Source organism: Pedobacter sp. GW822-FHT03F06 (assembly GCF_058801365.1).
In genome coordinates, this window is record NZ_JBXANE010000001.1 from 424,651 (window position 1) to 482,321 (window position 57,671).

Genomic DNA, 57,671 nt, shown 5'->3' on the forward strand with positions numbered 1-57,671 from the left:
ATCAGCAATAAAAAGGATATTGGTGCTTATGCAGGATTTAAACTACAAAAAGGAGAACAGTTAGTGATTTATTCTGGCACCTCTTTTACAAGTATCGCAGCTGCCAAGGCCAACCTGGAAAGTGAAATTAAAAATAATGACTTCGATACTGTTTTAGCACGCACCAATCAGGCTTGGGAAAAATCCCTATCGCAGGTCTATATTTCAGACACAAATGAAAAAGGGAAAAAAATCTTTTACACAGCCCTCTATCATGCCATGCAGCATCCCAGGCTATATAATGATGTAGATGGGAAATACCCACAGTTTGATGGAAAATATCAGAACCAAACAATAAATAAGGCCAATTATTACGATGATTTTTCGATGTGGGATATTTACCGTGCCCAATTACCTTTAATTGAGCTATTGAATCCCAACTTAGCCAATAGCCTTGTTAATTCGATGATATTAAAAGGTCAGCAGGGTGGTTGGATGCCTATTTTCCCTTGCTGGAACAGTTATACTGCCGCCATGATCGGCGATCATGCTACTGCTTTCATCGCTTCCGCCTATAATAAAGGGATCCGCAATTATGATATTAATGAAGCTTACCGATTGATGAGGCAAAATGCCTTTCAAATGCCCGATTCTGTCGATTACCTGAATGGAAAAGGCCGACGTGGCATTAACAGTTATTTAAAGTATGGCTATATCCCGTTAGAAGACAGTGTTCCAAACGCCTTTCATAAAAAAGAACAGGTAAGTAGAACTTTAGAGTATGCATACGATGATTATGCACTCGCAAGTATCGCGAAAGATTTGGGCAAAGAAACCGATTACCGGGAGCTATCAAAACGATCGCTTAATTACCAGCATGTTTTTGATCCCAATGTTGGAATGGTTAGAGGACGTTTTGCCAACGGCAACTGGTACAAGCCTTTTTATCCTGATCACCGAGAACCTTATATTACAGAAGGAACCCCACGACAATATACTTTTTATGTTCCGCATGATATGCCCGGACTGATCAAGTTAATGGGTGGGCGTAAAAATCTCGAAAACGAACTGGATTCACTCTTTATCAAAAAGGAATATTGGCATGGGAATGAACCTGGTCATCAAATTCCATTTTTATACAACTACACCGCTTCTCCATGGAAAACCCAGATGCAAGTATCACGTATCTTGGCAGAAGAGTACGGGGAAGGCGCTGGTGGTTTAAGTGGCAATGACGATGCTGGACAAATGTCGGCATGGTATGTATTTGCAGCACTTGGCTTTTATCCGGTAGATCCTGTTTCAGGAAACTATCAACTCACCAGCCCTTTGTTTAAACAGGCTATAATATCTTTTAAAAATGGCAAAAAATTAGCCATAACAGCCATTAAGAAGAATAAAAATTCTATTTATATCTCAAAAATCAGTTTAAATGGAAAGCCTTTTACCAAAAACCAAATTAAACACCAACTGCTGGTTCGGGGCGGAAAATTAATTTTCTATCTGCAAGATCAACCGGCCATACTTTAAATCCTGAAAAACCAATCTACGCATAAATAAAACTTTAATTAATAACTGTACCTCTATTAAAGTTATTTTGTAATCATTATGACAGTTTATGACGATTTTGTATTTCCTTCCAACTAGGCCATAGCACCGTATCCCCGTTCTACTTAAATCCGGCCTAACAAATTTTTCGGGCTGCAATGCCCAAGCCAACCTACTAACTTCGAAAGAAAAATTTTCAGCCGGTGTTTTTTGTTTCTTTTTGACATCAAAAAGAAAGATGCCAGTCCGGCTAGGACTAATAAAAATACTCGGCCTGCGGACACCTCTCTGAAAGAACGGATTCAATCCGAGTTAATCTTTAAACAAAATCAAGATCATGAGTATTGCACTTAACGTAAGGATAAAAAGTATCATGCTTTTGGGAAAGACACTTTCATGCACCTCATTCACGGTTTTATCTGATTTTTTTAAAGTTTTCTTTTCAACCTTCATGCTTAGATTAGTATAGGTAGAATAGATTTGACTGTTTTTGAGCCAAAAAGATTAAGCGCAAAAAAAATATCTTCATTCATTAACTATATCATTCAAAACATCAATATTAAAGCACCTGCTTACCATCGTTCCCCTGCTCTGCGTTTAAAAGCTCAGCCGCAGCTTTTTCCTAAAAAAATAATTGTGGGCAAATGGCGAACGCCTAATCTTAGCATACAAGGTGTTTTTCACCAAAACAATAGTTCCATCAAACACTTAACAAACAGACAATAGCCCGCTAACTTTAAGGAAACATTGATTGACTAATTTACAAATGCATTGGCTTACCCTAAGCAGAAAATAGGTAAATAAAAATTTTCAATAAATAGCAAGCTATGAAACAACAGGTTAGAACGATCCCAGGAAAACTCATAGATTTTAATTATTACAGATATAGGCTACCAGCGTTTGTAATGCAGTTTAAACCCTCCGTTTATCAAGACGGTGATTGCTATTACGCTGTATTGTCTTTTGAAGAGGAGCATGATGTTTCAGGTCTTGGAACCTCTCCTGAAGATGCACTGATAGACTGGAATGATAAAGTCTGTGAAATGCTTGCCCTATCGGGCCCTTTACGCACATCGCTAAGTACCAAAAACAAATAATTTGCTACAAAAACAGGCCAATTAACCTTCTAAATAATTCTGCTGAACCAGGATATAACTTATCGGCCCGGTATCTGGTCCAGGAAATTATGATCAGCTGAATGCTTCTAATAACGGTTACTTGAGATCAAAAGATGATCCAATTAATCCAGAACAAGGAAACTTTGAAAAGTTTGGTCTTTTAATTACTTTTATCTTATCTGAAAAGCTAAACTAAAGAATCATGGCCGGTGCGCAGGAAAACAGCAAGTGGGACTCCTATAACGGTGCTTCTCCACTTATTGCTCTATACAATAGCTTTCACCCCCTAACTGTTGAAATGGAGGCACTTATCGATAGGCTCACCTTTCCGGTGAGTTTCCGCAAGAACAGATATATTATTTCTCCGATAGACCGTAATAGATATCTTTACCTGATTTTAAAAGGGGTAGTAAGGGGATTCTACAAGGATTCGGGAACGGAGATCACTTCCTGGATCTGTCAGGAAAATGAAATTGTAGGGACCATCCGCAATCTATGGACTGCAGAAGAATCAGACGAATACCTCCAGGCAATAGAGGATGTAGAGCTGATTGCCATACCTCATGAGCTCACAACTATGCTTTATAAAAATTTTGCAGAAGCAAACATTATTGGTAGAAAGATTATGGAGCTTCATTATAGAGGAGCGAATGATAGGGGCTTTATCTGCCAGATTCCCTCTGCTACGGGCCGCTACAAGCACCTGCTCCAGGCCTTCCCCTGGATGATTAACCGTGTGCCGCTCCGATATGTTGCTTCGTTCCTTGGACTACGACTGGAAACGCTGAGCAGGATCCGATCAGTAAAAAACAAAAGAATATAAAACCATAGTCTGCGTTATTTTTAATTTTATTGTTTAAATCTTGCTAAAGGTATGAAAACATTAAAGGCTGCTGATGCATTTAACAAATCAGCAAAAATATACCAGGAAAAATTTATGGATGTCAGTTTATATGCTGAACCGTTTAAGTTTTTTTTCGATCATGTAAAGGCGAATGATGCCCGTGTTTTGGATATTGCCTGTGGCCCGGGAAACATTACGAAATACTTATTGGATAAGAGACCTGATTACAAAATTTTGGGAATCGATCTGTCGTCAGAAATGCTCAGCCTTGCCAGGGCCAACAACCCCAAGGCTCAATTTCAACTTATGGACTGCCGTGAGCTTAACATTATCAAAGAGAAATTTAACGGGATTACCTGCGGCTTTTGTCTACCCTATCTAACACAGAAAGAAGTTGTTAAACTAATTTCAAATGTTTCAAAATTATTAAAACCAAATGGTGTTTTTTATTTGAGCACTATGGAGGAGGACGAGAATAATAAATCGAGGTATCAAATATCCAGTACAGGCGATCAGGTGTACGTAAATTACCATAAAGAAGATGATTTGATTGCGGCCCTGGAGGATAACAACTTTGAAACCCTCATTCTAAAACGCTATAGTTCTCCTGATAAGGACGGTTTAATCATTACGGATCTGGTATTGGTCTGTAAAATTAAATAGTCCGATTAGGGCACACCAAAAAACACCGCCATTGTCGATTCGCGCTATTTCCTTTGGATAATCTTAAAACCGCTAAACGAGGCATCACCAGAGGCATCACCATAAGTAGCATGATAAACACCAACCTGTAAGCCGCTACTCCCCAAATCATCTCTTTTTACCGGACTGCCGGGAAGATCTACCCAAGCCTTTCCATCACTGCTACCACGCATAAAAAATGTATTTCCTGCCCGCTGTATCTGCAGGTGCCTGTAAAAAGCCCATCCAGAGAGGTTGTTTGTCTGCCTTCTGCCACCATTTCCAAGGTCGGTAACAATATTTCCAACACCCCAGCCCGGCATAATGCCGTTTTGTAAAAGCATTCTTCCATTTGTTGAAGCTTTAACCATTATACCTGCCTCATTTGCACCATAGGCTTTCTTCTCCTTAAGCCCCAGCATATCCGAAAGCATTACCTCGGCGATAAAATCACCCTCCACATTGTTGTAGGCAAAAGGCCCCATAGCCTCCGATCCATCCCAAAATGTGTTGTGCGAAACCATCTTTAGAATACCAGATTGTTGTGTAACGGTATCTGCATTTCCCAATAAACCGTCCCAGGAAGTTCCCGACAGACCATCTTTTGTTGCCGGAACTGACCGGGCTGCTCCACGCTGTTTTATGAACACAAATTGTGAAGAATCTGTTCTAACAGCAAAGGGAAGAGAAGTTTGGGTAACATTTCCAAAATTATCCCTGATTTTCACGGTATAATTATAACTGCTTTGCGGAAGGACCGAAAAATCCATATAAGCTGATGACCGCAACCATTTTGCATCCCCTTTATCTTTATCATTTTTAAAAAGATATTCAAGATCACTGCCTGGCAGTTCAGGTTTATCTGCAACCATATAAACCATATTTGGCGTAACTGCTGATGGTTTTGAAATAAATGTCGCTTTTAAGTTGCCTATGCCCAAGGTTTGTTGCCAAAAATTAAATTCTTTTAAGCAAGCACTATGATCAAGACCATAACTGTATATTGAAATTGATGATATTGCTGTTGTTGCACCTGGTACTCCGCCAGAAGATTCTATCAAAATACGCTGGTCTCTTTGATTATTACGGACCAGCGCATAACTGGCCGGTTTACCATTGATAAATACCTGCAACTTGCCCTTATAAAAAGAACAGATTAACTGTTGCCATTTTCCGTTACCCACTATCCTTACGGCTTTATTTCCTTTACCAAAAAACAGATCTGTTTTTGAACCAACAGCAGGCAAAAGAGAAAAAACAGCACTAAATGGTTTTGAAAAATCGACCTCTTTTGCAATTCTATCTCCCATGATAACTTTACTACCATTTGCCAATACAGCAGCTATTTTCCCATTAACATCGGCAACTTCCACATTCCCTTTACAAGCTAGTTCTCCCAAAGCTGCCCCATTGTTGGCCCAGTTTGCTAAATTTCCATATTCAAGATTTTTCGCATCTACATATACCGCTGTACCATTGTCTAAGCCTTTTGCATAAGCTTTGTTAATCTCTGTATCGGTTAATGGAACATCATAAATTTTTAGGGAGGCCAGCGCACCAGAAAATCCTGAAGTTCCATCGTCATTGCCGCCAACAAGAAACCTGGTAAGATTATTCACGAAAAGCATTCTTCTTTCTGCCCTATCTAATTTCCCATCAACATATATACGTTCCATTGTTCCATCAAAAACCATGGTAATCATATGCCACTCATTTGCTTTGGGTAAATTCCTGTATCCTAAATCTGCCCAGCCCAGATGCCTGGCAGCGCCCAAACCTTTACTATTCCCGTAGCCTAACGCAGCATTACTTAAATCAACACCACCCCTTCCTGTCCACAAAACGATTGTTTCTTCTTTACCGATCTCTGGGTTCAGCACCCACATACTCACGCTATAACTGCTATTCCCCAGCATAGATGAAGGTGCACGAAAGGATGATAATAGGCGCTCGGTACCAGAGAAAACCAAAGCTTTCTTTCCTCCTATCATTGAAGTAACCGGCTTATTTGTTCCGTTAGCAGAAAACACACCGGCCAATTTTCCATTATTTTGAACATCAGCTGCTATTGATCCTACGCGAAGGTTATCAAAGTTTAAATCCACCAACAGTCCCTTCGGTTCAAAACGTTGCAAAGATTCCCATTTTTTGGTACTGGTATTCATCACCGGATTATATTCGGCATTGTCGAAAACCTTAATATTCCATATCGCCTTATTTAAGCCCGGATATTCTGTCCGTAAAATTGTTGTACGCAGATATCTGGCCTTAACATTCCCAAAATCAATCATCGGACTTCCATGTTGAGTGTTTTTACTTTTATCGGCATACAATTTCCATGTTTTGCCATCAAGCGAATATTCGATTTTGTATTGATAGTACCAGGTAGCATATTCAAATTGAGTGTGCACACTTTTGACATCATAAGCCCTACCTAAATCTACCTGGAGCCATGAGGGGCCGATATTGTTTTTGGCTTTCCATAAAGTTCCGTTATTATCATCGAATGCAAATTCTGGTTTAAAATCTTGATCATAAGCTGAAGAGGCTACAGCAGTTTTACCCAGCGCCAAATTTGGATGCGGGTTCTCATTTTTTGCCAAATAGCCGATTCCGGAATGTGTTGGTACCAGCTTCAGTATGTTTCCTTTCTCATCGAAGATCATTTTATCTGCCGCCACCTGCCTGTGATAGCCACCGTCATTGTGTGGGTTATTATGCCGGTGATAAACCAGGTAAAAATCGTCTCCCTGCTGCAGAACAGACTGATGCCCTGGCCCATGCACTGTTCCATCGCCATTTGTGGCGAGGATAGGATTATCCTGCGCATATTTAAACGGTCCCATCGGATTACTTGCAGTGGCATACTGTACCCTGTAAGTTCCGTCTTCGCAATAGCCGGATGAATAGGTAAGATAGTAGATTCCCTTTCGTTTAAATACAAATGGCGCTTCGAAAAAGTCTTTTGCATCGGTATTCGGGATCTGCGCAAGTTTTGAAAACGACTTCATATCGTTATTCAATAAGCCAACACCGCAACCATGGCCCGGATAAATGCCCCAAGTGCCCCAGTACATATAATACTTACCATCATCATCTTTAAAAGTCTGCCCATCAAGTGTAATCACCTTGGGTACCATAAAATTTGAAACTATTGGTTTTCCGGGTGCTAAAAGCGATGTCCATGGACCAACCGGCGTTGTAGAAGATGCACCGAATATTTCAACGGGCTGACAGTAGTATAGATAATACTTTCCATCGGGGCCCAGTGTTGCGTCAGGTGCCCAGTAATGATGGGTTGTTGGCCAGTTCATATCCTGCAAGGCCCAGTTCACAAAATCTTTTGATGTCCATACCTGCGATGGTCCGAACCCACCCCCATTGCCATCGGTTGTTGCATAAATATAATAAGTATCTCCAAATTTTTTCACAGTTGGATCTGCAAAATAACCTGGTAAAACAGGATTGCCCTGCCCCTTGGTCAAATGCTGAGATTGTGCCTTTGCAGGTTGAAAAGAGCAGCCTAGGAGAAAAAGAATGAAGAGGTTTAGATAAATGTTTTTCATAATTAATGTTGATATCCCGGCTAATAAAACCAGAGTTGATGCATCAGGATGTAAATATAACCGAAACGTAACCTCGATTGCCGTTATATATTGATGCATAACATTCGTATTTTAACCAAGCACCATAAATAAACACTTCTGATGTAGCAGATTGGAAAAATAGAACCTGATTTCGATTATCAAATCTCATTTTGTGACGTTTTAATCAAGTTTTCCGTTAAGGTGGCCGTCACCCTGAATTTATTTTACTGCGTAGCTTTCCGCTTCGCTACAGGTCAGGGGCTTTCACGCTAAAAAGATGCTAATCACGATGATTCGGGAATTATGACAACGAACTTAAAAACAGACTCATCATGTTGTTATTTAAAATTCAGTAAATTGAGGTTAAAATCAATCCCAATCAGGGCAATACTTAATTTATTTTGTTATACGTGCAGGGTACTTGTTAAAATCTAGTAGCTATCAGATAAAAAAGAAGCATAAAAACACAGGGCTTCTTCATAGTTTTATCGATGAATTTTAAGGGCTATTTTATTCCATATTCTTTAAATTCATTTACACTTAGTGAAAGAACTGGGTACAAAGTATCTTGATACAAACAGATCTAAGAAGTGCTTATTGATAAAAACGATTTAAACATGAAAATATACAACGTATTCTTGCGTACCATCCTATTCCTTGCCCTTTTAGCCATTGGTATTAGTACTGCCAATGCACAAAGCGGAGATCAGATATTAGACGGAATCGGTGAAACGGGAATGAGTGCGCGTTATATCTTTAATGGTGATGCCAAAGACTGGTCCCGAAATAATTTTCATGCCAAATTTCAGGGCGACGGGGTCAAATTCGTCGATGACAGCCGGTTTGGAAAAGTTTTATCGCTCTCTGGAGATAACAATTCGTTTGTTACCATTCCGGGAGAAGCATTAACGGATATAGAATCGCTCAGCATATCAGGATGGATATACCTCCGTTCGAAGCAGCCCGGCCAGCTTTTTTTTGATTTCGGGAAGGACGTAACCAAACATTTTTTTGCGGCCCCTGTTGGAACAAAAGCTCAGGAAGGTTTCCAGACATTAATCACGGCAAAGGAAAACAATAAAAACGGAGCAGTTTCTACTGCTTTAGAACTGAATAAATGGGTCTACATCACCATTGTGATAGATATTCCATCAAAATCTATGGTGACTTATGTAAATAGTAAGCCAGTGGCCGAAGTTAAGAACATCCCACTAGAGTTAACAACGGTATTCGATCAGCAATCAGTGGCAAAAAACCTGTTGTATATCGGAAAATCGATGGTACCGGGAGATCCCTATCTGAATGCCATGATACATGATTTCCGTATTTATCGGGTTCCGTTAAGTGCGGGGCAGATTGCCGGAATCTATCGCAATGCCAAGGGAGGTACTCAGGAAAGCGTGGTAAATGTAGGTAAGCGTGAAGATGATCTTCCAAAGTTTTCTTCAGCCACCCCACAGCTTTACAATGCTTACTTAGCTCATGTATCCGATATTCAGGTGGAAACAGAAGTAGGGAATTTACCGCGATTACCCAGTTATGTAGCAGGCACCTACCGGAATAAGATGAAAGGTCCAAAAGTACGTGTGCTGTGGCCTGCTCCAACTGATAATAGCACGGTTTTGAAACCTGGAAGTTACACCGTTACCGGGCGTGTTGCTGGAACGTCTTTTCAACCTAAGGCATTTGTAACCGTAAAAGCGCTTAAAAAATCAGCTGCGCCAACATTAAAGCTAGCACCATTTGCTTTAAACAGGGTCTCCCTGCAGACAGATGCTCATGGCCATGCAACCAAATTTATCGAAAACCGCGATAAATTTATTAAAACATTAGCTAAAACCGATCCAAACTCCTTCCTCTACATGTTCCGACAAGCTTTTGGCCAGAAACAGCCTGAAGGAGCAAAACCTTTGGGCGTATGGGACAGTGAAGATACTAAATTAAGGGGGCATGCCACGGGCCACTATCTTTCGGCAATTGCCCAGGCTTATGCAGGCACCGGATATGATAAAGCACTTCAGGCCAATTTTTCAAAAAAAATGGAGTATATGATCAATACGCTCTATGAACTATCACAATTATCGGGGAAACCTAAAAATTCAGATTCCGCTGTATCTGATCCGACTGCTGTGCCGCATGGCCCCGGCAAATCAGATTATGATTCTGATCTTAGTGCATCGGGTATCCGCACCGATTATTGGAACTGGGGAAAAGGATTCATCAGTGCCTACCCTCCCGATCAGTTTATCATGTTAGAAAAAGGAGCGAAATATGGAGGACAGAAGAACCAGGTTTGGGCGCCATATTATACATTGCATAAAATTTTGGCTGGCTTAATAGATGTATATGAAGTAAGTGGCAATAAAAAATCGCTTAAAATAGCTACTGATATGAGTGACTGGGTATATACCCGCTTAAGCCAGCTGCCCCAGGAAACGCTTATTAAGATGTGGAATACTTATATTGCCGGCGAATACGGCGGCATGAATGATGTAATGGCCCGTTTATACCAGATTACAAATGATCCGAAATACCTGAAAACGGCACAATTGTTTGATAATATAAAAGTTTTCTTTGGTGATACAACACATTCGCATGGACTAGCCAAAAACGTAGATATTTTTCGTGGACTGCATGCCAACCAGCACATACCCCAAATTGTAGGGAGTATCGAAATGTACCAGGTATCTAATAAGCCCGAATATTACAGTATAGCGGATAACTTCTGGCATAAAATGGTAGATGATTATATGTACAGTATCGGAGGTGTTGCAGGTGCCCGTAACCCTGCCAATGCGGAGTGTTTTATTGCCCAACCAGCTACCTTGTACGAAAACGGTTTCTCTGAAGGAGGGCAGAATGAAACCTGTGCCACCTACAACATGCTAAAACTTACCGGAGACCTGTTTCTATTTGATCAGCGGGGAGAGTTGATGGATTATTATGAACGCGGATTGTACAATCATATCCTGGCATCTGTTGCCCAGAACAGTCCTGCCAATACCTATCATGTGCCACTCAGACCAGGGTCTGTTAAACAATTTGGCAATGCAGATATGACAGGTTTTACGTGCTGTAACGGCACTGCAATTGAAAGCAGCACCAAACTGCAAAATTCAATCTACTTCAAAAGTAAAGATAACCAGGCGCTTTATGTGAACCTGTACATTCCCTCAACACTAAAATGGACGGAACGCCAGATAACAGTAGAACAAACAACAAACTTCCCGAAAGAAGACCACACCCGCCTTACAATTAAGGGCAGCGGAAAATTTGACCTCAATGTGCGTGTACCGGGTTGGGCTACCAAAGGATTTTTTGTAAAGATCAACGGAAAAGAACAAAAGTTTCAAGCCGAGCCAGGTAGTTACCTAAAGATAAGCCGTAGCTGGAAAAATGGCGACATTGTAGATTTAAAGATGCCATTCCAATTCCACCTGGATCCGGTTATGGATCAGCAGAATATAGCGAGTCTGTTTTACGGACCAATATTGCTGGCAGCGCAGGAACCAGAAGCCAGAAAAGAATGGCGTAAGGTAACCTTTGATGCCAAAGATATTGGCAAATCAATCAAGGGTGATCCACAATCTTTACAGTTCACCATTGATGATGTGGTTTTCAAACCATTTTACGAAACATACGGGCGTCATTCTGTTTACCTGGATGTCACATTAAAATAACGTAATGTTGTACTAATAACTAACGAATGGCTCACGGGTGGGGATTACCCCACTACCATACCCCATTATGCCGGGAAACCGCTAACAGATCCGATCTGCTATGAAATAGTGATAGCTCCCTTAGGCGACATGGAAAGTGGACGAAGAAACAAACTGGATAATTACCTTAATCCAGTAAATGCCCTGTGCCCGGTCCATGATTAAAAAGCATCTAATGTGCAGGCAATAAAAGCTTTATAAAACCAAAAGAGTAATAAGTAGAGAGGCACTTTATCCTCACCATAGCACCTTGCTTCGGCAAATCAATATAATTAGCTGATTAGCAATTAAATAATAGCTAATAACTAAGTGTGCGCTGAATTGCTTCCGGAGATGAGCGGACAACAACCACAGCCGCCGTTAAACCGGGAGCACTTGCCTTCAACTTTATCGTTCCAGTGCTTTTGGTACTTTTGATCACCACCAACGCCCGCCCTTTCCATGCCCTGCGTGAGTTGGAAATATAGGGATCTACATCTTTCAGGTTCGCATTGTCTAGTCCAATAATCTTCCCTGGCCCCTCAATGTCAAAACGTATCCGGTTTTCAGAATTTGGCTGCAACACTCCGTTTTTATCGGTCAGTTCAACAGTTACAAATACCAGGTCTTGTCCATTTGCGATTATTTCACTACGATCTGCGGTCAGCTTTACCCTGGCCGTATTTGCCGAGGTTTTGAGTATTACTTTTTCTACTTCTTTACTATCCTGAACGCCAACAGCAAGCAATTCTCCGGCAGCGTAGGGAACGGTAAAAACTGCCTTAAACTCTTGGGCTATGCTGGTTTCCTTCTCTCCTATCAGTTTTTTATTAAGGTATAAACGAACCATAGGATATTTGGAATAAACCTCAACCTGAAGCTGTTTACCCTCATATCCCGGCCAGGTCCAGCTTTCCCATGTAGGCCATACCGACCACAGTGTTTCTTTGATTTCTAAAGGTTTAGGGTCTGGTTCACGGACGGCCATATAGAGTTTTTCGTTATCGTTATACAGCATGCTCCGGTAGTGGGAAATGGGTTTCCGCCATCCGGTCAGGTCAATATCTCCGCAGTAAGCACCATGCCATGGAAAAAAACTATTCTCCCAATGCTCACCAGGTAATTCATCCGAATAATAATAACGGCCTATGCCCGATTCGCCAAGGTAATCGAGTGCAGTCCAAACAAAGTCTCCGATGATATAGCTATTGTTATTTACAAGTTTCCAATTGGCAAAAGCATCTCTGGGATAGGATTCTGTTTGAACAATGACCCTGGAAGGTACCCTTTCATGATCTGCAGTAGCCCTATGCAACTGGTAATTATAGCCAGCAACATCATGCTGCAGCATTAATGGATCGAATATTTCCCAATCCTTATCCCAGGTAGTCATTGCTGAGGTTACAGGACGGGTAGAATCAATTTCATGAACAGCGTTTACCAACATTTTTGCCGTATGTACCGCCTGTTGCTCCTTCCGTTCTATGATTTCATTTCCTATGCTCCACATGATTACCGAGGGATGATTCCTGTCCCTTAGTACCATTGCATTTATGTCTTTTTTCCACCAATCGTCAAAATACATGGCATAATCATATTTATTCTTGGCGGTTTTCCAACCATCGAATGCTTCATCGATAACGAGCATCCCTAAGCGGTCGCATGCGTTTAAAAAGGCTTCGGAAGGGACATTATGGGCAGTTCTTATGGCATTAAACCCTGCTTTTTTCAGCAGTTCAACCCGTCGTTGCTCGGCTCGGTCAAAGGCAGCGGCGCCTAAACAGCCGTTATCATGGTGTACACAGCCGCCATTGAGTTTTAGTGTCTGTCCATTTAGCTGAAAACCATTCTCTGTTGTAAATCTTAGTGAACGGATCCCAAAATCTGTCTGGTTGCCGTCGATCACTTTTTTATCGGCGATAATACTAATTTGGGCCAGGTATAGGTTAGGTTTTTTTGGCGACCATAAAAGTGGTTTTTCTACTTGTATATCCTGTATTACCTCCTTTTCACTATGTGCGTCTAACCTGATCTGGGTTTGCATTGCACCAGACTTTTTCAGCTCTGGGTTAAGGAGATTGGTCTGAACCATAACCATCTTGGGCAATGCAGTTTCGTTCTTAACCCTTGTTTTAACCTGTACCGTGGCTTTTTTTTCGCTAACTTCTGGCGTAGAGATCCCTACCCCCCAATTGGGAATGTACACTTGCCCCGTTAACACCAGCCACACATGACGGTAGATACCGGAGCCGCTATACCAACGGCTGTTTTTCTGTTTTGAATTATCTACCCTAACCGCAATTACATTTTGTTTCCCAAAATTAAGGTATGGACTAAGATCATAAGTAAATGGCGAATACCCATAAGGATAGGTGCCCAGTGATTTTCCATTGATAAAAACTTCCGAATTCATGTAAACGCCCTCAAAGTTTATGGAAATAAGCTTTCCCTTCCAATCAGACGGCACCACAAATTTCTTTCTATACCAACCTGTTCCCGATGGAAAAAAACCGCCGTCCCCACCAGTTGGATTTTTCGGACTAATCTTCCCTTCAATGCTCCAATCGTGTGGAAGATCGAGGATTCTCCAATTCTGATCATCAAATTCAAAACTGCTTCCTCCCTTAACATCTCCCAGGTTAAATTTCCAATCCTGATCAAAGAGCTGTTTACGCTGTACTGCCCGTTGTGCAACTAAAGCCAAAGGCCCAACTGCTATGAATAATATTAAAAGGATCAAAGATTTGAAAAAAGACATGGCCTATATACTTGGTGTTATCAAATATAAAAAAACAAACGTTAAAATAACGATTATTATTCGGCCACAGTTGGACTGTAGAAAAGAAAAATGCGCTCTTTTCGATCTAATTCATCGCTAGAACATCTTTTCCTTTGCAATATGGAAGGTTACTTACCATAAACAGATTTGGTGTGTCTTATTGTTTTTTGGCGAGTTGATTCTGAACTTCCTTCAGCACGGCGCCATCATAATATCCCGACCATTTGGATACAATTTTTCCTTTGGGATCAATAAGTACAAATGTTGGATAGCCGGTAATGCCATACTTGATGGTCGTTTCCCCATAAAATCCTTTCCCATCCCAAAGACTTAACCATTGCGGCTGGTCTCTATTTACACCCTTTAACCAGGTTTCTTTACCGGCGTCGCCTGAAAATGAAACTATGGCCAGCTCCTGACGGTATGCCTGTGAGGTTTTCTTTAATTCGGGAATTGATTCTATACAAGGGCCGCAGTATGTGGATGAAAAATCAAGCAATACATATTTGCCTTTTATTTCCGATAAAGTATGGCGCTTTCCGTCCCTATCAAAACCATTGAAATCAGCATAAATATCCCCTACTTCAAGAACATCGCCCACGGTCAAAAAAGTTTTGATGCGCTTTGCATAAGAGGTGTTTTTGAACGTTGAATTCAGTGCGTTATAAAATTTACTGATGGTGTCTTTTGGAAAATCTCTTTTAAGGTAGAACAGGGCATCGAGTGCTTCATAACTATTCAGATTCTGTTTCACAAAATTCATTCTAGTGAGCATATCCAAACTATCAAGCCTGGCAATAACCTTCCATATTGCCTTACCTTTTGATTTCGCGCTATCACCTGTTAAGGCCTGGTATTCTTCTACCAATTTGCTGCGTTTCTTATAACCTTCTTTAGTCAGGGCGATCATTTTGTTGTGCATGTCCTGAGTTTTTGAACCCGTTATTTTCAGATCAAAAGGAAAATCCTTAATATCCCCTTTCACATCGATCCTTTCATTTCCCATCAACAATGTGAAATAATAAAACTTTTGCCCGGCATTTGTGGTAACCCATAAAGATTGTGGTTCTGCCCTGAATTTTCCTTTAAAACTTAAAAAATTGTTCTCGATTACTGCGCTATCAATATTAGTATCAAGGATAACATCGTTTAAATAAAATTTTGTACCATCCTCAAAACCAGTAATTTGAGCACTGATCAAATATTGTTGCGCATGAGATTTAGTATTAATAAATATCCCGAGAAGCAAGAGCAGACAAGCGTTTTTCATATATCTCCAAAGTAAGGTTTTTCCTGTCAAAATACAATTTGTAAACCGATAAATTTCTTCAACAGCATGTCTCCTATATAGCTAAGATTACCCGATACCTTTAAGCTATTTGCATTTTTTGATTTGTTCAATGCCTATGGGCCACCTGAACGATTAATTTTAAAAATGGATTGCTGTTTATACCGATATGTTTAAATCCATGTTCCAAACCTAGCGGCTTTGCGGCATTGACACCTCATTTTGAGCTAAAGTGAGCTAAATTGGACCAATTAACACGAATAATGAGCTAAAATGGACCGCTAGGGTTGGCCTCCGCTACCACAGCCGGGCCACTTGTGGCAGCCTGCTTAAGGGCAGCCTGACCATAAGCAGTGTGCCGGTTCGGCCAAAACAGTCGTTGGCTTTACCTTTTAGGTAACCAAAAGGTAAAGCCGGGGTAAGCCTGGGGTAACCCTGGGGTTAACTTGGTAGCAAGAAAGGGTAAACAACAGGTAAACAAGGGGTAATCGGATATGGCCTTTTCGATGGCCTTTCCAGCTAGGCAGCCAGTAAATTTTTCAGGTAAAACGATCGTCACCAGGTAGTTTACGGGCTTTAATGTACCGTCTTTTACCCTCCTGTTGGCGGCGTATTACGGTCACCAAAGAGATCGATAAAAGTAAAGGTTAGTTGTTCGTCAGTTTGAAAAGGGAACGAAGTGGCCATTTTCCCTGAAATATCCAATCTTACCGTTAAATTATCCATACAGCGATTGAAATCAAGGAGAGCCTAAAATGAATTTAAACAACCAGAAACAGATGCTTGCTATTTTTTTCGGAATAGTTTCGGGTATTCGGTTACCAAGCCATAGGAATCAGTTTTTAGCTCGGCCTTGAATGTCGATTTTTCGTTTTCGTACAGGTATACAGAATCTGATATTTTGGTATAATACTGTCTTACAGGCATTATAACATCAGCAATAATATCTATGTATATCACCTCGATCCTATTGCTCAATTGCCCATTAAAAACCAACCTTCTTATCGGCAATGTATTGGTAAAAGGTGTTAATGAAATGTCAATATCCACACAACCATCAAATCGATGATCAACCGTATTGTTGACCTGCCAATAAACACCTTTCTTCTCTAGAAGCAGTGTTTTTTCATTTCTGCCCGATATAACATTTATTTCTGCGAAATAGGTTGCCCACAACTTATCACTGAGAATTTTATACAAGATTTTAATCACCTGCTTGTTAACTTGGCATGTAATAATCGATGTGATTGCGACACCATTATCTGTTTCCGTTAACGTACAGTTTTCCAGAGACTTGTATTCCAAGCCTTCCCATCTTATTTTTCTTTCCATTATAATTTGAAATTAAACAACCTTAATGCCGGCTTGGTTTTAAGCAGCCTAAATTTACCTGTTCAATAAGGCGAAAACAAGAAAACTATATTTATTTCGAGGGAGTAAGCTTATACAAAAAGCAGTTCCAATATAAACGAACTCTGGAGCCTCCTGGCCTATCGCTGCCTAAAGAAAAACCTCCAACAACACAACCACAACCGCTGCTGTCAATGTATTCAAAAAATTGACCGCATCATTCCCGATCATCCCTTTCCGCTCCAGCACAGCCCCAAGTATGGAATCAGCAAGGTTACCCAGCGTACCTGCAAGAACAATAAAGAAAAAACTGATGTTCCATCCCCATCCAATCGCATAAATGCCAGCAATAATACAGCTACCCGCTATACCGATCAGCGTCCCTTCGAGGCTGATCGCCCCATCCATTCCGCAGCGGTCGGGCTTAAAGGAAATAACATTAAAGAACCGTTTTCCATACACCATTCCCAGCTCAGAAGACAGGGTATCCGCTGTAGCCGAGGCAAAGGCTGCCGCCATTGCCGGAAGCATCAAATAAGTCAGCTGGGGATAAAATAGCGTTACTACACCTGCAATGGCCGCGGCCCCGGCATTGGCCAGCACCTGCATGGCATTACGGCCTTTTTTTTCTTCCTCCCTGGAAGCAAAAGCCTGTTTTTTGTGCCGGTACAAGGAGGTGGCAGCAGAACCGAGGATAAAAAACGTGGTCATCATTGCTAGCCCTGGATAACCCGCAGCAATAAAAATAAGGTATGCCAATATCCCGCCCGTAAAAGCGGCCAAAACCGTCAGTTTTTTTGCCAAGATGCTGTAAACTATGCCGGAAATAATGATGATAGGCAAAAAGATACCACTATTGAACATATCACAAATATATTTGAAATATATTTACAAAAAAGCATATGGAAATATTTGTGCCGTAAACAAGCTACCCAAAACGTCAAAAAATTTATCGTGGCCCCAGGTCTTGGGTCGCCAAAGCGACCGATAAAAGTAAGGCAAGTTGTTCGTCAGTTTGAAAAGGGAACGAACTTCCATTTTACCTGAAATAGATATACCAAATCTTATATTTTGATATAATATTGTCTTACAGGCAGTAATACAACTTGCTTATTGAACATGCGCTTCCAATACTGGAAAAAGCTCGTTAATGCCTACTTTTAGCTCTTCTACCAAATCCAGGACAGCAGAAAATTCATAAATTGAAATAGCCTGAAGTCTTCCGCTTATATCGGCCAGGTTTTCAAGTCCCGCAGAAGTCGACATCCCATAAAGTTTATGTGCTAGGGAAATGAGCATATCATAATCTTCTGGTTGGATGTCTTTATCCAGCTGGCCTGCCGCGGCATGAAGTTGTCCGATGGTTATGCCAATGATCTTTGCGAGTTTTACACGATCGCCGTTAAAGTAACGGTTCAGCTTAGCAATATTAAAATGTTTTTTTTTTGCACCGCCATCCTCTAATTTGCTGTTAAGCGAATTTACTGGCCGCACTAGCCACTTATTGAGTACGGCCGCTATATGTTCTTCTAAAACCGGTTTAGTAATAAAATCATCCATTCCTGCAGCAATACTTTTTTCACGCTCACCCTTCACGTTTGCAGCTGTAAGGGCAATAATAGGAATCCTGGTATGCTCTTCCAATGATCTTATTTTCCTGGCAGATTCATATCCGTTCATTTCAGGCATCTGAATATCCATGAAAATAAGATCAAAAGTTTCGTGCTGAAAAAGGCTAATGCCCAATAAGCCATTTTCCGCCTCCGTTACAACACTTTTCGGGTACAGTTTTTCCAGCAGCGATCGGGTCAAAAATCTGTTAACCTCATTATCCTCAACGATTAAAAACCGGTACTCATGACTTTCTATTGAGTCTATGATTGTAGTATCCTGCCTGTTTTGATAAGATGCTTCCCGTGTCCTTATTCTTGTCAGGGCAAGATAAAGATCATTCATTTTAATCGGCTTAAGTAACCTGTTATCAATATGAAGATCGTTACAGGCTTTGATTATCTTTCCATCATCAGACGAGCTGTGTAAAAGGATTAACGGGATCTCGCCTCCATCTGCGGAAGGGAAATTTTCCCTGATTTTGGCAGCAGTTTCAAGGCCATCCATATACTGCATATGATAATCCAGTAAAATGGCATCATATGTTTGCCCTGCAGCCAGTAATTGCAGTGCCTCAAAACCATTTTTTGCCTGGTCAGAGACAATATTTTTCAGCACAAGCATATCAGACAATATCTGCCTGTTATTATTGTTATCATCTACAATGAGTACCCTGCTGATACTTTCCATTTCCATCCATTCAATCAGGTCGCCTTGTTCATACCGCAGGTTTACATCGAAATAGAAGGTACTTCCTAAGCCTGGTTCGCTCTCTAACTGAAGCTGGCTATCCATCATGTTCAGCAGTTTATTGGAAATGGTGAGCCCCAGTCCTGTTCCGCCATATTTTTTTGTTGTTGAGGAATCTTCTTGCGAGAATGCCTCAAAAATCTTCACTTGTTTGCTTTTGGCAATTCCGATACCGGTATCTCTGACAGAGAACCTCAACAAATGATTATCGCCCACGCTTTGCAGTGATTCAATTTTAAGCTCTATTTCACCTTCTGTTGTAAATTTTGCCGCATTGCCCAGCAAATTAATTAATACCTGTTTCAACCGCAGCGCATCAGCCCATATAAACCTGGGCAGATCCGGCTGAAGATTCAGCAGCATCTCCAGGTTTTTGGTATGGATCTGATAGTTGGTGATATCGCTGGCCTGCCAGGCAAGTTCGTACAAATCGCACCGATCTATATCAAGTTCAAACTTGCCGGACTCGATTTTGGAGAAATCAAGGATATCGTTAATGATTCCCAATAAGGAATTGGCCGACTGGTGTACTATTTTAAGATACTGCTCCTGCGTACTGTTCAGCTGGGTTTTCAAGACCAGATCGGTAAAGCCGATTACACCGTTGAGTGGCGTTCTGATCTCATGGCTCATATTGGCCAGGAATTCGGATTTTGCAAAGTTGGCAATGTCGGCCCGCAACCGTGCCGTGGTCAGTTCCTGCCGATGCTGCACTGCTGCTGAAATGTCGTGCGTAAAGATCATCATTCCACCGATAGTTTTATTGGCTTTGTACCAAGGGGTCATCTCCCAAGCAATATGCTTTAAGCCTTTAGTTATCGGATTTACATAAATATCTTCATCTTTTCTGATTGTTCTGCCCCTTAGAACTTCCTGATGCACATCTTTACGTTCCTGAGAAAGCTCGGGAAATACCTCATAATAGGAATAACCTTTTATATCGCCTTCAATCTGCGTATAAGCTTTTATCCATGTGCGGCTCGCCATTAAAAACTGCATGTTATTATCAACCATGGCCACCGATGCAGGTGCATTCTCGATAAAAGCAATCAACAATGCTTTTTCCTGGGCAAGTTCCTGCTGGATCGCTTCTTTCTGGGTAATATCGATTGATATCCCTAAATATCCAATCGTATTGCCATTACTGCTTTTGATTGAGGTAATAGATAATGATACCCTCATCCTTTTAGCATCCTTCGTAATAAAAGTAAAAATTCTTTCCCTTTCCGGGCTATCTGCACACTGTGCATAAAAACCGAATCCAGTTACTTCATCTTTTGTAGCAGCGCTGAAATCAGCACAAATCTCCGAAACTTCCCGCTCGTCATGAAACATGATGGGCGTTTGTTTTCCGACCATTTCTTCGGCTGTATATCCCAGCATGCGTTCAGAGCCTTCATTAAATACGGTAATTGTTCCATCAAGGTCTGTGGCAATAATACTGACCCCGGTAGCTGCCGAAAGTACCTCATCAAGCAGTTTTTTAGATTCGGCAACCGCAAGCTGAGCACGTTTCTGCTCATCTATATCCTGCATAGTACCATATATCCTTACCGGAACTCCATTTGCAAATTCTGCTTTACCAATAGCCCTCACCCAGATATTACGGCCATTAAAATCGACGATCTGAAGTTCCTCATCCCATTCCTTCCCGCTGTTCAGGCATTCATCAATAGCTTGCAAGATCCGGTTTCTATTTGGGCCTGGCTCGTAAAAAGCAACGGCATTATCTACCGTCGGGATAAATCCATCGGGTACGCCATGGATTTCGCGCGTTATTTTTGACCAGTGTAACTGCTGATCTTTGAGATTCAGCTCCCAACCCCCAATTCTTGCCAAACCGCTGGTTTCTTCTAGCAGATCCTTTATATGTATAAGATCGGCCTCCAGTTTTTTCTGGTCTGTAATATCTACCGCATTCCCAACTACATAAGGTTCGCCCTGAAGGTCTTTTTGCAGCGTATTTGAATACAACCATAAGCGCTCTTCGCCCGATTTACGCTTAATGATCATATAACCCGTCGAGTGCCCCTTTTCAACTACATCGACCAGATACTGGCGCAGATTAGTATGCCTTTCTGCAGGAATGATATCAAAAAGACTTTTTTTAATCAATTCTGACCTTCTGTAACCGAGCGACCTGGCCCCGGAAGGATTCAGCGAAATCAGGTTTCCATGAATATCATGCGTACACATCAGGCCCTGAGAGCTTTCAAAAAATGCCTTTAATTTTTGTTCACTAACTTTTAAGGCATGGTTTTTTTCCATTTCGACGGTTACATCCCTACCAATTGCGAATACATCACCATCTCTTTCCTCAACTGTAGCTGTCCATTCAATCATCCTGAATCCCCCATCCTTAATGGCCACCTGATGGGTAGGATCCACTTCCTGCTTACGGCTTATCAGATTTTTCCAGATTTTGCCGGCTTGTTCGAGTTCAGCTGCCGGAACAATATCGAGCAGTGTTTTATGCCTGAGCTCCTGTTCTATCCATCCCATTTTGATATCGAAACTGGCATTCATCCGCTTAAATTTCAAATCCTTATCCAGGATACAGATAAGATCGTCGGAATGTTCGAAAAGCAGGCCTATATTCTTGTCTTCAGTCTTTTTTACACGTTCGTGAATGAGTGCACTGATTTCTTCTTCCAGCAGCGAAAGCAATTTTTGCTGGTTTGTTGTGATTTTTTTTGGCATCATATCCATCACCGTTAAGGATCCCAGCACAATGCCATTATTATCCCTTATCGGGTATGCTGCATAAAACCTTATTTTTTCTCCATTAATTATCTCCAGATGCCCATTAAAACGCTCATCATCGAGCACGTCTGCAATGATCAGTGCTTGGGTTAAAGCCAAAGGATAGTTGCACAAGGGCAAAACAGTCTTAACCGCCTTGGCATTGAGGCCCTTAACGGCTTTACACCACAGTTTGTTGCCATCTGAAAAGGAAATTAAGGAAATCTTGCTTTCACAGATTAAGGCGGCCATCTCGGTAATTCTGTCAAAATCACTTTCCCGGCCCTTCCCTATTACTTCATAACTGTAGGATTTCCTTAAACGTGCGGTTAGATTTTTTTGCATTCCAATATTTTATTTGTTTCAACGGCCACAGATTAGCTCAGCTAATCAATCTTTTTCTCTCAGCGGGTAACCCGTACCAATGCCTCTGTGGAGCTAGTGCCCACAGGGTTTATTAATGGGGTTAGTCCTTAAATATCAGAAAAAAATAGCAGGTATAGCACATCTGGTTTTCTTTTATGCGTTTATTTTATTTACGACCGGGCAAATTAGCCCATTGCCTATTCCCATCAGGCAGTTGTTTGCCGCTATACGTTTTCTTTCTGGAAAAGTGCTGGTATAGTTTTTAAAATAAGCCTGATATCGTTCCAGAAACTCTGCTTCAATGCGTAAGTGTTATCGAGTATTAGCCGCTCTTCTTCGCTCATTTCACCCCTTCCGCGTTTTTCTACCTGCCATAAACCTGTTATCCCAGCAGGTGCGGCAAACCTTAGCACATATTTATCTGTAGTTAGTTTTTCGGCTTCATAAATGGGCAATGGCCTGTTGCCAACAATACTCATATCGCCCTTTATTACATTCCAAAGTTGCGGCAATTCATCTATGCTGGTATTCCGGATAAAATTACCAACACGGGTTACCCTCGGATCGTTGGCGATTTTAAAAAACGCTGATCCGCTTTTTTGCGTACTCAAATACACATCGTCCTTTTCACACCACTGGGCTCCGTCAGCATAAACAGGATACTGGCATTTCCCCTGTAACATGCAGGAACTACAGAGTGTAAAATCTGTTTTGCGGGTTTCTTTTTTTTCCTGATCAACGTCGTATTGGTTCAAATGTTTAAGGTCTTTAATCTTTTGATCTGCATTCACGTACATTGACCTGAATTTATAAAAACGAAAAACTTTGAAGCCCGTGCCGCTCCTTAACGAATAGTAAAATACCGGACCTTTGGATTCTACCCATATCGATATTGCGACCACTAATAATAAGGGAAACAGCAAGATCAGGGCTAATCCTGCAAAAAACACATCAAATAAGCGCTTGGCAAAACCGATATGATATACCGGTCTGCTGGTTATTTTCACCTCACGGTTGAGTGCATCCCAGTTATTAACGAGGAATACAAGCCGTTTTTCGAGGCGTTCTTTTTCTACAGGCAGCCTAAAAACATCAGAAACGCCAGCCGTTAAGGCCAATATCCTTAAGTTCGAATTAAAATACCTTACAACCAGAAAAAAGGGAACTGAAGGCATCTGCCTTTTTTTTAGTGTTTCGAGCAGGGAAAGCCCACCGTTCGACAGGATTTCGCTATTAGAAATAACAGCTGTAACATTTAACTGTTGCTCTATCCATTCCTGTATAAGCCTTAATCCATTTTCAAAACGAACGATTTGCATATCGTCAAAATAGCACGCGTCAAAATCAATATGCTGAAAATCCCTTTCAAAACCTACAAGGGCAATTACCGGGTTATTCATTTGGTCGGGCTTCACCGCATGCTCCATTACGAAAGTTTTTTACCTGCTCGCCTTAGTACCATTTTAATCCTTGCCTCGAGTTCTGCTGGGTTAAAAGGTTTAATCACAAAGTCATCTGCCCCTGCATCCATGCATTTAATCCGTTTATCCGAACTCTCCTCGCCTGATAAGATCATAATCGGCAAGGAATGGAAAAAGTCGCTCATTTTTAACTGTTCAATTAATTCGAGGCCGTTCATGTTCGGCGTATTCAAATCAGAAATAATAAGGTCAGGAATGTTGCCACTTTGCAGGAAAGTTAATGCACTTAGGCCGTCAGGCCGTATATCAATCTGGTAGTTCGCTGTGAGGATCTCTTCGAGTATTGCTTGCATAAACTCATCATCCTCAACCAAGAGTAAACGAGTTTTGGGGTTGTTGGTTTGGGTCATGATAGGGACTAATTGCAACGCATTGATTTTTTATAAAACCGGTTTAGAAAAGATAATAGTTTAAACAATTCTAGAAGAAAACGGTTTTCTCTACTATCACTATTGTCAGTTTTACAATCAAAAATTGAACCGAAATTTAAATAACAGTATTCTGAATTTGATTATCTTAATGTCGTTGTACAATTATAAAAAAAAATCAGATTAATCCCTATTATTTTCCTAAACGCTGAAAGAATAAATAAAATACTGTAAACGAGCCATATGTTATAAAAAAGGCGACAAATCTACTGTATAAGAAAGCAGTTAATACCTGTCCGTATAGCCCTACTGCCCCGTAACCGCCGGGTCGACAACAACAATCGGACTTTTGGATACTAAATTCGTTCAGGTTCTGTATTAGCGGATTATTTTTTTATAAATTTAGCGTGTTATTAAATCTTTCCTGATGAACAGCTTTTCCTTATCCCTTGATCCCGCACAATTGAACAGGCTTTTCCCTTATTTTATCCTGCTGGATAGCAATATGAAGATACTGCATATTGGCGATAAACTGAAAAATATTTATGCCGATTGTCAGAACGGAAACTTGTTTGATTATTTTGAACTTCATGAATTAAACGGTAAAGGGCAATTTCCGTTGGGCGAACCGCTTCTCATCAGCCCGAGGCGTACAGGTGGAAAAATAAAAGGGCGCTGGGAAAGATCTGCCGAACAGGAACTGTTATTTTTTGCCGGGGCAGACTATATCGAACAAAATGGGCCTGGTGAGATAAATGGAAAAAACAGCGCTACTGCAGATACACTTCCTTTGCCCAACACCCACCATTTCGACAGAATCCTCGGAAATATGGGCTTTGGCTTTATAGAGATGGATACTGCAGGCAGAATACAGTATGCCAATAAACGTTTCTGTGCCATGTCCGGCTATGCTCTGGATAATATGTACCAGCAAATGCCTGATGTGCTTTTTGGCAACGATTTTTTCGCAGCAGATTATAAAGATGAGGATTCGGGAGAAACAGATGCAGCATTGCATGAGATTGTATTTACTGATGCCCAAGGCAATCAAAGACTATGGTTGGCCGGCCGTGCGGTAAACTACAATGAAAGAAACGAAAATACAGGCTGGACAAGCATCTGTTTTGATGTAAGCGATCATAAAAGATTTGAACAGGAACTGATTACGGCCAGAAAAGATGCTGAACAGGCTGCCACCATCAAAGCGATGTTTTTGGCCAATATGAGCCATGAAATCAGAACCCCTATGAATGCCATTATCAGCATGACCAACCAGCTTTCCAAAACCACGCTTACCGAAGAACAGGATTACTATATTCAAACTGCGCAAACGGCTTCAAAAAGTCTCCTAGTCATTATTGATGACATTTTAGACCTCTCTAAAATTGATGCAGGAAAGCTCAATCTGGAACAAATTGGCTTTAGCTTACCAATGGTATTTAGTGAGGTAATGCAGGTGGTTACGCACAAGGCCATAAAACGCGGACTGGAGATCAGTTACCTTCCGCCAGCGGATATCGAAATATCGTCGGTACTGATTGGCGACCCTTACCGGATAACCCAGGTTGTACTTAATTTATTGACCAATGCCATTAAATTTACCGAAAAAGGTTCAGTGCTGTTAACAGCTATTGTAAGAGCGGACAGCGAGACTTACCAGGAAATTGAAGTTTTGGTGAAAGATACCGGTATTGGAATGGATCCTGAATTTTTAAGCCGCCTGTTCGATAATTTTAGCCAGGAATATGAATCTGTAACACGCAAATATGGTGGCACAGGTTTAGGCATGAGTATTTCACAAAAACTGGTCGCGCAAATGGGCGGTTATTTTAATGTAAAAAGCGAGAAAGGCCGGGGTTCAGAAATTTCCTTTGTTATTAAACTCGAAAAAGGAAAAACAGCCGATGTACCTGCCGAAACAAAGATTACCCACAACGAAGATTTATTTGCAGGACGCAAAATCCTGATTGTGGACGACAACGAAATGAACAGACTGGTGGCCAGTACGATTTTACTGGGCTATGGCCCGCAGATAATGATTGCCGAAAATGGCGAAATAGCCCTAGAAATGTTGAAAGAAGAGGCTTATGATATCATTCTGATGGATATACAGATGCCTGTTCTTAACGGCTATGATACCACCAAAGCCCTTAGGTCAGGTGGATATACGGGCGTAATCATTGCACTCACTGCCTCGGCCATTGAAGGTGAAAGAGAGAAATGTTTGGCCGCCGGAATGGACGACTACATTACCAAGCCAATAAACGAAGAGCTGTTGATTGGTGTGATTGATAACTGGATTCAAAAAACGGCAAGTCCGGTTATTGCTCCTGATATTGATTTACCATTGTATAACCTTGACGGGCTACGTGTTATCAGCAAGGGACGCGAAGATTTTGTAACCAAAATGATCGAAATGTTTTGCGGACAAATACCCGACGCTTTAAAACAACTCAATCAGGCTAGCGCCGATGGCGACCTTGAACAGTTATCTAAACTGGCCCACAAACTCAAATCCACTATTGATCATCTGGCCATTTTACCGCTTCAGCGTATCATAAGAGAAATTGAAGCAGTGGATGAGGGAATTATCCCTGCTCCTAAACTAACAGAAATGATTGCAGAGGTAAACGAGGTGCTTAACCGGGTAATGGCCGAACTCAGGGAAGAAATTGTGATCAGAAATAGTCAGTAAACCAATTCTGACAAGAACAGGTAGGCAATTCAAACAATCCTCCGTGGGGATTTCAGCGCCCCAGGAGCTTTCTATATATCCTAGACAAAGAATCGGATACGCTTTTCCCTAACAGCTGGTTGGATAGTTTCCCCATAAGGCTATAATCAGCATCTGAAATCCACGAAGCTGCGAAATGATGAATGCAATAGGTATTCGCTGTAATTTTTAGCTTCAGCGTTTTCCAGCTTTTCGGGCTAAAAAACTCACTGGGATAAATCGTGCAATAGCCATCAAGCTGCTGAAAGGAATTATTTAACTGCAGTCCTTTTTCTGCTTTCATAAACGCGGTGATGCTTTCGGTATTCGGCATAGTATCTGGCTTTCCGTTTGCCAGGTAAAAACTCCTGTTGTCGTAATAAGTTAGTAAGTCATTTATCCAGCTGCCATCCCTCATGCTTCCCATAATTGCTGATGAAAGCAAAAGATTATCTTCAAAACCTGTAAAAGCTAAATTGCCAAGCATTGCCTCATCCAGTGGTTTTAAAAGCTCCACATCTGTGTCGAAATAAATGCCTCCCATATTTTTCAAAGCATATAAGCGGCAAACATCAGAAACAAAAGCAAATTTACGCTCGCGGTAAGCCTCTGCACTATATTGGTAACTGTTTACATCAAAATTCTCCTCGTTCCATTCTACAATGCGATAATCGGGAAGGTATTTTTCCCAGGAAGCCAGGCAGTTGAGTACCAGCTCAGGTTTTTCTCCTTTACCAAACCAGCAATAGTGGATTATTTTAGGTATCATAGCTTCACTTTATTTAAGACCTTCCTATAACCTTCAGCAAGCGTAACCCGATCAAACTGCATAAATAACGTAATCACAAGCAAAATCAGCCCAATTAGCATGCAATTCAGGATAAAGGTAAACCAGGATGTAACTGTAATCAACCCCATGCTTCTCCAGCCATAAGTTACCGCAATCAGCAAAGTAAAACCGGCTAATCCCCTCACAATCTTAAAAAAGAAATAGCTCCTTTTCTCTTTCAGGCAATGTGCCGCGTAAATAGGTGTGAAAGTAAGGTGGCTAAATACGCCGCTTATTGCTGCCGCAAACGGGATGGCATATATCCCCAGGTTGCTGTACAGGCAAAGTAATATCACCAGTACAAAATTCAGTACGGCTATAAAAATGCCCCAGATAGAGGCAATCCTCAGTTTATTGGTGATGATAAAAACATGATGCACCGTTTCTACTGTGCCATGAACGATGAAAGGCAATAAGGTTATCACCGAAAGCAGGTGGAGTGCGCTGGAATCCTGGGTTGGCAGCCATAGCCTGAAAAAATCGCCACCATAAACAAAAAATACAGCCAGGGGCAACAGTACAACTATAAAAATAGCCTTAAACGACAAGTTAAGGGTACTTTTAAGTTTCCCCATATCTTCCTGGGCATAGGCTTTTAGCATTTCGGGTAGAAATATGGGTACCACAATTCCCAGCAGGATGTAAATTGCATTGGGTATGAACTTGGTTAATGAAAGAAAACCCATGCCCGAGGCACCAAAAAAGTGGTTTGCAATTAATAAATCCAGTTGGGTATTGATTACATTCGATAGGGCAATGATAGAATTCCACATGCCAAAGCCCGCAATCAGCGAAAGCGCACTCCAGGAAAAAAGCGACCTGTCAATCACCACTTCAGGGAGGAGTCTTTTGGTAAGCCTGTAATTTGCAAAACATATGTAAATTGCTGTTAATACCGTTACCAGCCCCAGAAAATAAATTTTAGGCTTAAAAAGATAAAACAGGAATGCCACGGCGCAAAGTTTCACCACATTGGATATAATATTGATATAAGCGAGCTTATCGAATCTGTTGACGGCAAATGCTGCGACCGAAAAAACCGCTGAAGAAACATTGATCACCAGACTGAAGAAAATGAATACAAACAGTAACCGTACATCATCAAAAAGGCCCGGCGGAATATCGAGTATATTATTAATGAACAGACAGAATAACGCACTCAATACAATGAAACCAAGCGATATTAGCATATTGCCAAACAAGATGGAGTTGAAATAAACATTCACTTCTTTGACGTCTTTTTTTTCGAGGCTGATGGTGATATACCGGCTCGACATGGAGTTTAGTGCAGTTGTAATAATCCCTGCATACATCACAAAGTTATTGGAAAGGGGGAAGAAACCATAAGCCTCTTTACCCAGGTGCGTCACAATATAAGGGGTAAGAAAGAAAGAAATCCCTACACCAGAAAGTGCACTAAAAAAGTTGGAAACCAGGTTAACAACAAAACGTCTTCTATCCATATCAATAGCTGCCCTAAAGTAATGGTTTTATTTGAATATCATCGGTGCCCGAATACATTATCATAAAATTTTAGCTATTTTGGTCAAACGAAAAGACATAACTAAAAAAGATTGGAGCCACTTGTATCAATTGTTACCCCATGCTATAATTCAGCTGCTTTTATAACAGAAACCCTTAATGCTGTACTTGCCCAGCACTATACAAACTGGGAACTGATTGTTGTAGATGACCACTCCACCGATAATACCTGCCAGATCGTTGAAGCCTTTGCCAGCCGGCACAATGGTATCCGGCTGATAGCGCTAAAGGAGAATGGAGGCGTATCGAATGCCCGAAATATCGGTTTGGCAGAAGCGAAAGGCAAATACATCGCGTTTCTGGATAGTGATGATATCTGGCTTAAAGATAAGCTTAGCCGACAGGTAAATTACATGGAAAAAGAACTCCTACCTCTTACATTCTGTGCCTATAAGCGCATTAATGAACAAGGGAAAGTAATTTCAGGTCAGGTTCCGGTCCCACATACCGTGGATTATAATGCGCTCCTTGCCCATAACGTGGTTATATTTTCGACTTCTATGATGTTAAAAAGTGCCATTGGCGACTTAAAGTTTAGCCGGGCAGGTCATGAAGACTGGATCTTTTTACTTAAACTGCTCAAACAGTGCGGCCAGGGTTATGGCATTAACCAGCCTCTCGCCTATTATCGGGTAAGACAAAATTCAGTTTCGTCGAACAAACTCAAAGCAATTGCTTATACCTGGAAAATATTCAGGGAAAGCGAGGGCATAGGTTTTCTCAGATCGGCAATTTTACTTGGGAGATATGCTGTTTCTGCCAGCCTTAAAAGATTAAGATGAGCCTTTAGCGGGTAATACCATCCCCAGGTTTTTGCTATGTTTTGTGTGTGTAAAGTTCCACCAAAGTCCGTTGAGCACCTGTTTAGCCAAATCCCGCCTTCCCCGGGCTAGATAACTCAATACCGCTTTTGGACAGGCGACAAAACAAAAATACAGTGAGAACAGCAAAGTAGTAATCCAGCCCGTATTTTTCCGGATAAAAAGCATCCTGTTTCTGGTCATAAAATATACCTTGAGCGGACTTTCCTTTCCCACACTAACAGATTCCTTATGGTAAACATGGGTTTTTCCGGTAAACCAGATTTCTTTGCCAATCCGTTTGAATTTTTCACACCAGTCGAGTTCTTCATAATAGAGAAAATAATTTTCATCCATTAGTCCGGCATTCAACAGATCCTGCCTGCGGCACATCACTGCCGCCCCATGACAGAACGCAGTGCTATAGCTCTGACTGAACTGCCCATGGTTACGTTCAAACTGGCCAATATAGGCATTTCTGCCCGTGACATAATTTAAGGGCGTAAAACCAGCATACTGAACCAAATCCTGCTGGTCGAAATAAAGCAATAAGGGCGATAGCAGTCCTATTTTCTGATTAGCATCAAGTTCGGTGTGCATGGTTTCCAGACAACCAGCCGGTATTTCGGTATCGTTGTTCAGTAGTAGAATGTAATCGCCTTTGGCCTGCCTGATTCCCAGATTGTTTCCACCTGCAAAACCAAGATTTTCTACCGAACGGATATAGTGGATATTACCAAAGTAAGGTAAAAATAGATGCGCCTGGTCTTGAGCTGCGCCATTATCTACCAGTATAACTTCAACATCTGCTGCATGGTACGACCTGCTGATAGATTCCAGCAAGGCTATAGTTACGGCCATTTGATGGAAATTAACGGTGATAATTGAGGTCAATGGCATATCCAACTTAAGTATTTTCAATTTTAATGAACAATATTAGGGATTCGATCTTAATACATCTGCAGCTGCTACCAAACCACCTTCTACAGCATTTATGGCTTTATAAATATCCCTGGTATTGGCCTCCCAGGTATGCATGCCGGCAAAGTTAATCCGCTCGCGCGCCAGTGCCGGGTTATCTTCAGCAAGTGCTTTTTCAGCCAACTGGAGGTATTCTTCCTTCGTCGATGCCAGGTAAACATGATCAGCAAAGATATCCATCGCTTCGGTTCTGGTAGCCAGTGTAGGTTTCCCCATGGCCAGATACTCATCAATTTTACGGGGATAATTACCGATGGTTAGCGGATTGATCACCTGGGGATTGAGGCAAACATCGAAACCCTTAATGTATGCAGCCAGCATTTCTGGCTTTTTTGGGCCCAGAAAAAACACATTGCTTAGCTTATGGAGCTCGCTTCTACTAAAATCTTCATCCTGTGGCCCTACAAGTACCACACTCCAGTCTGGCCTTTCTTTTGCCAGATAGAGCAGGATCTTTTCGTCGAGCCTCATCGACAACAATGCTCCAACATAGCCCAAAACCGGCTTTTTGATAGTGGAAAGATCGGAGGGGATTTCGAGAGCCTCACCGTTACTGAAAAGCGCTAAATCACAGCCCTGCCCAACGTAAAAGGAATTCGGATTATATTTTCTGCAATAGCCTGCCAGATAAACCGAATTGGCTACGCAAAGGTCACTTTTTGCAATCAGCTCGGGCTCCATATAAGTACCATGCCGCATCCAGTACGGCGTAGCTACAACATTATCTCTCGAGTAATAAACACTTAAAGCAGGTTTTAAAAGCTCTTTTAGGTGAAAGCTCCGAAAAATATCGTTATCGTTAAACAGGATGAAATTTTTAAGGCCAAGCTGAGCAACCGCATCGCGGATCGATCCGGCGAACCGGGCATTGTTGATTTTATTTAACCACCTGAACAGAGCTTTGAATCTGATCCAGTTTACAGATTCTATGATAACCTGTGGATTATACACCCAAAGGTTTGCTGATACTTCTGTCAAAGCTTCTTCTTTACCAGCAATAACGCGCAATCTTTTTTTTACGCCTTCTGTATCGCGCTGCAATACACTCGTTTTTCGATCTAATGGTGCATTAACATACAATACGCGGTTGTTTTTACTAAACTCCAGCGCCAAATCCTTACAATTGCTACCAATGGGAATATCCCAGGGCTGTTGCCCCACAATGATAATGTCCCTGTTATTTAAAATAGCCATTGGATTATGTTTTTTGTTTTGGTGTTTTTGTTCCTTTAATAAACCCAAAGATGCCGGCAATTGTACCGGTAATGATCAATATTAATATCGGCATAGCTTAAGTTTTATTTTCTCGTGTATTTGTATTTTGATGAGGCGTTGCTAAGTTGGACTTTTTAAGCTTACCAATGCTAAACAGCGCGATAACCATTCCAATCATTGCCCTTGGTATTTGCCAGATGGCAAGATACAGCCTTTTATCCCTGTAAAAACGTCCCGGCACCGAAATCAGCAAGGTTAGGCAAATACTCATGAATAAAGTTAGCCATAATCCTTTTCCCGGCCCCAAAGCGTTAAAAAAAGATTGAAGGGCCATGATAAACAATAATCCCAGCAATAATATGCGCGGCATTAACATCGTTTGCACCGTTTTGTTAAAAAATTCTACATTGCCTTTAAACAGCTCCTTGATGCCCAACATGGTATATGTTCGCAAAAACTCAATCTGGGAGGCAATCCACCGGGTTCTTTGGGTGGTAAACACCCTGGCGCTGCTCACTTTCTCGTCGTAAACGAAGATATTGTTCAAATAGGTAACCTTTATCCTGTTGCCGGCAATAAGGAAATCCATTTTTTTATCTTCGCCAACGGTATCACCTACATTCATTAATAGCGAGTGAAAATAGCTGTAATCGAAGGCCATTCCTGAGCCGATAAGCGCAGGTGAAAGCCCAAGTACTGCCTGCCCCTTGCGGTATATTTGATTGTTCACCTCTTCGTTGCAGGCATCCAGAAAAGCAAAACTGGTATCCAGGTTTTTCGCTGTACGGTGCAACTGAATAACCTTATGCCCCTGCTGAAATGAACTATTAATCGCCTCCAGGCAATGTGGGCCCATTAAATTGTCAACATCAAGCACTAGAGCAATATCAAAGCCGCGATTTTTAAGCTTTTCAATTGCATATAAAAGGGCTTTACCTTTAGTGCTTTTCTCAAAAACCACTTCAATTACCTCCGCTCCCATTACTTTGAGCTGATCAATTGTATCAGGCATTAATCCATCGGCAATTACAACAGTTTCGAACTCCCCTTTATAATCGTGTACAAGTGCAGCACGTACACTTTCGACTATCACCTCATCTGCATGATAGGTAGGAAACAGCACTGCTATTTTTTTATAGCTGGTAGCATATTTTTGTACACCCCTCAAAGGGAAAAGCCCGGCAAGTGCAAAAATTATCAGGTACAGGCAATTAAATGACAGGTAAACAGCCAAAACCCACAATAGCAAGTGTATAATTTTATATATCAGTTCCATCCGATTTTAGTCGCATTTGCTGTTCATCAAGCTCTGGTGCAATGAAGATGAAAGACCAGGACATAAACATAATTACAGATGAAGGCATCCCGTTCATTACCTCGTTGCCATAGCTGCAGATAAAACAGGCCACGGTACCAGCGGTAAGGGCAATCATTTTTACCCTTAGCCTCGGATCGCGGATTTTCCAGGCAATCCCGCCACACTTGCCGATAATATAACTGGTAAGGGCAAACCAGATAACCAATCCCACTATACCGTACATTACCCACACTTTCACCCAATAACTATCGGGTGGTATACTGGCTATGGGCTTACCGGCATTGTAGGTGGTACCATTCATCCCGCTCATGCCAAGACCTGCGCCAAAGGGTAAATCTTCGAGCAGGATTTTTAATTTATGCTGGTTATCCAGCCTGACGGCCAATGAAGCATCCTTCGGATTAAGTGCGCTCCTTAAACGGTTAACCTGGAAAATATGATCGCCAATAGTAGTATACTTTAACACGCCAAAGCCTGCCGCACAACATGCCACGCCTAAAATTAACACCTTGAAATTCCTGCTTAAAAAAAGGGCAGAAAATAGTCCGGCCGCCAATGCGAACAAAGCACCCCTGGTACCCGATATAGCCATACCATATAGAAAAACCAGTGCAAAAAGCGCAAAAGTTATTTTTTTCGCAAAACTGAAGGGCCCTGCAGCAAGCGTTAGGGCAATAACGGCCATAATTGCCTGCGAGGCGCCGAACTGACCCGCATCCGAATACATGGAAAATACCCTGAGCTTTCCATTAATAATATGCGTACCTGCATTGCCTGCATTTAACCACAGTTGCTCTCCTTCCGATACGCCCAGATAAAGCTGTTTCATACCATATAGCGTAGCAACAAGAGAAAACAGCAACACCATTATAATAAACCGGTTCAGATCGGCCTTCTTGTTAAACAACAAAAATACAAATGGTGCAACCAGCAACCAGCTAAGGGCCGCAAATCTAAGCTCATTAAACCAGCCGGTAAAACTGGCTCCGGATGGGTTTAGAAGCTGTAAAAAGCTGATAACAAACCACACCAATGAAAACAAAACATGCTCATTTTTCAGCCGGTCCCAATCGAATCTTTTTACATGAACCAGTATACTTGCCCAGGTGAGGATCAACACCCCGTCGAGGGCAAGACCAACCGGAATATTCAGAAAATATTTCACCAAAAAGCCCAGGATAAAACAGTAGCCCAGATATACCCAAACACCCGTGCGGGGATCGCGGAAAAGGCTGACCATAAAAATGCCCAGCGCTGCAATAGCCAATACAGCCAATGGCACTAAAATCCCAAATGAATAGGTAGAGGCTGCCACCAGAACTGAAAGACACAGGGAGACCATAAAAAATATGATCTTTTTTTTATGGTCAACAATATATGCGTTTAAATTTTTGAGCATAGGGACTACCTATTTTTGTTTTATTCCGGTAATTACCCATCCAGCAAATTTTTCATCCTCATTTAACGCGGCAAGTGTCGCTTTCTCTTTATCATGCAAGTTTGATCCGGCTACAAATACTGCTGCGTATAGTTCTATAAATGACATCCATTCGCGGTTCACTCCACCATTACTCAGAGGATCAAGCACTACAATGGTTAAATCGAAGCGGTCCCTGATCGAACTGAAAATTCCAGAAAGCACTTCCCGGTCTCTTATTTCAAGTAACGATTTACCGTCGAGATCATTTTTTATAAACGAAAAAGGTTTGCTTTCAATAACATTTGCTCCCTGCAATACTCCCGTTATTGATTGATCTACAGACACTTTAAACCGCTGTAGCGCTGGTACCAGCTCCTGATTCCCAATCAACAATACGTTTTTATTCATTTGCACAAAGGCATACGTTAAATTTAACATTGTAAATGCCTGGGCCGGGGTTGAGCCAAAGCCTGTAATGCCCAATACTTTTTGGTTACCGCTAAAAAGCTTACTATCGAGCTCAAAACGCAGGGCCCTCAACTGATTCTTAAAAGCCACATGTTCAGTTTCGGGATGTTGCTCTCCCCATATTTTAGCCATACTATCGTTATCGGGCCTGATATAAGCTAGCTCGCCAATAACCTTTGTATTTAAAGCCGACTTTAGCTCTGCACCATTATTAACCGAACGATCTAAAACAGATATTAAAAACAGCGTGCAAAAACAGATTGCGATACAGGCAATAGCGCTCATGGCCAGGTATATCAGTTTTTTTGATGATTCAGGGAGTGTTGGTATCCCCTCTTGTATCAATTGCAGGCGTAAGCCGATATTCTTATCCAGGCTCGTTTGGTTATAACGCGCCAGTATTTCCAGATATTCCTTTGTTGCTACATCGGCTTTTTGTTCATAATTTTGCACACCCGCATCAAAAGGGACCATACCCGTAAATTTTGCATTAAGCTTGGCCAGTTCCCTATCGATATCGTTTATGCCCGCTGTCGCTCTTTCAATCTCCACCCCCAGAGAAATACGACGCTGAACAAGGCTTTGTTTGGCAATAAGCGGATCGCTTACATACTGGTCATTCGACTGGACTAATTTTGAACTGAGCAAGAGTTGTAATGAATCTACCGTTTTTTTATCTGCCTGTTTATATCCATTACGCAAATAGTGATCTTCTGCTGCCAGGATTTTATTTTTTATACTGATAATGGCTCGGTTATCCTCCATCACTTCAGCGCCCAGGTACTTATCGATGGTTCGGCTCGCCAATTTTTCATTAACGCTTTTTAATGCAGCTTGCGCGGCCTGTTTATCAATCAGGGCCTGGTTTTTCTTAATCTCATTATCCGTAATCTGCTGATAAACGATCTGAGATTGTTTATCCAGGTTTAGCACGCCGTTACGGATCTTGTAGTCTTTCAGCTGCCTTATCCTATCGTTCATAACAGCCTCTTTTTTCTTCAGCAAAGAATCCAGCACAACAATAGCTGTATTTTTATTCCCGATTTGCTCCAGGCTGTAATTATTGATAAAATCTTTAGAGAGGGTATTTACAACAAAAACCGAAAGCAGGGTATTGTTGGAGGTAAAAGCTACTGAGATAAAATCGCTGTTCTGTTCGTGGTTTATATCCAGTTTTTTATTGAGGCTCTTCTCATCATAACCCATCGAAGTTACAATCTGATAAAGCTTAATGTTCCCATTATCGAGGGGTGTGAGTACCTGCCGCTTGTTCAGGCGGTCTTCATAAATGGCAATAGCCTCCTGTCTTTGCGCACCGGTTAATGTCTTAATTTCTTCGCTCCATGGCTTGAATGAACCTTTTTCATCCTTCAGGTCGTGCAATATTAATCTATAAGAAAGCAGGCTGATATTTTTGGGCATCCTCATGATGTCCATGATTGTAGAAAACTGCTGGTTAAGTTTTATAATGATATCAGGCCCTGTATAGCTGGCATTATCAGGCGCCAGCTGCCTCGATGGATCAAGCAGACCTGTTGAGAGTTTGGCTTCGGATTTATAGTCTTTTGGCAGATTTCTCAGAAAGAAAAAACCTGCAATCATTGTAAAAATAAAAATCAAGATGATAATCCACCTGTATCTGTTAACTGTTTCTAAGGATTTCTTTATGTTCATTCTGTCTTATTTCACATTTTCCAAAACTTCGCCAATCAATGCTTCAAGGGATTCTTTCGCTTTTAAGAGATTTAGCTCTGCAAGCAATCTTTCGGAATTAGCGTATGAGGTTAAGGTTTTGGCTTTGGTGTAATCGTCCAAAGTTGATTCACCTTTCTCAAATTTGTACCGAAGACCATCGCTCGCCGCTTTGTTGTCTATATAGGTCTGCGCCTTAACCCTTAAATCGGCAGCCTCACGAAGATATTCAAAATATGTTTTTTTAACTTCGGATTTCAGCAAGATATCATACTCCTGGGCCTGATAGAACTTCTCATTATGTTCCTCTTTGGCCTGGCGCACCAGGGCTGGTGTACGGAATAAAATCCCCAAATTAAAATAGATCCCGAACTGTATTCCGTTCAGCGTATAGGGATTTGTTGTATTATACCTGGCAGCGTTGTTTGGGCTATAATTATAAGATGCGGTAAAGGCATCCAGATAGGTTGCCTTTGCAACGCCAATTTTTGCCTTTGCGCTGAGTTCGCTGGCTTTATACATTTTGCGCTTTGGGTAATTTTTCAGGGCAAGATCAACATACTTTTCCAGCAGTTGGTAGTTAATATCTCCAATAAAACTCTCCTGAGCGTGAGCGACATTTAAAAAAGCGAGAAGAAAAATAAAAATTAGGGCAATCCGAGTCATTTAGTAAGGCATTAAAAGCTCCCTGTTAAAGGGAAGTATTTCTTTGGATACACATCAAATCTAATTAAATAGAATCTTCTTTTCGTAAAAACAGATATCTTTTTTTAAACTACATGCTGTTATTCTATTTTCCACGATATAAAAGCTATCCGGATAATTCATAAGTTGGATTGAGTGCTTCGCTTAAATTGACAAACTGAACAGCCGGCTAGCAAAGTTAAATCTTATCTAACAGGCAGACAATGAGTTACGAAAAAAATAAAAAAAGGACAAAATGAAACGAATTCACTTTGTCCTTTTAAGTCGGGATGGCAGGATTCGAACCTACGACCTCCTGCTCCCAAAGCAGGCGCGATACCGGGCTACGCTACATCCCGAACTTGGTATCGATCTTTTAATCCTGTTTTAAAAGTGGATCAACTTTTTGTCGGGATGGCAGGATTCGAACCTACGACCTCCTGCTCCCAAAGCAGGCGCGATACCGGGCTACGCTACATCCCGAACTTGGTATCTTCTTTTTTTATTTCCCTTTTTCGAAGGGATTGCAAAGAAACGGTTTTAAATTGATAATTCCATTTTTATTTGCAAATTTTTTATTCTTTGCGGAGAGGGCGGGATTCGAACCCGCGGTACCGTTACCAGTACGACAGTTTAGCAAACTGTTCCTTTCGGCCACTCAGGCACCTCTCCTTTTATCCTCTATTTTCTGCCCTACCGGCGTTGTTTTGAGGTCTGCAAATATAGTAAAACAAGTTATCCAACAAAAAAAAATTACAAAATTTGTTGATAATCTATACGCACATGATAGATGCTCATAAGCATCGTCTTGAATATCAATTTGATAGTCTCAATATCTTTTAATGTTAAATCGCAGTCATCTAATTGATTTTGTTCCAATTTGTAGTTAATTATCCGCTCAACGATGTCATTTATGTTCTGCGCATCGGGATTTTTCAGACTTCTTGAAGCCGCTTCGACAGAATCGGCGAGCATTAATACACCAGTTTCTTTGCTAAAAGGTATTGGTCCGGGGTAGCGGAAAATGTTTTCGTCGACAAATTTTTCAGGTGTATTTTTCAAAAAAGACTGATAAAAATAATCAACCCGGGTATTTCCATGGTGTGTTCTGATAAAATCAATAATCGCTTCAGGGATCTGGTTCTTCCTTAAAATCTCAATTCCTTTATGCACATGCTGAATAATAATCTGCGCACTTTGTTCATATGGCAGTTTATCGTGCGGACTAACAGCGGTATTCTGGTTCTCGATAAAATATTGCGGATTATCTACCTTACCAATGTCGTGATATAAAGCACCTGCCCTTACCAGCACCGAATTGCCCCCTATTTTAAATATCGCGGCCTCTGCAAGGTTTGCCACCTGTAAAGAGTGCTGAAACGTTCCAGGCGCTTTAAAGGCAAGCTCCCTTAACAATTTATTATTGGTATTGGTGAGCTCAATTAAGGCTACATCTGAGGTAATACCAAAAATACGTTCGAACAGATAAATTAAAGGGTAAGCTAAAAGAGACAAGAGTACACTAAAAACGAAAGGAATAAAATTCATCCATTCTATTTCGCGGAAAGATCCTTCACGAAGCAGGGCAATACCTATAAAAGAAACCAAATAAGCCAAAAGAATAAATAAAGCCGAAACCAGGAATCTTTCGCGCTTAACAAAGTTTTTTATACTAAATATGGCAACCATGCCCGCAGTAACCTGATAAAACACAAATTCGAAACTATTGGCCACAAAAAAACCAGCAATTAAAATGACCAGCATATGGAGGTAAAGTGCCAAACGGGTATCAAACAGGATCCTAATAATAATGGGCACTACACAGAACGGAATGTAGTACAAACTGGGGATTTCCATTTTAATGGCCCAGGTTAATGCCAGTAACATCCCCGTGGTAACGATCAGGATTAAGGAAAGCTGACGGTTATCGGCAAAAATATCCTTCCGGAAAAGAAAAAGGAACGACATTAGAATGGCAAGTATAAAGCCAACCAATATTACCTGCCCCAAATAAACCAATGCCCTGCTCCCTATTGTTTTGCTTTGTGCATCGTAAGTTGCTTTATAAGATTCTAGTTTCTGATAAATTTCTTCATCAATAACATCATTCTTCGCCACAATAAGCTCTCCCTTTTGTACCATCCCCTTGGTAGTAGAGATATTGTTAACCGTATTATCCTGTATGGTTTGGGTTAGCCGCTCATCAAATACAATGTTCGGGGTAATATGATCAATAGCAAGGTTTGCAACCAGATCGCCCATTACCTGATTGGGGGCTTTAAAATTAGCTTTAAAAAACTTCAGGGCCGATTCTGCGGTAAAAACATCCTGTGTATTCTTTTCCTGGGCTACATTGTTTTCAAGTAAAGAAAAATCATAGTTCTTCCCTCCAGCCTGATGTTTCACATTTAAACCAATAATCCCTTTTTCGTAAATATTTTGCAGCAATTTATACGAAGCACTTTTATATACGTCCTTATCTTTTTCGTTAAGTTGCTTAGATTTCCATTTCACATCAAATTCGTTGGCAAACTCTTCCAAAGCATTTGCCGTAATGCCCCTATCGAATTGGTAAACAGGTAAAATATCTTTTAGTGCATTCTTTTTATCGGCACTAACCTGCGGGTTGGTTTTTAAAATGGCAAAACTGAAAGGCGAAATCAGGTCCTTGTTTTTCCATACTGCATTTTTTTCAAACTCATATCTAAACCGGGGCTGTTTGGGCAGGAATAACGTAATAATGAAAACGGTAAATATCATCATCACATATTTTAGGTTTGATGAATACTTCCGGTAAAGGATCTTGTGGGAATTTCTCTTGATTTTGGCCAAAACGATGTAATTATTGTATTGTCAAAAATAGCATTTTTATCTAATATACATTTTACAGGTTTTGTTTGCAATTACCAGATTTTATATTTTACTTTATGATATCAAATTAATATCAATTATGTATCAAGAAAAAATTATTAATCCGCCATCGGGCTACCTAACATTCGCACTATGCATTGCATTGCTGGGCGCTTCTATCTTCTGTTTTGTTTCAGAAATTTTTCTCTGGGGAGGGATTTTACTGGCAATAGATATATTTTTAATATTCCCGGGCTTTTTAATCATCAACCCTAATCAATCAATGGTACTCACCCTTTTCGGAAAATATATCGGAACAGTAAAAGCCGATGGATTTTTCTGGGTAAATCCCCTAACCGCTAAAAGACGTTTATCGTTAAAAGCAAACAATTTAAACGGACAGCAGTTAAAGGTTAACGACAAACTGGGCAACCCGATCGAAATTGCTGCTGTAGTGGTTTGGAAAGTAAACGAAACAGCAAAAGCAGTGTTTTCTGTTGAAAATTACATGCAATACGTAAACATACAAAGTGAAGCCGCTGTAAGGCATTTGGCTAACATTTTCCCTTATGACCATGCAGAAGGCGAAGAAACCAGCATTACTTTAAAAGATGGTGCCGATAAAGTAAGTGAACTTTTAGAAAACGAACTGAACGAACGTTTATCACGCGCGGGCATTGAAGTTTTAGAAGCCCGAATTTCGCATTTGGCTTATGCACCAGAAATTGCCAGTGCCATGTTACAGCGTCAACAGGCTACTGCAGTTATTGCAGCCCGCAAATTAATAGTAGAAGGTGCTGTAGGCATGGTAGAAATGGCATTAGAGAAATTATCGCAAAAAGGAATTGTTGAGCTGGATGAAGAACGCAAAGCCGCTATGGTAAGCAATTTACTGGTTGTGCTTTGTGGCGACCGCCATGTACAGCCTGTGGTAAACACCGGAACCTTATATAATTAGGTACAATGGAATTTGAGGAAAAACAAAGCTTAAAACTTTGGTGGCTTTATATTTTATTGGCTATTGATGCCGTTATGGTGCTAAGCATTGTACTTTTTGATAAAGGAGGAATGAGCTTTGAGACTTTAAAAGCCAATTATTTTGCTCCATTTTGGGCAGTACTTCTTCCTTTTGCGATCATCTATCTGCTTCAAAAAAATAAAATGACTTTGCAGATCGGCACTGAAGGCATTTCTTACAAGTATTTTCCATTTCAAACCAAGCTGAAGCTATTGAGTTGGGGCAATATGGAGAAAGTTTATATCAACAAGTACAATGCTTTAGGAGATTATGGCGGATTTGGCGTTCGCAGCAGGCTTTGGTTTAAATTTAATGACAAGGCCTATATCTTAAACGATAAAGATAAAGGTTTACAGATTGAATTTAAAAATGGCAAAAAGCTTCTGTTCAGCTCAAATAAGATAGAAGAACTGCAAATGTTCCTTATTAATTTAAAAACGAGGTATAATATACAAGCAATACAATAAGAATGGCGGAGAAAGATAAAAAAGCTTTTGTATTAAGAATTAGTCCTGCTTTATTAAAAGAAGTAGAAACCTGGGCTGCCGATGAGTTTAGAAGTACGAACGGGCAGATCGAGTTTTTACTTACACAGGCTATAAAATCGAGAAAAAAGGGAAAAGCGAAAGAGGAGTAGGAACGGGATTTCTGAACTTTCAAAGCCCAGCGCATAGCCAACTGCAAATTGTGAATTGCAAACTGAAATAATATGGGCGTTACCCAAGCTGCGCAAGGGTCGGGCTGGGGGCTGCGCTTTGCTCCGGTACCGATAGAATCGGTACTGAACCCTTACAATCCCTAACGCAAAACCCACCGAAGTAATCAATAAACAAAATTTCCTGCACCTAACAACCAGCCCCAAGCACTACTAGCCTAGACAATTTAAACCTGATGGCAGCGACAGCCCCGAAGTATGAGGGCTACAGCGAACAGCAGGACTGAACTCCCCGAAGTATCACTGCAGCACCTTTCCAAAAATCTATTAAAAACTTATTATTTTCAAATAGGCTAAAATCATTTTCTATACGTTATTTTTAAACCTCGCAGGTTTTGGAAACCTGCGAGGTTTAACTAACTTAGCGGCCTAACCAAAAAATTCATAAAATTTAGTTTACATGAAAGAAGTTGTAATTGTATCAGCTGTGCGAACGCCTATTGGCAGTTTTGGAGGCTCATTAGCTCAATTTTCTGCTACTCAACTTGGTGGCATTGCCATTAAGGCTGCTATTGAAAAAGCTGGTTTAAAACCAGAACAGATCCAGGAAGTATATATGGGCAATGTTTTATCGGCAAACCTGGGGCAAGCACCGGCTACGCAAGCCGCAAAATTTGCCGGTTTACCAGATTTACCTGCCACTACAATAAATAAAGTATGTGCCTCGGGCACAAAAGCAATTATGCTTGCTGCACAAAGCATTGCAAATGGCGATAATGAAATTATTGTAGCCGGTGGCATGGAAAGCATGAGCAATGTTCCCTATTACCTCGATAAGGCAAGAAACGGTTACCGCTTAGGCCATGGACAAATTACAGATGGCTTGGTAAAAGACGGGCTATGGGATGTTTATAACGACTATCATATGGGGTCTGCCGCCGAGCTTTGCGCTACAGCATGTAACATCAGCCGCGAAGCGCAGGATGATTTTGCAATAGAATCGTACAAAAGAGCACAGGCAGCACAAACTTCGGGCAAATTTGCCGGCGAAATTGTAGCTGTAGAAGTGAAAGACCGTAAGGGCGAAATTACCTTGGTTGATACCGATGATGAACCAACGGCAGTTAAATTTGATAAAATACCTTCATTAAAACCTGTTTTCAAAAAAGATGGAACCGTAACTGCAGCAAATGCATCTACCTTAAATGATGGCGCAGCAGCATTGGTTTTAATGAGTACCGATAAGGCAAAAGAACTGGGTTTAACACCTTTGGCCAAAATATTAGGTTATGCTGATGTGCAACAGGCACCGGAATGGTTTACCACTGCACCTTCAAAAGCAATTCCACTGGCCTTACATAAGGCCAATATCGACATTAAGCATGTTGATTTTTTCGAAATTAACGAAGCTTTTTCTGTCGTTTCCATTGCGAATAACCAACTTTTAGAACTAAACACCGACCGGGTTAACGTTAATGGTGGTGCCGTTTCATTAGGTCACCCCCTTGGTGCATCGGGCGCAAGGATTGTAGTTACCCTACTCTCCGTATTGGCACAAAACGACGGAAAAATCGGTGTTGCGGGAATCTGTAACGGAGGTGGTGGCGCAAGTGCCCTTGTTATCGAGAAATTATAATTTTTGGTTTTGAAGGATCTTTGTGCATTTAATTATATGAAACTTATCAGATTTTATATCCTTTTAATCTTTGGAACGCTAAGCTTTAGCCTAAAAGCGCAACAGGCGCCAAACCAATTAAATGTTTTTCAGGATACACTGATAAAAATATCAGCGAGGGTTATTGCTGCTCAAAGCGATGCACAAAAATTAGAAATAAACGGAAATTTTGTAAAAACTTTGGTAGAGGCTTTAAAAGCCCCCAACTCTTTTTCTTATCCATTCGATTCGCTTAAAAATGTATCGGTAATTAAATCATCCGATCAGGCTTTTAGGATTTTAAGTTGGTATGTACTACTCGAAAATGGCACATACCGCTATTATGGCGCCATCCAAATGAATACCAAAAGTGGTCCATTGAAACTTTATCCCTTAATCGATCAGACCGAAAATTTAGCCGACCCTAATAGCATTACCAATAATCAGAAGTGGTTTGGAGCCAGGTATTATGAAATTGTTCCGGTAACCAGTGGAAACCGCCTGCCCTATTATGTACTTTTAGGCTGGAAAGGCAATACACCATTTACCACAAAAAAGGTAATCGACATCCTTTCTTTCGATAAAGATAACCTCGCTTTTGGTGCTCCCGTTTTCGATGGAAAAGAGCTGAAAGGCAAAAACAGGATGATATTCGAGTATGCCAAATCGAATGCCATGACTTTAAAAACCGATCTGAAAGCTGGAATGATTGTTTTCGACCACCTTGCCTCATTTGATCCTGAAATAAAAGACAAATTTGAATATTACGGATCAGATGGCACTTTTGATGGCTTTAAAATCATTGGCCGAAGACTAAAACTGCAAGAAGATATTACGCTTAATAACGATCCAAATTCGAGCGACGAGCTCTATGCCGACCCCAAGAAAAATGTGAAACCCATCAGAAAGTTTTAAATCCTAACAAATCATTTACCTAACACATCATTTAAAAATTTGTGAGTTTGGCATTCGCTGACTATATTGCGCCCTGCTTAACTGGCTTAAACAACACACAAATTCTGAATTCATAAACTAAAACCAACAAATGTTTTATGCAAACATCTAATGAAACCATTAGTATTGACCATAGCAAGGAACTAGATCTCCACTTAGACAGTAACAATGTATCCAAAGAAAAATTATTTAGCCACCCGGTAGGCCTCTTTGTGCTATTTTTCACAGAAATGTGGGAAAGATTTAGTTACTATGGAATGAGATCATTACTTGTTTTATTCTTAGTAAGCGAAATAGGTAAAGGCGGTTGGCAATGGACAAGACCAGAGGCTTTACAACTCTATGCCTGGTACACAGGTTTAGTATATTTAACGCCAATAATTGGCGGTTTAATTGCAGATCGATTGACCGGATATAGAAAGGCCGTTATTATAGGCGCTTTAATTATGACCATTGGCCATATATCAATGGCCTTAGAAGGAGCAAATACCAATTTCTTCTATCTGGGCTTATTTTTATTAATTACTGGAAACGGACTATTTAAACCAAATATTTCTTCTATCGTAGGAAAACTTTATCCATCTACAAGTGATAAAAAAGATGCTGCCTACACTATCTTTTACATGGGCATTAACTCTGGTGCCTTTTTAGGTATGTTAATGTGCGGTTATATCGGCGAAAAAGTGGGCTGGCATTGGGGTTTTGGATTAGCGGGGGTATTTATGTTTTTTGGAATGCTTCAGTTTTACTTCGGGCAAAAAATCTTTGGTGTTTTAGGTGCTGCTGTAAATAAAACAGAAAAAGTAATTGATCCAACTGATGAAGTTTTACCAAAAAAAGTAAGCAACCAACGTTTAGCTGTAGTGGCTGTATTTTCAATATTCACCATTTTCTTTTGGATGGTATTTGAGCAGGCAGGTGGCTCAATGACTATTTTTGCTAAAGATTATACACTTAGAAATTTAACAGGAAATGCCAGTACAATTTTTAAATGGGTTGATGCAATACTTACTATTTTCCCACTCATTGCGGTAACCGTTGTTTTATTAAGCCTGGCGGCAAAAATCGCAAAAAAATATCCTGCTACAATAATTTTCACTGCAATAAGCTTCATTATTATCTGGGGATTAGCCATTTGGAAGGTAGAAAAAGAATTTACTGCTTTAAATACAGAAGTCCCCGCTTCATGGTTTGGGATTCTAAATTCATTCTTTATTGTTTCCCTTGCACCGTTTGTGTCTAAAATATGGGAAACTAAATTTAACCCAAGTGGCCCCGTAAAATTTGGACTGGGGTTAATTTTTGTAGGTATAGGTTTTGCAGGATTGGCTTATGGAGGTATGGATATTGCAAAAGGTGCTACATCTGCACAGGTAAGTATGTTTTGGTTAATTTTCGCTTACTTCTTCCATACCGTTGGCGAATTATGTGTTTCACCTGTTGGATTATCTTACGTTAGTAAATTAGCTCCTGCCAAAGTGGTCGGTTTAATGTTCGGTGTATGGTTTACCTGTACAGCGATTGGTAACTGGTTAGCAGGTACTACCGGTGGTCTAATTGACAAAATAAGTTCAGAATACTCCATTTCGATTTTCTTCTTAATATTTACCATTATTCCTATTGTTGCAGGCTTAATTATGTTTGCTATAAGTCCGATTTTGCGTAAATGGATGCACGGCGTTCACTAATCAAAAAAATACTTTTAACAAGAAGCCCGATCTCCATCGGGCTTTTAATTTTTAAACCTATTTAATGGAAAAAACAGTTTCAATAGAAGATATTCAAAATTTTGAGGGAAAATACCCGAAACAGCTCTGGCATTTATCGTTGGTAGAAATGTGGGAGCGTTTCTGTTTTTACGGAATGCGCGGGGTATTGGCTTTCTTTATGGTTGAGCAACTGGGTTTAAGCGACCAAAAATCGAACTTACAGTATGGTGCTATACAAGCCTTTGTTTATGCCTTTACTTTTATAGGTGGCATTTTTGCCGATAAGATTTTAGGCTTCAGAAAATCTCTTTTTTGGGGCGGATCATTGATGATTATCGGGAATTTAATCCTAGCCTTCTCTCCTCATGATCTGTTTTATGTTGGAATTACCCTATCCATTATTGGAACAGGTTTCTTCAAGCCCAATGTTTCATCAATGGTTGGCGAATTATACCACGAGAAAGACAACCGCAGAGATGCGGGCTATGGGCTTTTTTACGCCGGTATTAATGTTGGTGGATTATTGGGTGGTGCCATGTGTATTTATCTCGGCAAATATTATAACTGGCATTTATGTTTCTTGTCTGCTGCACTGGTAATGATGTTCGGTTTGGGCACATTTATTTTCACAAAAAAACACTTAGGTCCGATCGGGAATTCGCCTTTACTGCATCTTAAAAAATCAAAACAGCAGCTATGGGAAATAGCCGTTTACGCAGGGTCGATACTTTGTATTCCACTGATTTATATCATGGTAAAAAACACGGCCTTTACCGATTATTTCATGTACACCATAGGCATTATTGCCCTGGTTTATTTCCTGTACGAAACGTTTAAAATAAAAGATAAAAAAGCACAATATAAACTACTTGCTGCTTTCGTTTTTATCTTCTGTTATTTCATTTTCATGGCCATATCTGAGCAGAGCGGTGGTTCGCTATCATTATTTGCGAAGGACAATCTTGATCATAAAATCCTCTTTTTCAATATCGATCCGAATGTAGTAAACAATAGCGTTAACTCGTTCTTTGTTATTGTTTTTAGTCCGATTGTTGGCATTTTGTGGTTAGGCTTATACAAACGCAAAATTGAACCGAATACTGTGGTAAAATTCGGAATCGGCTTCCTTTTACTGGCTTTGAGTTTTTATGTTTTTTACGCCACCAGGTTCTTCGCCAATGCGCAGGGCATTAGCTCGTTAAATGTATTTACGTTAGCCTATTTATTATTAACCCTTGGCGAACTTTGTTTGGGCCCGATAGGTATGTCGATCATTACTAAACTTTCGCCAAAGAAAATGTTTGGGATGATGATGGGGCTTTGGTTTTTATCAAGTGCTTTCGGGCAGTTGGCTGCCGGAAAATTAGGTGCAGAAATGTCGAGCATTGATAATGCGTCGTTGCCAACTAAATTAATGGCCTACACCGAAGGTTATAAAGCATTGGCATTATATTCTTTAATTGCGGGTTTGGCGCTGATTATTTTCTCACAACTGGTTAAAAAGTTAATGCAGGAAGTAAGGTAAGCGTTAAATAAAAAGATATCATCGTAAGTATTGTCCAAGGACAATCATTTACCAGGGTCTTCGACTACACTACCATTAACAGCTTCCAGTAGAGCGGTCGTCATTGCGAGAAGGAACGACGAAGCAATCTTTCCTACTAGCCATCCTTGCTAGAAAGATTGCTTCGTCGGCTGAAAAAGCCTTCTCGCAATGACGATACTTTGAGGCGATTTATCTCCATTAATATTTCCTGTCATTTATATTAATTTTTATAAAATAAATTACTCCTCAGACTGATATTGAAGAAGAAATGGGCATATTCAATAAGATTTGAAAATGAAAGGATAGTAGTTCTTGGGGCCTGCCGTCCCGCTCTTTGTTCCAAGTCCTCGCCCTCATGCTTCGGGCCTGCGGGCTTTACACGCCGATCGGGTTTAGGAACAATGGTTTTTGTACCTTGAAAGTTATCTGCGCTTATCTGCGAAATCAGCGGGAAATATTGGGGTAAAGTCTTCGACTACGCTCAGACTGACCATGCTTTAAAATAATAAAAACCTATTAATAAAATAAATTCAGGAAGACGAATCGTGGGTTATTAATGAAAATTCATAAAGGTTTCACATTAAATATTTACTTTCGCAGTTTAAAAGCAATTGTATCGTTTAAATATAAATACTAGAAGCTTACATTATAAAAACCACAACAAACGTGTCAGATAGTTTAGTCATCATTCCCACCTACAACGAGAAGGAAAATATCGAAAAGATCATTAGAAAGGTTTTTTCTTTAACACAGCCTTTTCATGTTTTAATTATTGATGATGGTTCGCCTGATGGAACTGCTGAAATTGTAAAATCGTTACAAGACGAATACGAAGGACACTTATTTATTGAGGAGCGTGCTGGTAAACAAGGATTGGGTACAGCATACATCTATGGCTTTAATTGGGCACTACAACATGATTATGCTTACATTTTTGAAATGGATGCCGATTTCTCGCACAACCCCGATGATCTATCCCGCTTACGCGAAGCCTGTGTAAATGGTGCTGATGTAGCCATTGGCTCCAGGTATGTTAAAGGTGTAAATGTAGTAAACTGGCCAATGGGCAGGGTTTTAATGTCGTATTTTGCTTCAATGTATGTGCGTATGATTACCCGGATCAATATTCAGGATGCTACTGCCGGCTTTAAATGTTACCGCAAAATTGTGTTGGAAACCATTCCACTAAATAAAATTAAGTTTGTTGGCTACGCGTTTCAGATCGAAATGAAATTCACCGCCATTAAATTTGGCTTTAAAGTGGTCGAAGTTCCAATCATCTTTACCGACCGTACCGAAGGAACATCAAAAATGAGCACCCGTATCTTTAGGGAGGCTTTTTTAGGTGTAATCCAGATGAAGATTTGGAGTTGGTTTAGGAGTTATAGTCGGAAGTCCGAAGTCGGAAGTCCGAAGTCGGGAGTCTAGAGTCTTTAGTCCATTGTTATAGTTTGATCCTATATATTTCTGATTAACAAATCTTATCAGCTTATAGACCGGGCTATTTTGTATTAACCAATCTCCCCGACTCATGACTGAGGACTGAAGACTACAGACTTAAGCCTTACCTTGCGATTCCCTGATCATTGCGCCAAAATCCTGTCCCTTATCCATCGCTTTAACAGTCATAACGATTCTTTTGATACGTGTAGGTTCGGTTTTAGCCTGATTGATCCAGTTGATGTAATAGTTTTGGTGCGATTTAGGCTGTTTTAAAAAATTTCGGATTAAATGTTCTTCTTCTGATAAGCAGATTTCGAGGTCTTCGGGCATTTCGATTTTAAAATCTTTATCTTCTTCTAAATAGAGTTCGACACCTGCTCCGGCTTCTTTTCTTATTTTTTTGCGGACCTCGCCTTTTAAAGCAATAATAAAATCGCCCTCTCCCATTGGGATGGTTGCCATTCCATTAATTTCCAGCTGATCTATCTTTCCTTTTACCCTGAAACTCTTTTTACAATCGGGCTTAATTTCATTAGCCAAAGCTGCCGGAATAAACACATAACTCCAGCCGGTTTTTTCGCCCATGGTTTCGAAACGCTCTATTTCTGCTTTAAAGTGGATCATGGCTTAAATATAAAAATTATGTTTTAAACAAGTAAACGATTAAATCGTTAGGCTACTGATGCACTCGTTTGAAACGAGCGTAAACTATAATCGAGCGTCATTCCCGCGCAGGCGGGAACCGCGCAGTGCTCAGCGAAGTTAATCTCAATGCAATAAACTTTAGATTCCCAATCAATTGAGTATGACGATCTCATCAAAGAAAACATTAATCGGCTCATATCAATAAGCTACCTTCTATTGAGACAATGAAAGTTGTCCTTGTTTGGGCGGATTTCCCAAAAAATAAAATTCGTAAATGACCTCATACTGTCCTACCTCATCATTGAATTTACGAATGGCAATCTTTTCACATAAAAAATTCAAGCTGACTTCTTCGAATAGATCCTGAGCCATTTCAATATCTTCGGGATGTAGTTTCCTCCCAATAGAGATATGAGCAGCGGATCCATTCATTACTTTCTTATACCTCAAGCCTTGTCTAAATCTTTTAAAAAGATCATTCAAGTAAGGTTTAGCGTTCTTGTCAGGCAAAACAACAACTGCCCCGTTTTTTCCCGAAGCAATCAACTGATCAAACCTCACAAAATTTGGTTTTTCAGCATAACAAAAGTCTTTAACATAAGATATGTAAAAATCAAATTCAAGCTTATTTGCTTCAAAAATAGCAATCGTAACATGTGCTTCTGAATCTCTACTGTTATACCAGCCAACTTTAGACCAGAGTATATCTTTTAAAACTTTAACATCATTAATAACTTCTTTTTGCGGATAAACAACTATTGAATACCTGTCTTTTTTAAATTTTAAATCCATATCAATTTATTTTAATCAATTGCCACCGGATTCATCTGGATATCCAATTTGGCAAACTTTAAAACCTCGATGCTCTGAAAGCCGAAATCTTCTACCACTTTACCTAAAATAAGGTAACAGCCTTTTCCTTTAAAAGGATACATCGGTGTACTATTGGGAAAATGGGTCGTATCAAAAAAATCGCCGTTGGCATCTAAAAAAGTACCGAACCACATTTTGGTATTTTTAATGGTGTGCACCGTTTTTTCGCAAACATAGTTCCCTACCATCCTTACCGTTTCACCTAAATGTTTGTGCAGATCTACCGCCATAACATCGCCACGATAAGGTGTTTTCAGAAAATCGAACATTTTATAATTGAGCGGATAACCCAATAACTCCAATTCTGTGTAAGCATTTTCGAGTTCCGAATCGGCCAATACGGGGAGCTGATAGGTTTTGTAACTCAGCTTAAAAAGCTCGGCATGATTCACTTTCTTCTGTTTAAACCCAAGGTAGTTGTGCACATCCCAAAGCAGCGTTTTCCGATCTTTTCCGGTAAAGCGCAAGGCGCCCAAACGGATTAAAATAATAGCTTGTTCTAATGAGATGCAGGTCCGCGTTACAAAATCTTCGAGATCGATATACAAACCATTTGCAGCACGCTCCTGTGGAATAATTTTGATGATTTTTTCTTCTAAACCCTGAACGGCAATGAAGCCCAGATAAGCATCTTTACCTTTTATATTCACCACATCATCACTATGGTTAACACATGGTAAATGCACCCTTGCTCCTGTTTTTTGCAATTCGTGCACATAAACCCAGCGACTGTAAAAACCACCATAATTATTCAGTACCGCTACCATAAATTCCATGGGGTAATATGTCTTCAAAAATAAACTCTGGTAACTTTCTACCGCAAAAGATGCTGAATGCGCTTTCGAAAAACTGTAACCTGCAAAAGATGAAATCTGTCGCCAAACTTCGGTAATGAGTTCTTCTGAATGCCCTTCTTTTCTGGCTGAAACAAAAAACTTATTCACCAGTTCATCAAAAGCCAGTTTAGACCGGTATTTACCACTCATCGCTTTGCGCAGGATATCAGCATCGGCAAGATCAAGACCTGCAAAATAATGACATACTTTGATCACATCTTCCTGATAAACCATTACCCCATAGGTTTCGCTAAGCCGCTCTTTCATCACTTCGCAGAGGTATACTACTTTATCGGGCGCATGGTAACGCTCGATATAGGATTTCATCATACCCGAGCTGGCCACGCCCGGACGGATAATGGAACTGGCTGCCACCAGGGTAAGGTAATTATCGCACTTCAGTTTTTTGAGCAGTTGCCGCATGGCTGGCGATTCGATATAGAAACACCCGATGGGCTGCCCTTCTTTAAGGATACCGTTTAATTTCTGGTCTTCTTTAAAAGTTTTAAAATCATGAATGTCGATATCCTTTCCCTTATTTTTTTTAATGAGCTGCACGGCTTCGCGGATATGACCGATACCCCGCTGACTTAAAATATCAAATTTCTCATAACCGATGGCTTCGGCTTCGTACATATCCCATTGCACAGTCGGAAAACCTTTTGGTGGCATATCCAATGCGGTATAATACGTAATAGGCTCTTCAGAGATTAAAATCCCTCCGGCATGGATAGAACGCTGGTTGGGCATACTTTTCATATAGGCATGCACAGCCAATAATTTCTGGTAAGTTGTATTTTCCAAATTTTCGCGTTCTTTGGTGGGATCGGTAAAACTATCTATTTCGCCTTTAGGTAAACCCAGTACCTTACCGATCTCCCTGATAATTGCACGGTCTTTAAAAGTGCTCATCGTACCTAAAAAAGCAACATGCCATTTGGGATAGCGTTCAAAGATATAACGTTGTATCACCTCCCTTTCATCCCAGGAGAAATCGATGTCAAAATCTGGTGGACTTGTCCGTTTTTCATGCAGGAAGCGTTCGAAATAAAGATCAAGATCAATTGGATCTACATCGGTAATGCGCAAACAATAAGCTACAATGCTGTTGGCACCCGAGCCACGGCCAACGTGGTAAAAACCGCATGTGTTCATAGCGTATCTTACAATATCGAAGGTGATGAGAAAATAGGCGCAGAAGTTTTTAAGTTCGATGATCCGGAGTTCTTTCTCTAAACGCTCAATGGCTTCTGTATTATTTTTGCCATAACGGTATTTAAGTCCTTCTTCGGCCAACTCTCGAAGCATTTTTTTATCCCCTTCGAAATCTCCAGTAAAAAAAAACTTGTTTTTAGAAGCAGGTGTAGGGCCATTCTCAAAATAAACACTTAAATCGCAGCTGTTTATCAGCTTCTGGGTGTTCTGAACAATAAATGGGTATTGTTCAAATTGTTGGGTTAGTTCTACTTCTGGAATCAGGAACTCATCCGGATCACATTTTTGGTCATCCTTCACTTTACTTAAAAGCGTATTGAGCTCGATCGCCCTAAAATATTCGTGCAGGCGGTAGGTGATCTTATCGCTGACGGTAACCGGGTGCCACACCACCAATTTTTCTCGCTGTTTTAAAAGTGGGTGTTTGTACAACAGATTGAGCTGTTTGGCCCGGATACCTACAAATTCATTTGCTTTTAGTGCTGGGTTAAAAGATTTTTGAAAAGGATAAATGATGTAAACATTCTCCATTTCGGGTGGAATATTGGGTAACGGAATATGGTTGATGTTGTGGTGACTTAAAAATTCATTCAGCTCACGCATACCCTCTCTATTCTTCGCAATGCCCACATACAACAACCTGTTATCGATCCGGAATTCGATACCCGCTACCGGTTTAATCTGATACGGAATATTGCCTTTGTGTATTTCATCGGCTTCTTTGGCAATGCCCTGCTTGTAACACTCGCGAATAAACTCTACCGCCCCAGTTGAGTTATTGATATCAGTAAGTACCATTTGATGGATACCCAAACGCCGGGCAGTAGCAATTAACTGGTCGATGCGCTGCGTACCATACTTTAGGCTATAAGAAGAATGCACATTTAAAAACATCGCTAATCATAAGATTTAGTACCTATTGTTCCTTTTTCACTCATAAAACTTCTTATTTTCGATCGTTTACTTACTTCCTGCTGTTCTTCCTCCGTTTGGTTTTCGATCAATATTTTCTTTTTACGCGGATTGTACTTGATTATTTTCCCCGTTTCATCGCGGGGTGGCTGGGTAACAATACAGGCTTTTACCACTGCTTCGGCACCATAGTGGTTACGTACCTTATCCATAGCCTGGTAAAGACTATACTCTTCTTCGGCAATATTATATAAACCAATCTGTTCGTAACCGCTCACCAGATGCGAAAGTTTTACGCCTACCAACCGCAGCAACATCCGTTTGGCATATACTTTTTCGAACAGGCTATGTGCCTTGCTGATTAAAAAAGAATCGAGCGAGGTATACGGAATACGTTCTTGCTGGGTAACCGTTTCGAAATTAGTATAACGCACGGTTACGGTAATACAGGCAGTTAATTTTTTCTGGTTACGCAGCTGAAAAGTTAAACCGGTAACCATTCCGGTTATAATGGCCTTTAGTTTAGCCATATCCATGGTATCGCTTTCGAAGGTAGCCTGTGTACCGATTGATTTCCTTTCGCGGTAAGGTATAACTGGCGAGAGATCGATCCCGTTTGCTTTTTGCCATAAACTTAAACCATGTTGACCCAAAATTTTAAAAATGAGCTGTTGTGGGATCTGGGTAAGCGTAAGGATTTCGCGAACACCCATTTCACTTAACTTTTTATAAGTAGCATGGCCGATACCCGGAATTTTGTGGATAGCCAAAGGATCGAGAAAGGGCCGCAATTCAGGGAATGTAACCTGCCGTTCGCCATCAGGCTTAGATTCATTGGTGGCTATTTTGGCTACGGTTTTATTGATCGACAGACCAAAGGAGATCGGCAAGCCCATTTCTTTGATAATGTTTTGCCTAAGCTCCGACGCGAATTTCATGCAACCAAAAAAGCGGTCCATACCCGTCATATCGATATAGTGCTCGTCAATACTGGCCTTTTCAAAAAGAGGAACTTTATCGGCAATAATTTCGGTAATCTCGTGCGAGGCTTTGGAATATTCTTCCATATCACCTTTTAAAAATATAGCCTGAGGGCACAGCAATTTTGCCGTCCTGCCGGGCATTGCAGCATGTATGCCGTACTGGCGTGCTTCGTAACTACAAGAGGCTACCACCCCCCTATCGCCGCCGCCACCGATAATTACGGGTTTACCCGATAACCTGGGATTTTTTCTGATTTCTACCGACACAAAAAATGCATCCTGATCCATATGAATAATCTGCCTTTCTTTATCCATTCTCGTATTATAAGGATGATTGAGATCAAAAATACTAATATTTTTAGTTTTAAAGAAAATTAAAATCGATTAATTTTAAACAAAATACTAACAATTTTAGCTTTAATATACAGATTGATTATAGGAACTTCCGCGGCATGGGTGACGGAGTGCAGGAATTGGGAGATTGATAATCGGTGAGGACACCAACCATTGCGTGCGCCGTCATATAAGTTATTGAAGAAAATATAGTTAATAGGATCTTTATATTTTATATGGTAAAGTATGTAGTCGGTACCCACCCGGCTGTGGAAACGTTTTGTTTGTTTTGAGACATGCTACGCTTTGTCATCCTGAGCGTAGTCGAAGGATTTGCCACCGAAACACGGATTAGACTCCCAATTGGATTGTTCCATAAGAACTTGCTTGGCAGGGATGACACAGAATTGGAAGATTAATGCTTAGTGAAGACACCAGCCATAGGCGAGTTTCGTCATTTTTAAAAAGTGAAAACAATTAATTTAGCTATTCATTAATTGCACAAAAATATATTATTTAGTATCAATATTTTTACAATAAACACAAAATACATCATAATTAATTATACCTGTAAACATCAATTTGATATTAATTAAACAGGCTTTATCAACGGCTATAGTCCAGGTATATTGATTCAAATCAACTACAACTTAAAGCCATATCAGGTTGATGTTATGCACTGCAATATCAAAAAGAACTTTATACGAACTGTTCATTTTAAAAATCAGAAATTTTTTCACATAGAATTTCTGCACGAGCTGAAAAGAATTAATAAAACTTTGCATGTTTTAAAGTGTTTAGCTAGTAATCAACATTTATACTATGAAAACTAAAGACAATAAAAACGCAGTAGAAAAAGAGCGTAAAAATGAAGGAAGCTCAAAGGAAAAGGCCTCCTTTGATCAAAACGGAAAGGGTTCTTCAGATAAATTTGGTCAGGCTGGTTCCACACCTAACGAATCAGGAGAGAGTGGGCCTGGTACTGTAGATAAAAACAAAAAGATTTAGAAAAGATAAAAAGAGTAAAATACTCTTTTTATCTTTCGTAGATACTCATCTTTTCAGCAAGTTCTATAATGCTTTTTATTTTCAGCTTTTGAAAAAGTCTCAACTTATAAGTACTTACTGTACCCATCTGAAGATTTAGCTGATTAGAAATTTCTAATACCCCAATACCTTTTGTTAGTAATTCTGCTACTTCTAATTCTCTACCCGAAAGTTTGGTAAAAGGATTATCGGCATCATTACCTAATATGCTGTTAAACATGTTTTCCTTAACATTTCTGCTCGAATAGCGACTGCCTGCCAAAATGGTCGTAATAGCGGTTACAATTTCTGATTCTTCTGCATTTTTGGTTAAGTAACCCGATGCACCCGATTTTAAATACGGAACAGCATAAATATTCTCATTCAAAGATGAAAATACCAAGATTTTTGCATTTGGCTGAACCAATTTAATCTGATCGATTACCTTAAGGTTGTTACCTCCTGGCAAGTTTACATCAATGATGATTAAACTTGGCGATTTTTCTGTTTCGACAAGCGCCTGCTCTAATGTAGATGCATGAATGATTTCGACACCAGGCCAAAAGTCTGATATTAAACCTTTTAATCCACGGCGAATGATCTCATGATCATCAGCGATGAGCACAGTAAAAGTACTTACGGCATTTTTTGTTTTCATTATTTTAAGAATATAGTGCAAGTTAATAAAAAGTTATTTTCTTGTACGCAATTGTAGTTAATTTTTCGTTTAAATGTGTAAATATTATAATACACAACTTTACAGTTTTGTTTAAAACAGTATTGGAGTTGCTAATCTCACATTTTGCTTAGTGAAAAAATATGGCAAGAAAATACCAAGTGTACCACAGCTATAGCCTGTAGTGGAACGATTGAGAATTCGTAACACGGCCAGCCCCGAGTTTTCGCTGAACGGAAAAATCTGTATTGCTGCTTCGGCAGCGTTCCTGGGTATAAGCTCATGCTTCAAATAGCTTTTATCATACAGCCTTACACCTGTACGGTGCGAACCACTAGCCCAGATAAAATCTTTGATCGTCAAAAATGCATTTAAATCCAAAACCGTCGGCCTCCCTGTCGCCTTTTAGCAGGAAAGTGGGTTTAACCTGAAAATCTTCCCAAAACGGAAACAAGGGCCACCGGTAAGGTAATTATGCGGTTTTGGCCTTA

General features: G+C 40.4%; 39 protein-coding genes and 3 tRNA genes (1 of these 42 running past the window's edge). 16 read left to right on the top strand and 26 right to left on the bottom strand.

All coding sequences use genetic code 11. From position 1 onward, the window contains the following. The 4 genes from AC1RJ8_RS01670 to AC1RJ8_RS01685 form a co-directional block, all read left to right on the top strand. Nucleotides 1-1,509: the 3' portion of a GH92 family glycosyl hydrolase gene (locus AC1RJ8_RS01670; RefSeq protein ID WP_492952073.1), read on the top strand. 795 nt of this gene lie to the left of the window's left edge; only the last 1,509 of its 2,304 coding nucleotides appear in the window; the start codon falls outside the window, past its left edge; it ends in the stop codon at nt 1,507-1,509. A gap of 845 nt (nt 1,510-2,354) precedes the next feature. Further along, entirely contained in the window at nt 2,355-2,624 is a 270-nt protein-coding gene (locus AC1RJ8_RS01675) for a hypothetical protein (RefSeq protein ID WP_492952072.1), read from the top strand. A 223-nt stretch (nt 2,625-2,847) separates the two neighbouring features. Beyond that, nucleotides 2,848-3,468 carry a Crp/Fnr family transcriptional regulator gene (locus tag AC1RJ8_RS01680; RefSeq protein WP_492952071.1) on the top strand — a complete coding sequence of 207 codons (621 nt, stop codon included), beginning with the start codon at nt 2,848-2,850 and terminating at the stop codon, nt 3,466-3,468. Nucleotides 3,469-3,519: 51 nt separating this feature from the next. Next, the gene (locus tag AC1RJ8_RS01685; protein WP_492952070.1) at nt 3,520-4,152 is read left to right on the top strand and encodes a class I SAM-dependent DNA methyltransferase; all 633 of its coding nucleotides are present in this window, start codon (nt 3,520-3,522) and stop codon (nt 4,150-4,152) included. Between the two features lie 44 nt (nt 4,153-4,196). Here AC1RJ8_RS01685 and AC1RJ8_RS01690 read toward each other — a convergent pair whose 3' ends face one another. After that, nucleotides 4,197-7,736: a family 43 glycosylhydrolase gene (locus AC1RJ8_RS01690; protein WP_492952069.1), complete on the bottom strand. Its 3,540-nt coding sequence runs from the start codon at nt 7,734-7,736 to the stop codon at nt 4,197-4,199. Nucleotides 7,737-8,374: 638 nt separating this feature from the next. On the opposite strand from AC1RJ8_RS01690, the gene AC1RJ8_RS01695 reads away from it, so the two are divergent. Then, nucleotides 8,375-11,437 carry a beta-L-arabinofuranosidase domain-containing protein gene (locus AC1RJ8_RS01695; protein ID WP_492952068.1) on the top strand — a complete coding sequence of 1,021 codons (3,063 nt, stop codon included), beginning with the start codon at nt 8,375-8,377 and terminating at the stop codon, nt 11,435-11,437. Between the two features lie 337 nt (nt 11,438-11,774). Here the strand turns inward: AC1RJ8_RS01695 and AC1RJ8_RS01700 are convergent, their stop codons facing one another. From AC1RJ8_RS01700 to AC1RJ8_RS01735, 8 genes are all read right to left on the bottom strand, one after another. Next, nucleotides 11,775-14,213, bottom strand: coding sequence for a glycoside hydrolase family 2 TIM barrel-domain containing protein (locus AC1RJ8_RS01700; RefSeq protein WP_492952067.1), 2,439 nt, complete (start codon nt 14,211-14,213; stop codon nt 11,775-11,777). A gap of 178 nt (nt 14,214-14,391) precedes the next feature. After that, nucleotides 14,392-15,504 carry a thioredoxin-like domain-containing protein gene (locus AC1RJ8_RS01705; RefSeq protein WP_492952066.1) on the bottom strand — a complete coding sequence of 371 codons (1,113 nt, stop codon included), beginning with the start codon at nt 15,502-15,504 and terminating at the stop codon, nt 14,392-14,394. Nucleotides 15,505-16,113: 609 nt separating this feature from the next. Beyond that, entirely contained in the window at nt 16,114-16,248 is a 135-nt protein-coding gene (locus AC1RJ8_RS01710) for a hypothetical protein (protein WP_492952065.1), read from the bottom strand. 60 nt (nt 16,249-16,308) lie between these two features. Further along, the gene (locus AC1RJ8_RS01715; protein ID WP_492952064.1) at nt 16,309-16,854 is read right to left on the bottom strand and encodes a putative glycolipid-binding domain-containing protein; all 546 of its coding nucleotides are present in this window, start codon (nt 16,852-16,854) and stop codon (nt 16,309-16,311) included. A 168-nt stretch (nt 16,855-17,022) separates the two neighbouring features. Next, a complete protein-coding gene (locus AC1RJ8_RS01720; protein ID WP_492952063.1) occupies nt 17,023-17,736 on the bottom strand; it encodes a DUF92 domain-containing protein in 714 nt (237 codons plus the stop codon). 246 nt (nt 17,737-17,982) lie between these two features. Then, entirely contained in the window at nt 17,983-22,320 is a 4,338-nt protein-coding gene (locus AC1RJ8_RS01725; protein WP_492952062.1) for a PAS domain S-box protein, read from the bottom strand. Between the two features lie 245 nt (nt 22,321-22,565). Beyond that, on the bottom strand, nt 22,566-23,768 hold the full coding sequence (locus tag AC1RJ8_RS01730) for a sugar transferase (RefSeq protein ID WP_492952061.1): 1,203 nt from the start codon (nt 23,766-23,768) through the stop codon (nt 22,566-22,568). Further along, entirely contained in the window at nt 23,768-24,172 is a 405-nt protein-coding gene (locus AC1RJ8_RS01735) for a response regulator (RefSeq protein ID WP_492952060.1), read from the bottom strand. Before AC1RJ8_RS01735 ends, AC1RJ8_RS01730 begins: the two co-directional genes overlap by 1 nt. A 445-nt stretch (nt 24,173-24,617) precedes the next feature. Between AC1RJ8_RS01735 and AC1RJ8_RS01740 the strand changes: the two genes are divergently transcribed. Further along, a complete protein-coding gene (locus tag AC1RJ8_RS01740) occupies nt 24,618-26,885 on the top strand; it encodes an ATP-binding protein (protein WP_492952059.1) in 2,268 nt (755 codons plus the stop codon). 52 nt (nt 26,886-26,937) lie between these two features. On the opposite strand, the gene AC1RJ8_RS01745 is transcribed toward AC1RJ8_RS01740, so the two are convergent. Together AC1RJ8_RS01745 and AC1RJ8_RS01750 are read right to left on the bottom strand one after the other, a co-directional pair. Beyond that, nucleotides 26,938-27,672: a glycosyltransferase family 32 protein gene (locus tag AC1RJ8_RS01745; RefSeq protein WP_492952058.1), complete on the bottom strand. Its 735-nt coding sequence runs from the start codon at nt 27,670-27,672 to the stop codon at nt 26,938-26,940. Then, complete coding sequence (locus tag AC1RJ8_RS01750) at nt 27,669-29,195, bottom strand: lipopolysaccharide biosynthesis protein (RefSeq protein WP_492952057.1); 1,527 nt, start codon at nt 29,193-29,195, stop codon at nt 27,669-27,671. The genes AC1RJ8_RS01745 and AC1RJ8_RS01750 overlap by 4 nt, the downstream gene beginning before the upstream one ends. Nucleotides 29,196-29,306: 111 nt before the next feature. On the opposite strand from AC1RJ8_RS01750, the gene AC1RJ8_RS01755 reads away from it, so the two are divergent. Further along, nucleotides 29,307-30,056, top strand: a complete 750-nt coding sequence (locus AC1RJ8_RS01755) for a glycosyltransferase family 2 protein (protein ID WP_492952056.1) — start codon at nt 29,307-29,309, stop codon at nt 30,054-30,056. Here AC1RJ8_RS01755 and AC1RJ8_RS01760 read toward each other — a convergent pair. The 10 genes from AC1RJ8_RS01760 to AC1RJ8_RS01805 all read right to left on the bottom strand — a co-directional run bounded on the left by AC1RJ8_RS01760 (nt 30,048) and on the right by AC1RJ8_RS01805 (nt 40,612). Continuing rightward, complete coding sequence (locus AC1RJ8_RS01760; protein ID WP_492952055.1) at nt 30,048-30,995, bottom strand: glycosyltransferase family 2 protein; 948 nt, start codon at nt 30,993-30,995, stop codon at nt 30,048-30,050. The genes AC1RJ8_RS01755 and AC1RJ8_RS01760 overlap by 9 nt on opposite strands. A gap of 15 nt (nt 30,996-31,010) precedes the next feature. After that, on the bottom strand, nt 31,011-32,249 hold the full coding sequence (locus AC1RJ8_RS01765) for a glycosyltransferase (protein WP_492952054.1): 1,239 nt from the start codon (nt 32,247-32,249) through the stop codon (nt 31,011-31,013). A gap of 97 nt (nt 32,250-32,346) precedes the next feature. Continuing rightward, entirely contained in the window at nt 32,347-33,546 is a 1,200-nt protein-coding gene (locus AC1RJ8_RS01770) for a glycosyltransferase family 2 protein (RefSeq protein ID WP_492952053.1), read from the bottom strand. Then, nucleotides 33,530-34,987 (bottom strand): O-antigen ligase family protein, encoded by a 1,458-nt coding sequence (locus tag AC1RJ8_RS01775; RefSeq protein ID WP_492952052.1) that lies wholly within the window; start codon nt 34,985-34,987, stop codon nt 33,530-33,532. The genes AC1RJ8_RS01770 and AC1RJ8_RS01775 overlap by 17 nt, the downstream gene beginning before the upstream one ends. Nucleotides 34,988-34,996: 9 nt before the next feature. Next, nucleotides 34,997-37,150 carry a GumC family protein gene (locus AC1RJ8_RS01780; RefSeq protein WP_492952051.1) on the bottom strand — a complete coding sequence of 718 codons (2,154 nt, stop codon included), beginning with the start codon at nt 37,148-37,150 and terminating at the stop codon, nt 34,997-34,999. Between the two features lie 6 nt (nt 37,151-37,156). Then, nucleotides 37,157-37,834 (bottom strand): TolC family protein, encoded by a 678-nt coding sequence (locus tag AC1RJ8_RS01785; protein ID WP_492952050.1) that lies wholly within the window; start codon nt 37,832-37,834, stop codon nt 37,157-37,159. 303 nt (nt 37,835-38,137) lie between these two features. Further along, a tRNA-Pro gene (locus tag AC1RJ8_RS01790) sits at nt 38,138-38,211 on the bottom strand. Between the two features lie 50 nt (nt 38,212-38,261). After that, a tRNA-Pro gene (locus AC1RJ8_RS01795) sits at nt 38,262-38,335 on the bottom strand. A gap of 102 nt (nt 38,336-38,437) precedes the next feature. Then, a tRNA-Ser gene (locus AC1RJ8_RS01800) sits at nt 38,438-38,524 on the bottom strand. A gap of 81 nt (nt 38,525-38,605) precedes the next feature. Then, nucleotides 38,606-40,612 carry an HD family phosphohydrolase gene (locus tag AC1RJ8_RS01805; protein ID WP_492952378.1) on the bottom strand — a complete coding sequence of 669 codons (2,007 nt, stop codon included), beginning with the start codon at nt 40,610-40,612 and terminating at the stop codon, nt 38,606-38,608. A gap of 190 nt (nt 40,613-40,802) precedes the next feature. Between AC1RJ8_RS01805 and AC1RJ8_RS01810 the strand changes: the two genes are divergently transcribed. From AC1RJ8_RS01810 to AC1RJ8_RS01845, 8 genes are all read left to right on the top strand, one after another. Continuing rightward, nucleotides 40,803-41,660: an SPFH domain-containing protein gene (locus AC1RJ8_RS01810; RefSeq protein ID WP_029276438.1), complete on the top strand. Its 858-nt coding sequence runs from the start codon at nt 40,803-40,805 to the stop codon at nt 41,658-41,660. A gap of 5 nt (nt 41,661-41,665) precedes the next feature. Continuing rightward, complete coding sequence (locus AC1RJ8_RS01815; protein ID WP_492952049.1) at nt 41,666-42,187, top strand: hypothetical protein; 522 nt, start codon at nt 41,666-41,668, stop codon at nt 42,185-42,187. Nucleotides 42,188-42,189: 2 nt separating this feature from the next. Beyond that, nucleotides 42,190-42,357 carry a type II toxin-antitoxin system antitoxin gene (locus AC1RJ8_RS01820; RefSeq protein ID WP_086545783.1) on the top strand — a complete coding sequence of 56 codons (168 nt, stop codon included), beginning with the start codon at nt 42,190-42,192 and terminating at the stop codon, nt 42,355-42,357. 478 nt (nt 42,358-42,835) lie between these two features. Continuing rightward, nucleotides 42,836-44,011, top strand: coding sequence for an acetyl-CoA C-acyltransferase (locus AC1RJ8_RS01825; RefSeq protein ID WP_492952048.1), 1,176 nt, complete (start codon nt 42,836-42,838; stop codon nt 44,009-44,011). A gap of 36 nt (nt 44,012-44,047) precedes the next feature. Further along, entirely contained in the window at nt 44,048-44,944 is an 897-nt protein-coding gene (locus tag AC1RJ8_RS01830) for a hypothetical protein (RefSeq protein WP_492952047.1), read from the top strand. A gap of 137 nt (nt 44,945-45,081) precedes the next feature. Further along, the gene (locus tag AC1RJ8_RS01835; protein WP_426328991.1) at nt 45,082-46,671 is read left to right on the top strand and encodes a peptide MFS transporter; all 1,590 of its coding nucleotides are present in this window, start codon (nt 45,082-45,084) and stop codon (nt 46,669-46,671) included. Nucleotides 46,672-46,735: 64 nt separating this feature from the next. Then, nucleotides 46,736-48,217: a peptide MFS transporter gene (locus AC1RJ8_RS01840; RefSeq protein ID WP_492952046.1), complete on the top strand. Its 1,482-nt coding sequence runs from the start codon at nt 46,736-46,738 to the stop codon at nt 48,215-48,217. Between the two features lie 687 nt (nt 48,218-48,904). Then, the gene (locus AC1RJ8_RS01845) at nt 48,905-49,666 is read left to right on the top strand and encodes a polyprenol monophosphomannose synthase (protein WP_492952045.1); all 762 of its coding nucleotides are present in this window, start codon (nt 48,905-48,907) and stop codon (nt 49,664-49,666) included. Nucleotides 49,667-49,795: 129 nt separating this feature from the next. Here the strand turns inward: AC1RJ8_RS01845 and AC1RJ8_RS01850 are convergent, their stop codons facing one another. From AC1RJ8_RS01850 to dinB, 4 genes are all read right to left on the bottom strand, one after another. Then, nucleotides 49,796-50,305: a YdeI/OmpD-associated family protein gene (locus AC1RJ8_RS01850; protein WP_492952044.1), complete on the bottom strand. Its 510-nt coding sequence runs from the start codon at nt 50,303-50,305 to the stop codon at nt 49,796-49,798. 234 nt (nt 50,306-50,539) lie between these two features. Next, on the bottom strand, nt 50,540-51,118 hold the full coding sequence (locus AC1RJ8_RS01855) for a hypothetical protein (RefSeq protein ID WP_492952043.1): 579 nt from the start codon (nt 51,116-51,118) through the stop codon (nt 50,540-50,542). A gap of 11 nt (nt 51,119-51,129) precedes the next feature. Beyond that, a complete protein-coding gene (gene dnaE / locus AC1RJ8_RS01860; RefSeq protein WP_492952042.1) occupies nt 51,130-54,144 on the bottom strand; it encodes a DNA polymerase III subunit alpha in 3,015 nt (1,004 codons plus the stop codon). A 2-nt stretch (nt 54,145-54,146) separates the two neighbouring features. Continuing rightward, complete coding sequence (dinB, locus tag AC1RJ8_RS01865) at nt 54,147-55,460, bottom strand: DNA polymerase IV (protein ID WP_492952041.1); 1,314 nt, start codon at nt 55,458-55,460, stop codon at nt 54,147-54,149. A gap of 840 nt (nt 55,461-56,300) precedes the next feature. On the opposite strand from dinB, the gene AC1RJ8_RS01870 reads away from it, so the two are divergent. Continuing rightward, the gene (locus AC1RJ8_RS01870; protein WP_492952040.1) at nt 56,301-56,486 is read left to right on the top strand and encodes a hypothetical protein; all 186 of its coding nucleotides are present in this window, start codon (nt 56,301-56,303) and stop codon (nt 56,484-56,486) included. 28 nt (nt 56,487-56,514) lie between these two features. On the opposite strand, the gene AC1RJ8_RS01875 is transcribed toward AC1RJ8_RS01870, so the two are convergent. Next, nucleotides 56,515-57,162, bottom strand: a complete 648-nt coding sequence (locus AC1RJ8_RS01875; RefSeq protein ID WP_057934807.1) for a response regulator — start codon at nt 57,160-57,162, stop codon at nt 56,515-56,517. Nucleotides 57,163-57,671: the final 509 nt, after the last annotated feature.

What these genes read in the sequence shown, in the direction of transcription:
- AC1RJ8_RS01785 (WP_492952050.1), bottom strand. Translation starts at nt 37,834, where the DNA reads ATGACTCGGATTGCCCTAATTTTTATTTTTCTTCTCGCTTTTTTAAAT.
- AC1RJ8_RS01855 (WP_492952043.1), bottom strand. Translation starts at nt 51,118, where the DNA reads ATGGATTTAAAATTTAAAAAAGACAGGTATTCAATAGTTGTTTATCCG.
- AC1RJ8_RS01850 (WP_492952044.1), bottom strand. Translation starts at nt 50,305, where the DNA reads ATGATCCACTTTAAAGCAGAAATAGAGCGTTTCGAAACCATGGGCGAA.
- AC1RJ8_RS01730 (WP_492952061.1), bottom strand. Translation starts at nt 23,768, where the DNA reads ATGGAGCATGCGGTGAAGCCCGACCAAATGAATAACCCGGTAATTGCC.
- AC1RJ8_RS01720 (WP_492952063.1), bottom strand. Translation starts at nt 17,736, where the DNA reads ATGTTCAATAGTGGTATCTTTTTGCCTATCATCATTATTTCCGGCATA.
- AC1RJ8_RS01725 (WP_492952062.1), bottom strand. Translation starts at nt 22,320, where the DNA reads ATGCAAAAAAATCTAACCGCACGTTTAAGGAAATCCTACAGTTATGAA.
- AC1RJ8_RS01805 (WP_492952378.1), bottom strand. Translation starts at nt 40,612, where the DNA reads ATGATATTTACCGTTTTCATTATTACGTTATTCCTGCCCAAACAGCCC.
- AC1RJ8_RS01715 (WP_492952064.1), bottom strand. Translation starts at nt 16,854, where the DNA reads ATGGAAAGAAAAATAAGATGGGAAGGCTTGGAATACAAGTCTCTGGAA.
- AC1RJ8_RS01875 (WP_057934807.1), bottom strand. Translation starts at nt 57,162, where the DNA reads ATGAAAACAAAAAATGCCGTAAGTACTTTTACTGTGCTCATCGCTGAT.
- AC1RJ8_RS01835 (WP_426328991.1), top strand. Translation starts at nt 45,082, where the DNA reads ATGCAAACATCTAATGAAACCATTAGTATTGACCATAGCAAGGAACTA.
- AC1RJ8_RS01690 (WP_492952069.1), bottom strand. Translation starts at nt 7,736, where the DNA reads ATGAAAAACATTTATCTAAACCTCTTCATTCTTTTTCTCCTAGGCTGC.
- AC1RJ8_RS01870 (WP_492952040.1), top strand. Translation starts at nt 56,301, where the DNA reads ATGAAAACTAAAGACAATAAAAACGCAGTAGAAAAAGAGCGTAAAAAT.
- AC1RJ8_RS01770 (WP_492952053.1), bottom strand. Translation starts at nt 33,546, where the DNA reads ATGGAACTGATATATAAAATTATACACTTGCTATTGTGGGTTTTGGCT.
- AC1RJ8_RS01840 (WP_492952046.1), top strand. Translation starts at nt 46,736, where the DNA reads ATGGAAAAAACAGTTTCAATAGAAGATATTCAAAATTTTGAGGGAAAA.
- AC1RJ8_RS01830 (WP_492952047.1), top strand. Translation starts at nt 44,048, where the DNA reads ATGAAACTTATCAGATTTTATATCCTTTTAATCTTTGGAACGCTAAGC.
- AC1RJ8_RS01745 (WP_492952058.1), bottom strand. Translation starts at nt 27,672, where the DNA reads ATGATACCTAAAATAATCCACTATTGCTGGTTTGGTAAAGGAGAAAAA.
- AC1RJ8_RS01680 (WP_492952071.1), top strand. Translation starts at nt 2,848, where the DNA reads ATGGCCGGTGCGCAGGAAAACAGCAAGTGGGACTCCTATAACGGTGCT.
- AC1RJ8_RS01810 (WP_029276438.1), top strand. Translation starts at nt 40,803, where the DNA reads ATGTATCAAGAAAAAATTATTAATCCGCCATCGGGCTACCTAACATTC.
- AC1RJ8_RS01815 (WP_492952049.1), top strand. Translation starts at nt 41,666, where the DNA reads ATGGAATTTGAGGAAAAACAAAGCTTAAAACTTTGGTGGCTTTATATT.
- AC1RJ8_RS01705 (WP_492952066.1), bottom strand. Translation starts at nt 15,504, where the DNA reads ATGAAAAACGCTTGTCTGCTCTTGCTTCTCGGGATATTTATTAATACT.
- AC1RJ8_RS01780 (WP_492952051.1), bottom strand. Translation starts at nt 37,150, where the DNA reads ATGAACATAAAGAAATCCTTAGAAACAGTTAACAGATACAGGTGGATT.
- dnaE (WP_492952042.1), bottom strand. Translation starts at nt 54,144, where the DNA reads ATGTTTTTAAATGTGCATTCTTCTTATAGCCTAAAGTATGGTACGCAG.
- AC1RJ8_RS01735 (WP_492952060.1), bottom strand. Translation starts at nt 24,172, where the DNA reads ATGACCCAAACCAACAACCCCAAAACTCGTTTACTCTTGGTTGAGGAT.
- AC1RJ8_RS01765 (WP_492952054.1), bottom strand. Translation starts at nt 32,249, where the DNA reads ATGGCTATTTTAAATAACAGGGACATTATCATTGTGGGGCAACAGCCC.
- AC1RJ8_RS01675 (WP_492952072.1), top strand. Translation starts at nt 2,355, where the DNA reads ATGAAACAACAGGTTAGAACGATCCCAGGAAAACTCATAGATTTTAAT.
- AC1RJ8_RS01700 (WP_492952067.1), bottom strand. Translation starts at nt 14,213, where the DNA reads ATGTCTTTTTTCAAATCTTTGATCCTTTTAATATTATTCATAGCAGTT.
- AC1RJ8_RS01775 (WP_492952052.1), bottom strand. Translation starts at nt 34,987, where the DNA reads ATGCTCAAAAATTTAAACGCATATATTGTTGACCATAAAAAAAAGATC.
- AC1RJ8_RS01820 (WP_086545783.1), top strand. Translation starts at nt 42,190, where the DNA reads ATGGCGGAGAAAGATAAAAAAGCTTTTGTATTAAGAATTAGTCCTGCT.
- AC1RJ8_RS01740 (WP_492952059.1), top strand. Translation starts at nt 24,618, where the DNA reads ATGAACAGCTTTTCCTTATCCCTTGATCCCGCACAATTGAACAGGCTT.
- AC1RJ8_RS01695 (WP_492952068.1), top strand. Translation starts at nt 8,375, where the DNA reads ATGAAAATATACAACGTATTCTTGCGTACCATCCTATTCCTTGCCCTT.
- AC1RJ8_RS01825 (WP_492952048.1), top strand. Translation starts at nt 42,836, where the DNA reads ATGAAAGAAGTTGTAATTGTATCAGCTGTGCGAACGCCTATTGGCAGT.
- dinB (WP_492952041.1), bottom strand. Translation starts at nt 55,460, where the DNA reads ATGGATAAAGAAAGGCAGATTATTCATATGGATCAGGATGCATTTTTT.
- AC1RJ8_RS01750 (WP_492952057.1), bottom strand. Translation starts at nt 29,195, where the DNA reads ATGGATAGAAGACGTTTTGTTGTTAACCTGGTTTCCAACTTTTTTAGT.
- AC1RJ8_RS01685 (WP_492952070.1), top strand. Translation starts at nt 3,520, where the DNA reads ATGAAAACATTAAAGGCTGCTGATGCATTTAACAAATCAGCAAAAATA.
- AC1RJ8_RS01710 (WP_492952065.1), bottom strand. Translation starts at nt 16,248, where the DNA reads ATGGATAATTTAACGGTAAGATTGGATATTTCAGGGAAAATGGCCACT.